General features: G+C 74.1%; 50 protein-coding genes (1 of these 50 only partly in view). 41 read left to right on the top strand and 9 right to left on the bottom strand.

What is annotated here, in order from left to right; translation table 11 throughout:
* A protein-coding gene (locus ACIBQ6_RS46145) for an ATP-binding protein (protein ID WP_397219030.1) crosses the window boundary here: on the top strand, positions 1-1,139 show its end. It extends 1,312 nt beyond the left edge of the window; the window shows 1,139 of its 2,451 coding nt (coding positions 1,313-2,451); its start codon lies off the left edge, out of view; its stop codon occupies positions 1,137-1,139.
* Positions 1,140-1,195: 56 nt separating this feature from the next.
* Here ACIBQ6_RS46145 and ACIBQ6_RS46140 read toward each other — a convergent pair whose 3' ends face one another.
* On the bottom strand, positions 1,196-4,564 hold the full coding sequence (locus ACIBQ6_RS46140) for an AfsR/SARP family transcriptional regulator (RefSeq protein WP_397219029.1): 3,369 nt from the start codon (positions 4,562-4,564) through the stop codon (positions 1,196-1,198).
* A gap of 214 nt (positions 4,565-4,778) precedes the next feature.
* Here ACIBQ6_RS46140 and ACIBQ6_RS46135 point away from each other — a divergent pair, with 214 nt between their 5' ends.
* From ACIBQ6_RS46135 to ACIBQ6_RS46060, 16 genes are all read left to right on the top strand, one after another.
* On the top strand, positions 4,779-6,425 hold the full coding sequence (locus ACIBQ6_RS46135; RefSeq protein WP_397219028.1) for an AMP-binding protein: 1,647 nt from the start codon (positions 4,779-4,781) through the stop codon (positions 6,423-6,425).
* Positions 6,426-6,439: 14 nt separating this feature from the next.
* Complete coding sequence (locus tag ACIBQ6_RS46130; RefSeq protein ID WP_352324385.1) at positions 6,440-6,658, top strand: phosphopantetheine-binding protein; 219 nt, start codon at positions 6,440-6,442, stop codon at positions 6,656-6,658.
* On the top strand, positions 6,655-7,983 hold the full coding sequence (locus ACIBQ6_RS46125) for an FAD-dependent oxidoreductase (RefSeq protein WP_358292657.1): 1,329 nt from the start codon (positions 6,655-6,657) through the stop codon (positions 7,981-7,983). The genes ACIBQ6_RS46130 and ACIBQ6_RS46125 overlap by 4 nt, the downstream gene beginning before the upstream one ends.
* Positions 7,976-9,673, top strand: coding sequence for a class I adenylate-forming enzyme family protein (locus tag ACIBQ6_RS46120; protein WP_358292660.1), 1,698 nt, complete (start codon positions 7,976-7,978; stop codon positions 9,671-9,673). The genes ACIBQ6_RS46125 and ACIBQ6_RS46120 overlap by 8 nt, the downstream gene beginning before the upstream one ends.
* A complete protein-coding gene (locus tag ACIBQ6_RS46115) occupies positions 9,670-11,130 on the top strand; it encodes a KamA family radical SAM protein (protein ID WP_397219027.1) in 1,461 nt (486 codons plus the stop codon). The genes ACIBQ6_RS46120 and ACIBQ6_RS46115 overlap by 4 nt, the downstream gene beginning before the upstream one ends.
* Positions 11,127-12,260 carry a RimK family alpha-L-glutamate ligase gene (locus ACIBQ6_RS46110; protein WP_397219026.1) on the top strand — a complete coding sequence of 378 codons (1,134 nt, stop codon included), beginning with the start codon at positions 11,127-11,129 and terminating at the stop codon, positions 12,258-12,260. Before ACIBQ6_RS46115 ends, ACIBQ6_RS46110 begins: the two co-directional genes overlap by 4 nt.
* A gap of 5 nt (positions 12,261-12,265) precedes the next feature.
* Positions 12,266-13,495 carry a phenylacetate--CoA ligase family protein gene (locus tag ACIBQ6_RS46105; RefSeq protein WP_397219025.1) on the top strand — a complete coding sequence of 410 codons (1,230 nt, stop codon included), beginning with the start codon at positions 12,266-12,268 and terminating at the stop codon, positions 13,493-13,495.
* A gap of 2 nt (positions 13,496-13,497) precedes the next feature.
* Positions 13,498-14,754 (top strand): MFS transporter, encoded by a 1,257-nt coding sequence (locus ACIBQ6_RS46100; RefSeq protein WP_358292670.1) that lies wholly within the window; start codon positions 13,498-13,500, stop codon positions 14,752-14,754.
* Entirely contained in the window at positions 14,751-15,602 is an 852-nt protein-coding gene (locus ACIBQ6_RS46095; protein WP_397219024.1) for an SDR family NAD(P)-dependent oxidoreductase, read from the top strand. The genes ACIBQ6_RS46100 and ACIBQ6_RS46095 overlap by 4 nt, the downstream gene beginning before the upstream one ends.
* On the top strand, positions 15,599-16,105 hold the full coding sequence (gene paaI / locus ACIBQ6_RS46090) for a hydroxyphenylacetyl-CoA thioesterase PaaI (protein WP_397219023.1): 507 nt from the start codon (positions 15,599-15,601) through the stop codon (positions 16,103-16,105). Before ACIBQ6_RS46095 ends, paaI begins: the two co-directional genes overlap by 4 nt.
* Complete coding sequence (locus ACIBQ6_RS46085) at positions 16,102-17,415, top strand: MFS transporter (RefSeq protein WP_358292680.1); 1,314 nt, start codon at positions 16,102-16,104, stop codon at positions 17,413-17,415. The genes paaI and ACIBQ6_RS46085 overlap by 4 nt, the downstream gene beginning before the upstream one ends.
* A 24-nt stretch (positions 17,416-17,439) precedes the next feature.
* Positions 17,440-18,696 carry a hypothetical protein gene (locus tag ACIBQ6_RS46080; RefSeq protein WP_358292682.1) on the top strand — a complete coding sequence of 419 codons (1,257 nt, stop codon included), beginning with the start codon at positions 17,440-17,442 and terminating at the stop codon, positions 18,694-18,696.
* A gap of 155 nt (positions 18,697-18,851) precedes the next feature.
* Positions 18,852-20,726: a hypothetical protein gene (locus ACIBQ6_RS46075; protein WP_397219022.1), complete on the top strand. Its 1,875-nt coding sequence runs from the start codon at positions 18,852-18,854 to the stop codon at positions 20,724-20,726.
* Positions 20,710-22,173 carry a hypothetical protein gene (locus ACIBQ6_RS46070; protein WP_397219021.1) on the top strand — a complete coding sequence of 488 codons (1,464 nt, stop codon included), beginning with the start codon at positions 20,710-20,712 and terminating at the stop codon, positions 22,171-22,173. The genes ACIBQ6_RS46075 and ACIBQ6_RS46070 overlap by 17 nt, the downstream gene beginning before the upstream one ends.
* A 9-nt stretch (positions 22,174-22,182) precedes the next feature.
* A complete protein-coding gene (locus ACIBQ6_RS46065) occupies positions 22,183-22,305 on the top strand; it encodes a putative leader peptide (RefSeq protein WP_352324370.1) in 123 nt (40 codons plus the stop codon).
* Between the two features lie 80 nt (positions 22,306-22,385).
* A complete protein-coding gene (locus ACIBQ6_RS46060; RefSeq protein ID WP_357979848.1) occupies positions 22,386-23,345 on the top strand; it encodes a TauD/TfdA family dioxygenase in 960 nt (319 codons plus the stop codon).
* A gap of 89 nt (positions 23,346-23,434) precedes the next feature.
* On the opposite strand, the gene ACIBQ6_RS46055 is transcribed toward ACIBQ6_RS46060, so the two are convergent.
* Both ACIBQ6_RS46055 and ACIBQ6_RS46050 read right to left on the bottom strand, forming a co-directional pair.
* A complete protein-coding gene (locus tag ACIBQ6_RS46055) occupies positions 23,435-24,562 on the bottom strand; it encodes an acyltransferase family protein (protein WP_397219020.1) in 1,128 nt (375 codons plus the stop codon).
* Positions 24,563-24,660: 98 nt separating this feature from the next.
* Complete coding sequence (locus ACIBQ6_RS46050) at positions 24,661-24,861, bottom strand: hypothetical protein (protein ID WP_352329981.1); 201 nt, start codon at positions 24,859-24,861, stop codon at positions 24,661-24,663.
* A gap of 204 nt (positions 24,862-25,065) precedes the next feature.
* On the opposite strand from ACIBQ6_RS46050, the gene ACIBQ6_RS46045 reads away from it, so the two are divergent.
* The 10 genes from ACIBQ6_RS46045 (at position 25,066) to ACIBQ6_RS46000 (ending at position 36,151) form a co-directional block, all read left to right on the top strand.
* Positions 25,066-26,385 (top strand): aminopeptidase P family protein, encoded by a 1,320-nt coding sequence (locus ACIBQ6_RS46045; protein ID WP_397219019.1) that lies wholly within the window; start codon positions 25,066-25,068, stop codon positions 26,383-26,385.
* A gap of 62 nt (positions 26,386-26,447) precedes the next feature.
* On the top strand, positions 26,448-27,353 hold the full coding sequence (locus tag ACIBQ6_RS46040; RefSeq protein WP_358292699.1) for a dihydrodipicolinate synthase family protein: 906 nt from the start codon (positions 26,448-26,450) through the stop codon (positions 27,351-27,353).
* A complete protein-coding gene (locus ACIBQ6_RS46035; protein ID WP_352329986.1) occupies positions 27,350-28,351 on the top strand; it encodes a proline racemase family protein in 1,002 nt (333 codons plus the stop codon). Before ACIBQ6_RS46040 ends, ACIBQ6_RS46035 begins: the two co-directional genes overlap by 4 nt.
* A 52-nt stretch (positions 28,352-28,403) precedes the next feature.
* On the top strand, positions 28,404-29,594 hold the full coding sequence (locus ACIBQ6_RS46030; RefSeq protein WP_397219018.1) for an NAD(P)/FAD-dependent oxidoreductase: 1,191 nt from the start codon (positions 28,404-28,406) through the stop codon (positions 29,592-29,594).
* Positions 29,591-29,869 carry a (2Fe-2S)-binding protein gene (locus tag ACIBQ6_RS46025; RefSeq protein WP_358292704.1) on the top strand — a complete coding sequence of 93 codons (279 nt, stop codon included), beginning with the start codon at positions 29,591-29,593 and terminating at the stop codon, positions 29,867-29,869. The genes ACIBQ6_RS46030 and ACIBQ6_RS46025 overlap by 4 nt, the downstream gene beginning before the upstream one ends.
* The gene (locus ACIBQ6_RS46020) at positions 29,862-31,403 is read left to right on the top strand and encodes an NAD(P)/FAD-dependent oxidoreductase (RefSeq protein WP_397219017.1); all 1,542 of its coding nucleotides are present in this window, start codon (positions 29,862-29,864) and stop codon (positions 31,401-31,403) included. The genes ACIBQ6_RS46025 and ACIBQ6_RS46020 overlap by 8 nt, the downstream gene beginning before the upstream one ends.
* The gene (locus ACIBQ6_RS46015; protein ID WP_387673171.1) at positions 31,396-32,910 is read left to right on the top strand and encodes an aldehyde dehydrogenase (NADP(+)); all 1,515 of its coding nucleotides are present in this window, start codon (positions 31,396-31,398) and stop codon (positions 32,908-32,910) included. The genes ACIBQ6_RS46020 and ACIBQ6_RS46015 overlap by 8 nt, the downstream gene beginning before the upstream one ends.
* A 45-nt stretch (positions 32,911-32,955) precedes the next feature.
* Positions 32,956-34,065: a phosphotriesterase gene (locus ACIBQ6_RS46010; RefSeq protein ID WP_397219016.1), complete on the top strand. Its 1,110-nt coding sequence runs from the start codon at positions 32,956-32,958 to the stop codon at positions 34,063-34,065.
* Positions 34,062-35,132 carry an aryldialkylphosphatase gene (locus ACIBQ6_RS46005; RefSeq protein ID WP_358292716.1) on the top strand — a complete coding sequence of 357 codons (1,071 nt, stop codon included), beginning with the start codon at positions 34,062-34,064 and terminating at the stop codon, positions 35,130-35,132. The genes ACIBQ6_RS46010 and ACIBQ6_RS46005 overlap by 4 nt, the downstream gene beginning before the upstream one ends.
* An 11-nt stretch (positions 35,133-35,143) precedes the next feature.
* Positions 35,144-36,151 (top strand): alpha/beta hydrolase, encoded by a 1,008-nt coding sequence (locus tag ACIBQ6_RS46000; protein ID WP_397219015.1) that lies wholly within the window; start codon positions 35,144-35,146, stop codon positions 36,149-36,151.
* A gap of 89 nt (positions 36,152-36,240) precedes the next feature.
* Here ACIBQ6_RS46000 and ACIBQ6_RS45995 read toward each other — a convergent pair whose 3' ends face one another.
* Positions 36,241-37,212, bottom strand: coding sequence for an alpha/beta hydrolase (locus ACIBQ6_RS45995; RefSeq protein WP_397219014.1), 972 nt, complete (start codon positions 37,210-37,212; stop codon positions 36,241-36,243).
* A gap of 113 nt (positions 37,213-37,325) precedes the next feature.
* On the opposite strand from ACIBQ6_RS45995, the gene ACIBQ6_RS45990 reads away from it, so the two are divergent.
* Positions 37,326-37,868: a hypothetical protein gene (locus ACIBQ6_RS45990; protein WP_397219013.1), complete on the top strand. Its 543-nt coding sequence runs from the start codon at positions 37,326-37,328 to the stop codon at positions 37,866-37,868.
* A gap of 28 nt (positions 37,869-37,896) precedes the next feature.
* Here ACIBQ6_RS45990 and ACIBQ6_RS45985 read toward each other — a convergent pair whose 3' ends face one another.
* The 5 genes from ACIBQ6_RS45985 to ACIBQ6_RS45965 all read right to left on the bottom strand — a co-directional run bounded on the left by ACIBQ6_RS45985 (position 37,897) and on the right by ACIBQ6_RS45965 (position 43,225).
* Positions 37,897-39,060: an FAD-dependent monooxygenase gene (locus ACIBQ6_RS45985; protein ID WP_397219012.1), complete on the bottom strand. Its 1,164-nt coding sequence runs from the start codon at positions 39,058-39,060 to the stop codon at positions 37,897-37,899.
* A gap of 90 nt (positions 39,061-39,150) precedes the next feature.
* Entirely contained in the window at positions 39,151-39,678 is a 528-nt protein-coding gene (locus ACIBQ6_RS45980) for a hypothetical protein (protein WP_397219011.1), read from the bottom strand.
* A 79-nt stretch (positions 39,679-39,757) separates the two neighbouring features.
* Positions 39,758-40,483: a LuxR C-terminal-related transcriptional regulator gene (locus ACIBQ6_RS45975; RefSeq protein WP_397219010.1), complete on the bottom strand. Its 726-nt coding sequence runs from the start codon at positions 40,481-40,483 to the stop codon at positions 39,758-39,760.
* Between the two features lie 130 nt (positions 40,484-40,613).
* A complete protein-coding gene (locus ACIBQ6_RS45970) occupies positions 40,614-41,888 on the bottom strand; it encodes a phytase (protein ID WP_358292734.1) in 1,275 nt (424 codons plus the stop codon).
* Between the two features lie 167 nt (positions 41,889-42,055).
* Entirely contained in the window at positions 42,056-43,225 is a 1,170-nt protein-coding gene (locus tag ACIBQ6_RS45965) for an ABC transporter substrate-binding protein (RefSeq protein ID WP_358006489.1), read from the bottom strand.
* A gap of 237 nt (positions 43,226-43,462) precedes the next feature.
* On the opposite strand from ACIBQ6_RS45965, the gene ACIBQ6_RS45960 reads away from it, so the two are divergent.
* From ACIBQ6_RS45960 to mmsA, 13 genes are all read left to right on the top strand, one after another.
* Positions 43,463-44,434, top strand: a complete 972-nt coding sequence (locus tag ACIBQ6_RS45960) for a Gfo/Idh/MocA family oxidoreductase (RefSeq protein ID WP_358292737.1) — start codon at positions 43,463-43,465, stop codon at positions 44,432-44,434.
* The gene (locus ACIBQ6_RS45955; RefSeq protein WP_397219009.1) at positions 44,431-45,273 is read left to right on the top strand and encodes a TIM barrel protein; all 843 of its coding nucleotides are present in this window, start codon (positions 44,431-44,433) and stop codon (positions 45,271-45,273) included. Before ACIBQ6_RS45960 ends, ACIBQ6_RS45955 begins: the two co-directional genes overlap by 4 nt.
* Positions 45,274-45,293: 20 nt before the next feature.
* A complete protein-coding gene (iolC, locus tag ACIBQ6_RS45950; RefSeq protein ID WP_397219077.1) occupies positions 45,294-46,235 on the top strand; it encodes a 5-dehydro-2-deoxygluconokinase in 942 nt (313 codons plus the stop codon).
* Complete coding sequence (locus ACIBQ6_RS45945; protein WP_352324729.1) at positions 46,228-47,139, top strand: deoxyribose-phosphate aldolase; 912 nt, start codon at positions 46,228-46,230, stop codon at positions 47,137-47,139. Before iolC ends, ACIBQ6_RS45945 begins: the two co-directional genes overlap by 8 nt.
* Positions 47,136-48,974, top strand: a complete 1,839-nt coding sequence (gene iolD / locus ACIBQ6_RS45940; RefSeq protein WP_397219007.1) for a 3D-(3,5/4)-trihydroxycyclohexane-1,2-dione acylhydrolase (decyclizing) — start codon at positions 47,136-47,138, stop codon at positions 48,972-48,974. Before ACIBQ6_RS45945 ends, iolD begins: the two co-directional genes overlap by 4 nt.
* Entirely contained in the window at positions 48,974-49,954 is a 981-nt protein-coding gene (locus tag ACIBQ6_RS45935; protein WP_358292745.1) for an inorganic phosphate transporter, read from the top strand. The genes iolD and ACIBQ6_RS45935 overlap by 1 nt, the downstream gene beginning before the upstream one ends.
* The gene (locus ACIBQ6_RS45930; RefSeq protein ID WP_358292747.1) at positions 49,951-50,604 is read left to right on the top strand and encodes a DUF47 family protein; all 654 of its coding nucleotides are present in this window, start codon (positions 49,951-49,953) and stop codon (positions 50,602-50,604) included. The genes ACIBQ6_RS45935 and ACIBQ6_RS45930 overlap by 4 nt, the downstream gene beginning before the upstream one ends.
* Positions 50,605-50,624: 20 nt before the next feature.
* Entirely contained in the window at positions 50,625-52,451 is a 1,827-nt protein-coding gene (locus ACIBQ6_RS45925; protein WP_352324733.1) for an iron ABC transporter permease, read from the top strand.
* Positions 52,452-53,549, top strand: coding sequence for an ABC transporter ATP-binding protein (locus ACIBQ6_RS45920; protein WP_397219006.1), 1,098 nt, complete (start codon positions 52,452-52,454; stop codon positions 53,547-53,549).
* On the top strand, positions 53,546-54,310 hold the full coding sequence (locus ACIBQ6_RS45915; RefSeq protein WP_358292752.1) for an HAD-IA family hydrolase: 765 nt from the start codon (positions 53,546-53,548) through the stop codon (positions 54,308-54,310). The genes ACIBQ6_RS45920 and ACIBQ6_RS45915 overlap by 4 nt, the downstream gene beginning before the upstream one ends.
* Positions 54,301-55,161, top strand: a complete 861-nt coding sequence (locus ACIBQ6_RS45910) for an inositol monophosphatase family protein (protein WP_397219005.1) — start codon at positions 54,301-54,303, stop codon at positions 55,159-55,161. The genes ACIBQ6_RS45915 and ACIBQ6_RS45910 overlap by 10 nt, the downstream gene beginning before the upstream one ends.
* Complete coding sequence (locus ACIBQ6_RS45905; protein ID WP_358292757.1) at positions 55,158-55,940, top strand: Cof-type HAD-IIB family hydrolase; 783 nt, start codon at positions 55,158-55,160, stop codon at positions 55,938-55,940. The genes ACIBQ6_RS45910 and ACIBQ6_RS45905 overlap by 4 nt, the downstream gene beginning before the upstream one ends.
* A partial coding sequence (mmsA, locus tag ACIBQ6_RS45900; protein WP_397219003.1) for a CoA-acylating methylmalonate-semialdehyde dehydrogenase occupies positions 55,937-56,898 on the top strand: 962 nt, incomplete at its 3' end. The genes ACIBQ6_RS45905 and mmsA, both read left to right, overlap by 4 nt.

Genomic DNA, 56,898 nt, shown 5'->3' with positions numbered 1-56,898 from the left:
CCGCCGCCCGCTCCCTCGGCGACCTGTCCGCCGAGGCCCTGCTCCACCACGCCAACCTGGCCTACGAGCAGCAGGACGCCGCCGCCTGCGGCGAGTCGGCCGCCCGCGCCCTTGAGCTGCGCCGGGCGACCGGCGACGACTTCATGCTGGCCTTCACCCTCGTGATCGCCGGCATGTACGAAGGCACCAAAGGCGACCTCGCGCTGGCCGCCGAGCGCGGCGAAGAGGCCCTGCAACTGGCCCTGCGCGTCGGCAACGGCCTGATCGAGGCGTCGGCGCGGCTGCTGCTGTCCGGGGCGGCCGCCTTCCAGGGCCTCCGGCGCGAGTCGCTGACCAGGGGCGAGGAGGCCATCGAGGTCTACTCCCGCTTCGGCCACCTGTGGGGGGTCACCAGGGCCCACCTGGAGCTGGGCCGCTTCGCCGACTTCCTCGGCGACCTCGACAGCGCCCGCCGCCACCTGGAGGAGTGCGCCGAGCTGGCCGAGGAGATGGCGGCCAAGCCCGTCCTCGCCACCAGTCTCGGCCTGCTCGGCGCGGTCCTGGCCCGCCAGGGCGACGCGGAGCGGGCCAGGGCGCGGCTGGCCAGGTGCGTGACGCTGAGCCGGTCCATGGGGCAGCACCTGCCGATCATCTCCGCGCTGGTGGCGCTCGCGGTCCTGGCCGAGAAGCAGCACGACCTGGAGACCGCCGTACGCCTCTGGGCCGCGGCCAAGGCCATGGAGGAGCGGCTCGGGCTGCCCGTCTGGACGTCCGCCACGCCCGAGCCGCTGCTCGCCCGCGCCCGCGCGGAGGCCGGCGAGGGGCAGGTCCAGCTCTGGTGGACGATGGGCGGCGGCATGACGGAGGAGGAGGCCCTGCGCTACGGCCTGCGGGGCGAGCGGCCGGCCCAGGGCGCGCCGCGGCCCGCGGCGGGCAGTGCGGCGGGGGCTGCGTCGGGCCCGGCGTCGGTGCTCACGCCGCGCGAGCGAGAGATCGTCGTGCTGATCAGCCGGGGGCTGTCCAACCGGGCCATCGGCGAGGAGCTGTTCATCAGCCCGGCCACGGCCGCCCGGCACGTCGCCAACATCCTGCTCAAGCTCAACTTCGGCTCGCGCACGCAGGTCGCCGCCTGGGCCGCGGAGCACGGCGTCCTCCACTGATCCCGCCGAGACTGATCCCGCCGAGGCCGATCCCGGCGAGGTTCCGGCGGGGCCGGTCATCGGCCCGCGGCCACCTCGGCGGGCCGGGCCGGCGGCGGATCCAGGACCGCCGTGAACAGGTCGCCGGCCCGTTCCCGGAACCGTTCGGCGGCCGGCTCGTCGCCGGTGCGGCGGTGGGCGCGTCCCAGCGTCAGCAGGGCCCGCGCCTCGCCCAGCTTGTAGCCGCTGCCGGCGTGGACGCGGGCCGCGCGGGCGGCGTAGGAGATGGCCAGGCCCGGGTCGCCGCCCGCCAGCGCCGCCTCCGCGCCCGCCGCCAGCGCCGCGCCCTGCACCAGCACCGCGCCCGCCTTCCTGGCCAGCGCCAGCCCCGCCAGCGTGTCGCGCATGGCGGTCACGTGCTCGTCCAGACGGGTACGCGCCACGGCCAGCCCCACGAGCGCGTCCGCCTGGCCCACGGCGGCGCCGATGCCGCGGGCCCGCTCCAGCGCGGCGCTCAGCTGCCCGACGGCGGCCCCGGGGTCGGTCTGGCAGCGGATCCGGCCGAGCCCGAGCAGGGCGTCCAGCTCCAGCTTGGGATCGCCGACCGCCAGCGCCCGCCGCAGCGCCTCCTCGGCGTAGCCGAGCGCGTCGGCCCGCCGGCCCGCGTCCAGGTGCACGTCGGCCAGTTCCCTGCACAGTTCGGCCTGGGACCGCTCGCCGATGGCGGCGCCGAGCCCGCGCGCCGCCGTCAGGCACCGGACGGCCTCGCCCAGCCGGCCGGTCAGCCGGAGCACGTTGCCGAGGCTGGCCAGCGCGGCGGCCTCGGTCGCCGGCAGCCCGCGGTCGCGGCAGAGCGACACCGCCTCGCTCAGACGTTCCTCGGCGGCGTCGAGCCGGCCCATCTGGGTCAGCGCCAGCCCGAGGTCGACGAGCGGCGCGGCCCCCACCCGCGAGGAGCGCCGCGAGCCGTCCACGGCCAGGGCCAGCAGCCGCCGGGCCGCGCCGAGCCTGCCCTGCTGGAGGTGGACCACGCCGAGCGCGGCCAGCGCCGCGAGCTTCCCCTCCGGCCAGCCCGCCAGCTCGGCGGCCGTGAACGCCCCGCGCAGCTCCGCGACCGCCTCGGTCAGCTCGGCCGCCCGCCACCGGGTGGCGGCCAGGCAGTGCCCGACGGCCGCCTGCCCCAGGTGGTCGCCGGCCGCGCGGGCGGCCCGCCGCGCGTCCCGCAGCACGTCCGTCCAGCCGGGCTGGCCGCCGGTCAGGTCGAGGTAGCCGTTCATGGCGTCGATGAGCCGCCAGGCGTACGGGTGGTCGGGGGCGTTCCGTACGGCGGCGACGAGGTTGGCGCGCTCGGCGTCCAGCCAGGCCAGCGCGGCGGCGGCGGCGGGAAAGGCGGCCGGGCGGCCGGAGCCGTCGGCGGGGGCGCGCAGCAGGTGGGGGTAGGCGACGTCGCCGGCCTCCCGGACCATCCGCAGGTACCAGGCCATCAGCGCGTCCAGGGCGCGGGCCCGTCCCGGCGCTGACTCCTCGGCCAGCACGCGTTCGCGGGCGTACTCCCGCATCAGGTCGTGGAAGGTGTAGCGGCCCGGCTCCGGCTCCTCGACCAGGTGCGCGGCGGCGAGCCCGGACAGCAGCCGGTCGGCCTCGGCGGGCACGGTCCCGGCCAGCGCGTCGGCCGCCCCCGCGGTGAACGTGGGCCCGGGGACGAGCGCCAGCAGCCGGAACAGCCGCCGCGCCGCCGGATCCAGGCGGTGATAGGACAGGTCGAACGCGCCGCGCACGGCCGCGTGCGGATCTCCGGTGACCGCCAAAGCCGATAATCGGGTGCCGGTGAGCCGGCGCACCTGACCGGCGATGCCGCCGACGGCGTCCCCGCCCGGCCGGCCGAGGATGCCCGCGGCGGCGATGCGCAGCGCCAGCGGCAGCCGGCCGCACGCCCTGGCCAGGTCGAGCGCCGCGTCCCGCTCGGCGGCCAGCCGTTCGCCGCCGAGGATCCCGCCGAACAGCGTGACCGCCTCGCCGGTGGACAACACGCCGAGCGGGACGGGGATCGCGCCGTCCCGGGCGACCAGGCCGTCCAGGCGGTCCCTGCTGGTGATCACGGTGGCGCAGCGCCGTCCGCCCGGCAGCAGCGGGCGGACCTGCTCCTCGCTGCCGGCGTTGTCCAGCACTACCAGCACCCGCCGGTCGGCCAGCAGGCTGCGGTAGGCCGCGCTGGCCTCCTCCACCGTGCCGGGCACGCGCTCGGCGGGCAGGCCCAGCCCGCGCAGGAACCGGCCGAGCGCCTCGATCGGCAGCAGCGGCCGCTCGGCCGAGTGGCCGCGCAGGTCCACGTAGAGCTGGCCGTCGGGGAAGCGGTGGCGGTTGCGGTGGGCCCAGTGCAGGGCCAGGGCCGTCTTGCCGGACCCGCCCGCGCCGGTCAGCACGGAGATCGCCGTCCCGCCGGCGGCCGGGTCGTCGCCGCCCGCGAGCGCGTCGCGGCCGGTCGCGAGCGGGGCGCCGCCCGTCGTGGGCGGGTCGCCGCCGGTCGTGGGCGGGGCGCTGTCCTTCGTGGGTGGGGCGCCGTCGGCCGTGAGCAGGTCGAGCAGCCGGAGCTGGGCGGTCCGGCCGGTGAACTGGCCGGGGCCGGGCGGCAGCTGCGCGGGCGTCACCGTTTCCCGGGAATCGGCCGGCCTGATCGGCGGAACGTTCCCGCGCAGGATGCGCTGGTGCAGTTGCCGCAGCTCGGGGCCGGGGTCGAGGCCCAGTTCCTCGGTGAGGCGGCGGCGGGTGCGCTCGTACCGCTCCAGCGCGTCCACGCGGCGGCCGGCCCGGCACAGCGCCAGCATGAGCAGGCCGACCAGCCCCTCGCGGAACGGGTGCTCGGCGACCAGCGCGATGAGCTCCGGGACCAGCACGGCCGCGCGGCCTGCCCGGACCTCGGCGTCCAGGCACTCCTCGACGGCGCCGAGGCGTTCCTCGGCGAGCGCGTCGCGCAGCCGGTCCAGCAGCTCGCCGCCGGAGACGCCGGTCAGCGGCTCGCCGCGCCACAGGGTCAGGGCGCGGCGCAGCCCGGTGGCCTGCCGCTCGGCCGTCTCGCCGGCGCGCGCCCGGGTGACCGCCGTCCGGAACTCGTGCACGTCCACCTGCCCGGGGTCCAGGCCGAGCTGGTAGCCGCGCGGACGGTAGGCGATGGTGACGCCGGCCGCGGCCAGGAGGGGACGCAGCCGGGAGACGTACCCCTGCACCAGGTTGCGCGCCCCGGCCGGAGGCCGTTCGCCCCACAGGCCCTCGATCAGCCGGTTCACCGAGACGAGCCGGCCCGCGTCCAGCGCGAGCAGGGCCAGCGCCGCGCGCTGCCGGGGCGGCCCGAGTGGGATCTCCTGGCGCCCCCGCCAGGCGCGCACCGCCCCCAGGAGTCCGATCTTCAGTACGTCCGCCAGACCCGCCCGTGCTGTTTCGTCTGACATATCGCATTTCCCCTTTGCCACGTCGCAGGCCGCCATACAGGAGACATGACAGGCAGTACAGCCGAAATCCTGACGCCATCAAGCCCCCGTGCAGCGCCCTGCTGCACTCTGAACGCGATCTCGCTTGGGTTCGCTCCACATTCGCTTGACACGGGCTGACAGACGCGCCGACGCGCGGCCGGCCCCGTCGCGTCGCCCCGGGGAAGAGGCAGCGTTGTCCGAACCGCACCACGACGTTCTCCAGGAGTTCGCCCGCACGGCCGGGCTCCATCCGGGCCGTCCGGCCCTGGTCCACGACGGTCGCACCGTCACCTACGCCGAGCTGGCCGTCTGGGTCCGCGCCATTGCCCGGCGGCTCGGGCCCGGTCCCGGGGCGGTGGGCGTGCTGACGTCCCGCACGCCGGGGACCGTGGCCGCGCTGCTCGGCACGCTGGCGGCGGGCGGCGCGTACGTGCCCGTCGACCCGGCGCACCCGCGGGCCCGCCGGCAGGCGATGCTGGCGGCGGCCGGCTGCCGCACGCTGGTAGCGTCCGGGCCGGACGCATGGGCCCCGGACGGCGTACGGGTGATCGACCCGCCCGATCACGGCGACCCTGACGGCAGTTCCGACGACGACTCCGACCACTCCGGCGGCGACCTCGGCGGCGGCGCGGCGGGTGAGCTGCCGGTCGTCGCCGGGGACGCGCCCGCGTACGTCCTGTTCACCTCCGGTTCGACCGGTGCGCCCAAGCCCGTGGTGACGCCCAGGCGAGCGATCTCCGTCGTGACCGGGGCGCTGCGCGAGCTGTTCGGCATCACTCCGGCCGACCGGGTGCTCCAGTTCGCCTCGCTGAACTGGGACACCTGCCTGGAGGAGATCCTGCCCGCCCTGACCGGCGGGGCTGCGCTGGTCTTCCATGACGGCGCGCACTCGGGCTCGTTCCGCCGGATGTTGCGCGCGGTCGCCGACGAGCGGATCGGCGTGCTGGACCTGCCCACGGCGTTCTGGCACGAGCTGGTACGGCACCTGACCGACGAAGGCGCCGCGCTGCCTCCGTGCGTCCGGCTGGTGATCATCGGCGGCGAGGCCGTCAGCCCGTCGCGCCTGGCCGACTGGCGGGCCCTGGACACCGGCGGCCTCCGCCTGCTCAACACCTACGGATGCACGGAGACCACGCTCATCACGCACGCCATCGACCTGCACGGCCCGATGACCGACGGGGCCGGGGGTGAGCTGGCACCGGCGGCGGGGGAGCGGGTGCCGATCGGGTGGGCGCTTGCGCACGTCGAGCAGCGGGTGAGTGCGGAGGGCGAGCTGCTGGTCGGCGGGCCGGCACTGGCGCTGGGCTACCTGGGCCTGCCGGAGGCGACCGCCGCGCGCTTCGTCACCCCCGAGGCGGGTGGCGGGCGGTTCTTCCGCACCGGGGACCGGGTCACCGTGACCGGCGGCGGGGCGCTCGTCCACGAGGGACGGCTCGACCACGAGCTCAAGATCCGGGGCATCCGGGTGGACCCGGCCGAGGTCGAGGCGCACATCGCCGGTCATCCGGGGGTGAGCGCGGTGGCGGTGGCGGGCGTCACGGTCGCCGATCACACCACCCTCGCCGCCTACGTCGTCCCCCGCCCGCAGCCCCGCCGGGACGCCGAGCACCCGAAACCCGTCCAGGACGCCGACGACCCGAAGCCCGCCCGGGACGCCCAGGACCCGCAGCCCGGCCGGGACGTCGAGGGCGGGCTGGCCGGCGAGGTGCGGGAGTACCTGCGGGACCGGGTGCCGGGCCACCTGGTGCCCAGCCGGATCATCGTCGTGCCCGAACTGGCCTACACCACCAGCGGCAAGGTCGACCGCGCCGGTTCGCACCGGCGCTACACCACCAACTGAAGGAGATCATGCACGTGGACGTCACCGCCGTCTCCGACATCTTCCGGCGGGTACTGGAAAACCCCGAAATAACGGATGATTCCGACTTTTTCGTCTTGGGTGGGGATTCCCTGCTCGCCACCCGCGTCCTCAGCGCGATCGCCCGCGACTGCGGCGCCGAGCTGGACTTCGACGACTTCCTCGACGCGCCCACCCCGGCCGCGCTGGCCAAGAAGATCGCGAGCCTGGCATGAGGGTCGTCGTCGTGGGAGCGGGCCTCGCGGGGCTCACCGCCGCCGCCGACCTGGCCGCCTCCGGCGCCGAGGTCACCGTGATCGAGGCCAGGGACCGCGTCGGCGGGCGTACGCACGGCATCGAGGTCGCCCCCGGCGGCTGGGCCGACGCGGGCGCGGCGTACCTGGGGGAGCGGCACACCGCGCTGACGGCCCTGCTGGCCGAGCTGGACCTGAAGACCACCCCGGCCACCGTGGGCGGCGCGGCCAGGTTCGCGCTCGGCGGCGAGCCCGGGACCGGCCGGTTCCCGCCCCTGTCGGCGGTCGCGCTGGGCGGCCTGTTCGACGCGCTGGAGGAGCTGGCCGCCGCCGTCCGCCCCGAGGCCCCCTGGCTGACCCCGGACGCCGCCCGCCTGGACGCCACCACGGCGGCGGACTGGGCCGCCGAGCACCTGACGCATCCGGACGCGCGGCTGTTCTTCCCGCTGTTCGCCGGCGAGATGATGGCCGCCGACCCGGCGGACGTGTCCGTCCTGCACCTGGCCTTCTACCTGCGCTCGGGCGGCGGGCTGCGCTACCTGAACGCCTTCGCGGGCGGCGCTCAGGAGGACCGGATCGACGGCGGCGCCCACCAGGTGTGCCTGCGCCTGGCCGCCCGGCTCGGCGACCGGGTGCGCCTCGGCGAGCCGGTGCGCGCGGTCCACCAGGACGCGACCGGCGTGGACGTCGTCACCGCGACCGGCGCCACCAGGGCGGACGCGGTGGTGGTCGCCGTGCCGCCGGTGCTGGCCGACGCCGTGGAGTTCCGGCCGGGCCTGCCCGCGCCGCGCTCGGGCCCCCGTACGGCGCCCGGCTGCGCGGTGAAGGTGCATCTGGTCTACCCCGCGCCGCTCTGGCGCGAGCAGGGCCTTTCGGGCTGGTCGGTCAGCGCGGACGGCCCCCTGCTGTCCACCGTGGACGACTCGCCCGCGGACGGCTCGGCGGGCGTGCTGACCGGGTTCGTGACCGGCGCGCAGGCCAAGGCGTTCGCCGCGCTGCCCCCGCACGAGCAGGCCGAGCGGGCGCGGGCCCAGGTCGCGCGGCTGTTCCCCGGCCTGCCCGCCCCGGACGCCTGCCACGTGACCGACTGGCTGAGCGACGAGCACAGCCGGGGCTGCTACGCGGCGCTGTTCGGGCCGGGCGACTGGCTGCGGCTCGGCCCGCGGCTGACGACCCCCCACCAGCGGGTGCACTGGGCCGGCACCGAGACGAGCACCGAGTTCTTCGGCCTGATGGAAGGCGCCATCCGCTCAGGACACCGGGTGGCCGCGGAGATCGACGCGACGTGGAGGCACATCCATGACTGACCAGACCCCGATCGCCCCCCTGGCCGTACGGCAGGGCTTCATGACCGAGCCCGGCCTCGGCGCGGGCAACTTCCTCGACCACGCGCTGGCGGCCAACCCCAACCGGTCGGTGCCGTTCATCCACAGCCACCACACCGACCACCGCGGCCAGGTCGTGTTACGCGGCCACAGCCTGACCGACCTCGCGGCCCTGCGCGACCGGTACGCCACCTGGTACCACGCCAACGGCGTGCGGCCCGGCGAGCCCGTGGGCGTCGTCGTCGCCGAGGGCCTGGAGCCGCTGCTGCACTTCCTGGCGCTCACCGCGCTCGGCGCGATCCCGGCGATGGTCAACGACGCCATGCGGGCCGACGTCATGGCCGGCTATCTGGAGCACGTCGGCGTGGTGGGCGTGGTCGCCGACGACACGACCCGGCTGCAGCTCGCCTACCGCAACACGCCGCGCGCCCGGCCCCGGTTCGTCGCCCTGGCGGCCGAGGTGCGGGCCCACGACGCGGCGTCGAGCGGGCTGCCGGAGCAGTACCCGTACCGGCACGAGCCGGACGACGTGGTGGCGCTCATCCACTCCTCCGGCACCACCGGCACCCCCAAGTCCACCATCCTCGGACACCGCAGCTTCTGGGACGGCAAACAGCTCCGGATGGTGCGTTTCCCGGCGGAGCCGTACGACCGGCTGATGTCGCTCATGCCGCACACGCACGCGGGCGGGCTCAGCTACTTCCTCACCGCGGTGCTGCTCGGGCTGCCGACCGTGATCATGTCGGACTGGCGGCGGGCCGGGGTGGAGCCGGTCATGGAGGCGTTCCAGCCGACCATGGTGGCCTCGTTCCCGCGCACGTTCGTCGAGCTGGCCACCGGCGAGCTGCCGGTCAGGGGCGCGGCCAGGGTGCACTCCTGGTTCAACACCGGGGACAGCGCCCACTACGGGCACATCCGGCGGCTCGTCCAGCTCGGCGAGCGGCCCGCGGGGCTGATCAGGTCGTGGCTGCTGCCGCGCGGCGAGGCCGCCGGCGAGCCGCTGCCCGGCTCCCAGTTCGTCGACGGGCTCGGCTCCTCGGAGATGGGCATGGCGCTGTTCGGCCAGGTCACCACGCCCGAGACGCCGCGCGCCGACCGTTGCGTGGGCAAGCCGCAGGACGCGGTGATCAAGGCCGCCGTGCTCGACGAGAACGGCCGGGAGCTGCCCGACGGCGAGGTCGGCCTGCTGGGCGTGATCACCCCGTCGCGCACCCCCGGCTACTGGAACGACGCCAGGCTGACCGGCAGCTTCGAGCTCAACGGCTACTGGCTCACCGGCGACGTCGCCCGCAGGGACGCCGAGGGCGACTTCTACCACCTCGACCGCACCGTGGACGTGATCGACACCGCGGCCGGGCCGGTCTACAGCCTGCCCGTCGAGGAGGTGCTCATCGCCGACTGCGCGGACCTCGTCCAGGACTGCTCGGTCGTCGGCGTGCCGGGGCCCGGGGGGCAGGTGCCGATCGCCGTCGTACGGACGCAGGCCGAGGCCGCCGCGGTCACCGCCGAGGAGATCAGGGAGAAGGCCAACAAGGCGCTGGCCGACGCGGGCCTGGCCACGCTGGCCGCGGTGATCCTGGCGCGTACCGAGCAGGACTACCCGCTCGGCCCCACAGGCAAGGTGCTCAAGCGCGAGCTCCGCACCCGGCACGCGGCGCTGTTCGCCGGATGAGCCCGCACGACGACACGCCCCGCCACCCCGCCGGCGGCGCCGGGAGCACCCGGCCCGCCGCCGCGGGGCCCGGGACCGGCCGGCCCAGCACCGCGGGCCCCGGGCCCGCCCCCGACCGCCCCTATGTGTACGCGCGGCGGGCGCTCGCCGAGCCCGACTGGCGGCGGCTGCCGGGGTGGCGCGGGGTCACCGAGGCGCAGTGGCGCGACGCCCAGTGGCAGCGCGCCCACTGCGTGCGCAACGCGGCGCAGCTCCGCGCCGTGACCGGCGAGCTGCTCCAGGACGCCTTCCTCGCCGACCTGGCCGCCGACGTGGCGCGGTTCGCCACCATGTCCATGCTGGTCACGCCCCAGCTGCTCAACGTCATGGCGCCGGACGAACCCGGCGGTCCGGCCGCGTTCACGGCGGCGTTCCTGGCCAACCCGGTCCGCCGCTACCTGGTGCCGGTCGCCTCCGACCGGCATCCGGTCTGGCCGAGCCATCCGCGGGCCCAGCGGGACTCGCTGCACGAGGCCGAGATGTGGGCGGTGGAGGGCCTGACCCACCGCTACCCGACGAAGGTGCTGGCCGAGCTGCTGGCCACGTGCCCGCAGTACTGCGGCCACTGCACCCGGATGGACCTGGTCGGCACCTCCACCCCGCAGGTCGTCAAGGCCAGGCTCACGCTCAGGCCGGTGGACCGGCAGGAGCTGATGCTGGACTACCTCAAGCGCACGCCCGCCGTCCGCGACGTGGTGGTCTCCGGCGGCGACCTGGCGAACATGCCGTGGCCGCGGCTGGAGGCGTTCCTGCTGCGGCTGCTGGAGCTGGAGTCCGTACGCGACATCCGGCTGGCCACCAAGGCGCTGGTCGGGCTGCCGCAGCACTGGCTCCAGCCGGCCGTGGTCGAGGGCGTGGGCCGGGTGGCGGCCGTCGCGCGGGCCCGCGGGGTGAACCTGGCCGTGCACACCCACGCCAACCACGCCCGCTCGGTGACGCCGCTGGTCGCCGAGGCGGCCGGGGTCCTGCTCGCGGCCGGCGTGCGGGACGTGCGCAACCAGGGCGTGCTCATGCGCGGCGTGAACGCCACCCCGCACGACCTGCTCGACCTGTGCTTCGCCCTGCACGGCGAGGCCGGGATCCTGCCCTACTACTTCTACGTCTGCGACCTGATCCCCAACGCCGAGCACTGGCGCACCCCGCTGCACCAGGCGCGGCACCTCCAGGAGGCCGTCATGGGCCACCTGCCCGGCTACGCCACGCCCCGGATCGTGTGCGACGTGCCCTACGTCGGCAAACGCTGGGTGCACCAGGCCGCCGCCTACGACCGGGAACGCGGCGTCTCGTACTGGACCAGGAGCCACGGGATCGGGCTGGAGCCGCCCGGCCCGGAGCGCCGCTTCCCCTTCTACGACCCGATCGACACCCTGCCCGAGCCCGGCCGCCGCTGGTGGGCGAGCCAGAAGGGAGAGTCATGAGCTCGTTGCGCCGTTTGTGCTGGATCTTCCCCGACCGGGAGTCCACCCGGGCCACCGCGATGTGGCACCCGTTCTTCTGGGACCTGTACGAGGAGGTCGCCGCCGAGCTCGGCCTGCGCTGGACCAGGAACTCCCCGGACTCGGTCACCGTGGACGCCCTGGAGCCCGGCCGCCCCCGCGTCTTCGTGGACGACGAGCCCGTCACCCCCGAGGACACCCTCTTCATCACCGCCCTGTACTCCCTGCCCTACCAGTCCATGGACGTCTTCAACCAGTACGCCCTCTACGCCGTGCTGGAGGAGGCCGGCTTCTACCTGCCGTTCCCGCCGTCCCTGTCGCCGGTGGCCAACGACAAGCTGGCCACCGTCCTGCGGCTGCGCGACTCGCCCGTGCCGCCGATCCCGACGCTGCGCATCGGCACCGGCCGGGACACCAGCAAGCACCTGTACGAGGCCGCCATCGCCGGCCTCACCTACCCGGCCCTGGTCAAGCCGGCCGGCTGGTGCGGCGGCGGCGGGGTGAACCTGGCCCGCGACTCCGAGGAGCTGCGCGGCCTGGCCAGCCTCGCCCAGGGCGGCGACACCACGCTCGTCGTCCAGCCCTACCTGGGCGACGGCACCGTGGACTACCGCGTCTATGTCGTGGACGGCGAGCCGTACGCGGTCATGAAACGCATCCCGGAGCCTGGCTCGCCGGTCGCCAACGCCAGCAGGGGCGGCACGATGGAGTTCCCGCCCGTGCCGCCCGAGCTGGCGGCGGCCACGGCGTACTTCTACGAGCGGGTGCCCATCCCGTTCTTCTGCGTCGACTTCCTGCACGACGGCGAGCGCTACTGGTTCTCCGAGCTGGAGCCCGACGGCGTGATCGCGCCCGACCTCGGCGACCCCGCCCGCACCCTCCAGCGCGACGTCACCCGCGCCCGCTGGACGGCCTACCGCGACGGCCACACCCGCTTCCTCAAAGACCGCCTCCCGTACGACCGCCTCCCGCACGACCGCCTCCCGCACGACCGCCTCCCGCACGACCGCCTCCCGCACGACCGCCTCCCGCACGACCGCCACCCGCACGACCGCCACCCGCACGACCGCCTTCCGCTAGACCGTCTTCCGCACGACCCCGAGAGCTGGTGACCCCCATGACCGAATCGTTCTCGCTGACGTCCGCGGCGGCCGAGCCGCTGCTGCGCGTCCCGAGGCGCTCGCTGGAGCGGCTGAGGAGCGTGCCCGCGCTCGCGCCGCGCTACGAGGGCCACGAGAAGGTGCTCACGCTGGAGGACCTGGCCGCCCTGCCGCCGCTGGTCAAGGACGACCTCAACGTCGCGCTCGCGCACCTGGAGCCCAAGTCCGGACAGGGCGCGACCTGGCTCTTCCAGAGCGGCGGCAGCACCGGCGCGCCCAAGGTCGGCTACGCCCCCACCGGCTTCTACATGGACGGCGTGCACCGCCATTGGCAGCCGCTCGAACCGGACGACGTCTTCGTCAACGCCTGGGGCGCCGGCCGCATGTGGGGCGCCCACTTCCTGGCCGCCGCCTTCGCCGACCTGTCCGGCTGCCGCGTCATCGCCCTGGGCTCGGTCGGCAAGGAGGAGTACGGCGACTGGCTCGGCTTCTTCGCCGACCGGAAGGTGACCGCGTTCGGCGGCACGCCCAGCGTCCTGCGGCTGTGGTTCGCCCACGCCCGCGCGGCCGGCCTGCGCCTGCCCGCGCTGCGCAAGGTGCTCTGGCTGGGCGAGGCCTGGCATCCCCAGCTCGACGAGGACCTGGCCGAGGTCGCCCCGGACGCCCGCCGCTGGGGCATGTTCGGCAGCACCGAGACCTGGGTCGCCGCCACCAACACCCCGGACTGCCCGGCCGACGTCTTCCACCCGCTGCCCGACCAGCTCGTGCACAGCGACGCCGACGAGCTGCTGGACTTCACCACGCTCAACCCCGACATGCTCAACCCGGTGCTGCGTTACCGCACCGGCGACGCCGGCCGCCTCGTCTCCTGCCCGTGCGGCCGGGACGGCAGGGCGCTGCGCGTCCTGGGCCGTCGCGACTCGGTCGTCCAGGTGCGCGGCCTCGGCCTGCACGTGGACGACGTCGTCGCCCAGGCCGAGCGCGAGGCCGGCGTGCTGCGCGCCCAGGTCCTGATCACCGAGCGGCAGGGCCGGGTCTCCGGCGTGGACGTGCTGCTGCTGACCGGCCCCGACACCCCGCCCGACCTGCCCGAACGGCTGCGCCACGACCTCCTGGCCGCCACCTTCACCCTCAGCACGGCCTTCCAGCACGACCCCGGCTCCTTCCGCGTCCGGACGGTGGACGCGCTGATCGGCAACGACCGCACCGGCAAGACCTCCTCCTTCGTCGTGCGGGAGGAGCAGTGAGGATGCCGGGGTCGCTCGGCCGGGAGTTCGGCCTCTACTGGAGCGGCCAGACGGTGAGCCTGCTCGGCGACCGGATCACCGTGTTCGTCGTGCCGACGCTGATGATCTTCGTGTTGCACGCCTCCGCGCTGGAGGTGGGCGTCGTGGCCATGGCCCAGTACCTGGGCATCCCGCTGCTCGGGCCGATCGCCGGGGTGCTCGTGGACCGGTGGGACAAGCGGCTGACCATGGTCGTGTGCGACCTCGTCCGGCTGGTGGCGGTGGGGGTCATCCCGGTCGCGTACTGGTGCGGGGTGCTCTCGACGCCGGTGCTGTTCGTGTGCGTGGCGCTGATCAGCGGCGCGACCATCTTCTTCAACATCGGCTACCTCGTCGCCGTGCCGACGACCGTGCCGCAGGACCGGCTGGTGCGGGCGTACTCGCGGCTGGAGGGCAGCAGCACGGTGTCGGAGGTGGCCGGGCCGTCGATCGCGGCGGGGCTGTACCACCTGCTCGGCGTCGCCTCGCTGCTCGTGGACGCGGCCAGCTACCTGGTCTCGGCGGCCTGCCTGCGGGCCATGAAGCCGTGGGGCGTCACGACCGGGGAGCGGGTGCCGGTGCGCTCGCGGCTGATGCTCGGCTTCCGGCTGAACTGGGCCGACCCGGTGCTGCGCCGGGTGGTGCTGGCCGCGGTGGTGCTCAACTCGGGCGGGCCCGTCTTCGTCACGGTCCTGCCGGTGCTGGCCTACCAGGGGCTCGGCGTCTCGGTGGGCGTGTTCGGCGCGGCGATGTCGGCGGCGGCCGTCGGCGCGGTGCTCGGCGCGCTGGCCGCACCGAAGATCAGCGACCGGCTCGGCCTCGGCCGGACCATGGCCTGGGCGCTGCTGCTGCACTGCCTGGTCGGCCTCGGCGTGCTGGCCGCGCCCGCGCTGCCCGCCGCGGCGGTGATCGGCGTGACGTTCGGCTGCTACGGCTTCTTCATGTCGTGCATCAACGTGTGCAGCGCGCCGATCCGGCAGTCGCGGATGGCCGCCGAGAACCAGGGCGTCATGCACGCCGCGTTCCGCACGGCGACCTGGGGGGTGATCCCGCTGGCCGCGCTCGCGGGCGGGTCGGCGGTCACCCTGCTGACGCCCGCGCTGGGCGTGCTCGGCGCGGCGCAGGCCGTCATGGCCGGCGGCACGCTGCTGGCGGCGTTCTCGTTCCTGCCCGCCTCGGGGATCCAGGCCCACATGGACCGGGCCGAGCCGCGGGCGCACCTGGCGGGGAGCGCGTCATGACGACTGTGCTGATCACCGGGACCTCGTCGGGGATCGGGCTGGCCACCGCGGTGACCGCCGCACGGGCCGGACTGACGGTGGTGGCCACCATGCGCGACCCCGGACGCGACGGCGACCTGCGCGCGGCGGCCGACCGGGCCGGCGTCACCCTGGACGTCCGCCACTTGGACGTCACCGACCCCGCCTCGGCGCGGGCGTGCGTGAAGGGCGTGCGCGAGACGTACGGAGGGCTGGACGCGCTGGTCAACAACGCGGGCGTGTCGAACTTCGACCCGACGATGGAGATGTCCACGCCGGAGGCGCTGCGCGCCAACTTCGAGGTCAACTTCTTCGGGGTGATCGAGGTGAGCCGGGTGGCGATGCCGCTGCTGCGGGCCGCCGGAGGGCGTCTGGTGACGGTCGGCAGCGTGCACGGCGTCGTCGGCCAGCCGTTCAACGAGGCGTACGCGGCGGCGAAGGCGGCGGTCGAGGGGTTCATGGAGAGCCTGGCGCCGGTCGCGGCCGCGCACGGCGTGCGGGTGAGCGTGGTGGTGCCCGGCTTCGTCTCCGACACCCGGTTCGGGATTTTTCCGGACATCAACCGGAAGACCATCCGGGCCGCCTCCGGCCCGTACGCCCCGGCCTTCGACGCCTACCTCGACTGGGTGTGCGGCCCCGGCTGGGAGGGCGCCGGCCAGACCTCCTGGCAGGTGGCCGACGTGATCGTGGCCGCGCTGACCGCCGCCGACCCGCCCTTCCGCATCCCGACCGGGCCCTGGGTGTCGCGGTACGTGGCCGGCAAGCTCGCCGACCCCGACGGCTCGGCCGTCCAGGCCATGGCCAGGACCTGGCTCGGAGCCACCCCATGACCGCCCCCATGACCGCCCCCATGACCGCCCCCGCGACCGGCTCCGCGACCGGCTCCGCGACCGGCTCCGCGACCGGCTCCGCGACCGGCTCCGCGACCGGCTCCGCGACCGGCCCCGATCCGGCCTGCCGGGCGCTCGGCATCGCGCTGGAGGAGGCCGCCGGCGGCCGGGCCCGGCTGCGCATGCGCGTCACCGAGGACATGGTGAACGGGCACGGCGTCGCCCACGGCGGCTACCTGTTCCTGCTCGCCGACGCCGCCTTCGACCACGCCTGCAACAGCCGCGGCCCGGTCATGCTGGCCCACAGCGCCCAGGTGACGTTCCTGCGCCCGGCGGCGGCCGGCGACGTGCTGGTGGCCGAGGCCACGGAACGGGCCAGGCACGGCCGGCACGGCGTCTACGACGTCACCGTGCGCCGCCCGGCCGGCGAGGTCGTCGCCGAGTTCCGCGGCCACGGCGTCGTGGTCGCCGGCCGTCCCACCAACGAAGGGAAAACCTCATGAACCGGCGGACCGGACGCTGGATCGAGCACTGGGAACCCGAGGACCCGGGGTTCTGGGCGGCCGTCGGACGCCGCGTCGCCACCAGGAACCTGATCTTCTCCATCTTCGTCGAGCATCTCGGCTTCGCGGTGTGGCTGCTGTGGAGCGCCGTGGTCGTCCTGCTGCCGAAGGCGGGCTTCCCGTTCACCGTCGACCAGCTCTTCTGGCTGGTCGCGGTGCCGAACCTGGTCGGCAGCACGCTGCGGCTGCCCTACACCTTCGCCGTCTCGGCCTTCGGCGGGCGCAACTGGAACGTGGCCAGCGCCCTGCTGCTCCTGGCGCCGACGGGGCTGCTGGCCTGGCTGGTCACCGATCCGGCCAGGCCCTACTGGATGTTCCTGGCCGCCGCGGCCACGGCCGGGCTCGGCGGCGGCAACTTCGCCTCCTCCATGGCCAACGTCTCCTACTTCTACCCGGAGCGGCGCAAGGGGTTCGCGCTGGGCGTGAACGCGGCCGGCGGGAACCTGGGCGTGGCGGTCGTGCAACTGCTGATCCCGCTGGTGGCGGCGGGCGGCCTGGCGTACGCCGGGCTGGTGTGGATGCCGCTCGTCGTGGCCGCCGCGCTGTGCGCGTACCTGTTCATGGACAACCTGGCCGTGGCCAGGACCGGCTTCGGCACCCAGGGCAGGGCGTTCCTGCGTCCGCACACCTGGGTCATGTCCTTCCTGTACATCGGCACCTTCGGCTCGTTCATCGGCTACTCGGCGGCGTTCCCGCTGGTCGCCCGGTCGGCGTTCGCCGAGTCCGCCTCGCCGTACCTGGCCTTCCTCGGGCCGCTGGCCGGGTCGCTGGCGCGGCCGGTCGGCGGCTGGCTGGCCGACCGGCACGGCGGGGCCAAAGTCACCTCGTGGTCGTTCGTCGCCATGGCCGCCGGGGCCGTGGCCGCGCTCGCCGCGCTCGGACGGCACAGCTTCCCGCTCTTCCTGGGCGCGTTCCTGCTGCTGTTCGTCGCCTCGGGGGCGGGGAACGGGTCCACGTACCGGATGATCCCGGCCATCTTCACCGCGCAGGCCCGGCACGGGTCTCCGGACGCGCGGCTGCGGGCCAGGCGCGAGGCCGCGGCGGCCATCGGCATCGCCTCCGCGGTCGGCGCGTTCGGCGGGTTCCTCATCCCCCGCGGCTTCGCCGTCTCGCTGGCCGGGACGGGTTCCGTCGCGCCCGCCCTCCAGGTGTTCATCGGCGCCTACGCCGTCTTCCTGGCCACCAACTGGTGGTTCTACCGCCGCCGGGTGCTGGCGCGGGTCCCGAGCCTCGCCCACAGCCGGATCTGAGCATCGACGACCAAGGAGTGACACATGCCCGCCAAGTCCCTGCGTGACCTGATCGACTTCGCCCGCCGGCACTCGCCGTTCTACGCCGAGCTCTACCGCGACCTGCCCGACGGCGTGGACGACCTCACCGCGCTGCCGATCATCGACCAGAACGCCTTCTGGGCCGCCAACACCTACCCGGACAACAGGCTGCTGACCGGCCCCCTGACCGACGCCGGCGTCTACGCCTCCGGCGGCACCACCGGGGCGCCCAAGTTCTCCCCCTGGACGCGCTCCGAGCACGCCGACTCGGTGACCGCGTTCGGCGCCGGCATGGTGCGGGCGGGCCTGCGGCCCGGCCACCGGGTGGCGAACCTGTTCTCCGCCGGCGAGATGTACGGCGGCTTCCTCTACATCGAGCACGCCCTGCACAACGCCCCCGTGGACAACGTGCGCCTGCCCATCGCCTGCCACGCCGAGGACGGCTACATCGCCGACCTGATCGAGCTGTTCGGCGTGCACGTGCTGGCGGGGCCGCCGATGAAGCTCGGCAAGGTGGCCGAGGCGGTGATCGCGCGCGGGCGCGGCGCGCACACCGTGGAACTGCTGCTGTTCGCCGGCGACCTGCTCTTCGACGACCTGCGTCCGCAGCTCGCCAAGGCCTTCCCCGGCGCGGCGATCGCCTCGCTCGGCTACGCCTCCGTGGACGCCGGGCTGATCGGCGGCCCCGTGGCGGGCGCGGACGTGCGGGTGCACGCGGCGTTCCCCGACCGCACCCTGGTGGAGCTGCTCGACGAGGTGACCGGCGACCCGGTCACCACGCCCGGCGTGCGCGGGCGGGTGGTCGTCACCAACCTGTTCAGGACGCTGATGCCGGTCATCCGCTACCCGGTCGGCGACCTGGGGGAGTGGACCGACGCGGAATGCCGGGCCTTCCGGCTGGTCGGCAGGACGTCGGAGGGGGCCAGGGTGGAGACGGTGGCGATGTCCAGCGAGGCCGTCCGGGCCGTGCTGGTCGCCGCCGACCCGGACCGGGCGATGTCGGCGATGCAGATGGTCCAGCGCCGCTGGGACGGCAAGGACGGCCTGCTGCTCCGGCTGGCCTGCACGCAGGAGCCGCCGCCCGGCCTGACCCGGCGGCTCGTGGACGCCGTGTACGCGGCCAAGCCGCTCTACCCGAAGTCCGTGGCCGAGGGGCTGGTGCACCCGCTGACCGTCGAATGGGTGCGGCCGTCCGAGCTGGTGACGCACCCGCGTACCGGGAAGGTGCTGCAGGTGGTGGACGAGCGCCCGCACCCCTGACCCCGGCCGGAGCCTCCGGCGTCGGCCGGAGGCTCCGGATTCATCCGGATTTCTCCGCGTCGTCCGATGTTCGTTTCTATGATGGGAACGAGCGTCCGCGGGGCGATGCTCACTCGGGCACGCACCGGCTGACGACGACCAAGCAGGTTGCTGCGATGGCGGATTCGTTCAACGACGCGCACCTTCGCCTGGTGACGAAGGAGTGCCTCCCGCTCGGGAGCGGCGACCGGCTCCCGGTCATCGTGCTGCTCGGCCCCGACGGCACCGACCGCGAGGTGTGCCTCACCCGCGTCTGGAGGAGCGTCACCAGGCCCGAGTCGCCCCGGGTGCGGGTGGACTTCCGGCTGCCGGGGCTGCGCGACGCGCCGGTGGTCAAGACCGTCGAGCGCATCGCCCACGACCTGATGGAGACCTCCAGCGTCCGGCTGCCCCGGGTGGTCTTCGCGCTGCACGTGCTGGCCCTGGACCCGCGGGACCGCTCCGACAACGAGCTGGCCGGCGAACTGGACGACCTCGTGGACGGCGGCGACCCCGAGCGGCTGTCCGACGCCCTGTCCCTGCTGCGCGACCTGCTCGGCCGCATCCCGGGGGCCGAGCCGCTGGCCGCGCTCACCTCGGTGCTCCAGTACGCCGCGCGGGGCCAGCGCCGCCGCGTGGTCAGGCTGCTCAACGACAAGGGCAGGACGTGGCTGGCCGCCCAGATGGCCAACGGCAACGTGCTCGACCTGGCCAGGCGGCAGGACGGCCACGGCGGCGACCCGTCCGGGTCCGCCGGGGCGATCCTGTGCCGGGCCCTCGTCGCCGACCTCACCGACTCCTGGTCCAAGAGCCACCGCCACGCCCGCAGCTGCCTGCTGCTGCTGGAGGGGGCCGAGACCGCGGCGGGCCGCGCGCTGCTCAGGGCGCTCGGCCCGGCCAAGGGCGCCGACCCGCTGCTGGTGGTGGCGGAGTCGAAGGAGTGGCTGCCGATGGGCGGCTCGTGGGCGCGTCCCGGCACGATCGTGCCCGGTGCGGCCCACCCGCCCACGCTGGCGGAGGCGAGCTACCGCGACTGGCGGGCCGGCTACGACGCCCGGGAGCAGCCGTGGTGGTACCCCGTGCTGATGCCGCCGCTGGAGGCCGACAGGTCGCGCGCCTACGCCTCGGCCGTCCGGGAGCTGACCGGCGGCCATCCGGCCGTGACCCGGCGCCTGGGCAGGCTCGCCGCCACGGCCCAGGACGACGACGCCTTCCGCGCCGTCGTGTGCCGCGAGGACCTGCTGCGCTGGCCCGACCGGCTGCACCTGGCCCACCTGGACGAGCTCACCGACTGGGCGGCGGCCAGGAACGTGGACGACGCCGAGAGCGCCCTGCTCAAACGGGCCGGCCGGACGCCGAACCTGCGCAACGAGCTGGCCGACCTGCTCTGGCTCGACCGCCGTCCGGAGGAGCGGGACCCGCACGGCCGCTACGAGGGAGCGCGCGGCCCCCAGGTCACCGTGATCCACCCGTGGCTGCGGCGGCTGCTGCTGCACCGGCTCGCCGTCACCGGCCGCTGGGACGACGTGCACGGGGACCTGGAACGTTTCCACCTCGGCCCCGGCGGCGAGGAGAACCCGCGCAGCCTGCACCACCGCCTGGCCCGCGTCGGCCGGGACGACCCCGAGGGCCATCTGACCCACGTCGTCGATCGTCTGCACCGGCTCTTCGACCGGCTCGACGTGCGCGAGGACGGCCGCAGCCGCCTGCCGGAATGGCTGGCCGGCTTCAACGAGGTGACCACCGCCCCCAACCGGCTGCCGCTGGTCACCCCCCTGGACGAGCTGTACGACTCGCTGGTGGCGACCGCCGTCCCGCACGAGCGCGGGGACTGGCTCGTCGTGGTCAGGGCCCTGGTCGTGGACCGCTGGTTCTGGCTCGACCCGCTGCTCGACCCGTCCGGGAGCCGGGCCGAGCAGGTCGCGCGCGGGCTGCGGGACCTGGCCAGGCGGTCGGCCACCAGTCCGGCGATCTTGTTACGGGAGGCCGACAGGTATGAGCGACGACGGTGACCTCGGCACGGCCGGGGCGGGCGATCCGGCGCCGGCGGAGGTCGGCGCGAAGTGGGCGGCGGGCCGCCGCAACCGCGTCCTGCTGCGCAGGGCGCTGGCGGGGGTGCTCGTCGTGGCGGCCGTCGTCGTCCTCGGGCTCTACGTCAGGACGTCGCGGCTCACCGACGACGGCGACGCCTTCGGCCCCGACCTGGCCCCGGTCATGAGCCGCATCGCCGCCGAGAACGCCGCGGTGGAGAAGGAGCACCCGGACGACTACGTGACCGTCGTCGCGATGTTCCCGATGACCGGCTCCCTCACCGACATCGCCCTGAACAGGGAGAGCATCAGGCACGGCCTGGAGGGCGTCCACCTGGCGCAGGTGTGGCGCAATCGGCAGCCGTCCTCGCCGCCGTACGTGCGGGTGCTGGTCGCCAGCGACGGGCCGCAGGACTGGGAGCCGACGGTCGAGGCCGTCCGGGACCGGACCGCGCAGGAGCACATCGTGGCCGTGACCGGTCTGGGCGCCAGCACCGGCGCGACCCGCGGGACGGTCGCGAGCCTGAGCGCGAGCCGGTATGCGATGGTCTCGGCGGTCATCACCTCCGACGAGCTCACCGGCTTCCCCGGCCTGGCCCGCGTCGCGGCCCTGAACAGCGAGCAGGCCCAGGCCGGGGTGGTGCACGCCAGGAAGGTCAACCCCGGGCTCAGGGCGGTCGTGATCAAGGACCTCAACCCGGCCGACAGCTACGTCAAGACGCTCGCCCGGTTCTACACCGGCTCGCTGGCCGGCCGGGAACGCGTGATGGAGCTGTCCTTCGACTCCTCGACCAGGTTCTCCGGCACCGTGCTCGACGTCATCGCCGAGCGCGTCTGCAACTCGGGCGCGAACACCGTCCTGTACGCCGGGCGCAGCGAGCAGCTGCCCGCGCTGATGCAGGCGCTCAGCCAGCGCGAGCGGTGCGTCCGGCCCGGCGTCACCGTGATCACCGGCGACGACGCCAGCGAGATGAACCGCAAGGTCGACCTCGGCATGTGGGGGGACACCCGGATCCGGCTCTTCTACACGGCCCTGGCGCACCCGGCGAGCCTCGCGCTGCCCGGCGGCGGGGTGCTCACGGCGATCCGGGCCAGGTTCGAGGGCGACGACCCCGACAGCTTCCGGCGCATGTTCCCGCACGAGAGCCTCGACGACGGCATGGCCATCATGCACCACGACGCCATGTTCGTGGCCCTGGAGACGGCCAAGGCGTTCGCCCGGGAGCCGGACGTGCCCTCGCCGCAGGACATGGCGAACATGCTGACCAGCGGCACGGTGGCGGTCGAGGGCGCCAGCGGCCCGATCAGGATCGTCGAGGGCGGCGCCCGCCAGACCAAGGAGATCCCGATCCTCCAGCTCAACCCGGACGGCACCTCGGCGTACTCGGGCCGGGTCACGGTGACGGACGGCGGCCCCGGCAGGAGCTGACCGTCTTTCATGTATTACCTATTGCTTTTGTGGGAAATTTCGCGCAGGATCAGAGGCGTGAAGAGCCTTCTGGTGGCCCGCCTCCACGTCGACCTCCGGCGGCAGGCGAGCGCGCTCTGTGCCGTGCGGTGACCTCCGGGTCCCCGCTCTCCTCGGACGCCCGAGCGTCCTTCCCCCAGACCTTCCCCGAAGCTCAGAGGAGTGGCCGAACCATGTCGACACCCACCAGCGTGCTCACCGTCCGGCGGGTCGCCGGGCACATCGGCGCCGAGATCACCGGCGTCGATCTGGCCCACCCGCTCGATCCGTCCGTGGTCGAGGAGATCCGCCAGGCGCTGCTCGCGTACAAAGTCGTGTTCTTCCGCGGGCAGGAGCTCGACCACGCCGCGCAGATCGCCTTCGCCCGCCAGTTCGGCGAGCTGACCCACGCCCACCCGCACGAGGACGCGCCGCCCGAGGAGTTCCCGCAGATCCTGACCATCGACCCCCGCCGGTACGAGAAGCGTTACGGCGTCAACTACCGCGAGCTCTACCAGCGCAGGCGCTACTCCTACTTCTCCGGCTGGCACACCGACGTCACCGCCGCCGTCAACCCGCCCGCCGCCTCGATCCTGCGGGCCGAGACCGTGCCGGAGTTCGGCGGCGACACCCAGTGGACGAACCTGGTGGCCGCCTACGAGGGCCTGTCCGCGCCGCTGCGCGACCTGGTGGACGGCCTGCGCGCCGAACACCGCTTCCTGGCCGGCTACCAGGCCGCCGACGAGGACGGCAAGCTGGTCAAACGCATCAACGACAACCTGCTGATCTCCGTGCACCCGGTGGTGCGGGTGCATCCGGAGACCGGTGAGCGGGCGTTGTTCGTCAACCCCGGCTTCACCGACCACATCGTGGGCCTGTCGGCCGTGGAGAGCCGCCGCATCCTCGACCTGCTGTACGAGCAGCTCACCCGGCCCGAGTACACCGTGCGGTTCCGCTGGCAGCCCGGCAGCGTCGCCTTCTGGGACAACCGCGCCACCGCCCACCTCGCCCCGTCCGACCTCGACCACCTCGACGTGCCGCGCAGGCTGCACCGGGTCACGCTGATCGGCGACCGTCCCGTCGGACCCGACGGGTTCGTCTCGGAGATCGTGGCCGGAAGGGAGTTCAGGGCGCAGTCACTCGTGGTCGCCTGACGACGGCGGCCACCTCCGCGAGCGGGACCCGCTCGCGGCACCGGACGCGCGGGCGGGGGCTGGGGGGTGCCCGCCCGCGGCGTCGGTCCCTACTTCCGGGCGGGGGCGCGCGACCCGCTCAGCCGGCGGCCGAGCCGCTGGGCCGGGGCCTCGATCACGTGGTACGTCACCAGGCACAGCGGGATCAGGACCAGGTAGTACAGCACCAGGTTCGGCAGCAGGCGCAGCAGCAGGGGATGCAGCAGGTAGACGGAGAAGCTGATCACGCCGAGCCGGGTCAGCACGCGCGGGAACGCCCTGTGGCGCAGCGCCAGCCCCACCCCGAACACCGCGAACGCGAGCACGAGCGCGGGCGCCCATCCCGGGTCGTCCTTGGCGGGGACGCCGCAGGCCACCACCGCCAGGCAGGCGAGCCCGGCGGTCCGCCAGGAGATCACGCCCTGCTCGGCGCGGTGCACCGCGGTCCCGGCGAACATGGCGGCCAGGATGATCACGCCCTGCCAGGTGCCGGCCCGGCTGCCCAGGACCACCAGCGCCAGCCCGAGCAGCCCGCCCGCCGCGGCGGCCGCCGTACGGGCCCGGCCGTCCCCGAGGACGGTGACCGCGATCGCCGCCACGACCGCGAGGACGAGCAGCGCGGCGGTCAGGTCGGCCCCGCCGTTGATCGAGGCGCCCGGCAGCAGCAGCCCCGCGGGCACGGCCAGCGCCGCCAACGCGACGGCGATCCCCGCCGACCTGCGGGCCTGCCCGGTCGCGAACAGCGCCACGCTGATCAGATAGAACGCCATCTCGTATGACAGCGTCCAGGTCACGCCGATGACGGGCGGCAGGTTGACCAGCTCCTGCAGCATCGTCAGGTTGCCGAGCGCGACCAGGGGCGCGGGACGTTCGCCGAGGCGCGGATCCAGCGGGACCAGGCCGGCGAGGGCGAGCAGGAACGCCAGGCCGAGGGCGGCGAGCAGCAGCGGCAGCAGGCGGAAGGCCCGCCCGGTCCAGAAGGCGCGCAGGTCGCCGCGCCGTTCCAGGGACGCCGGGATGATGTAGCCGCTGACCAGGAAGAACACGAAGACGCCCCACGTGCCGAGGTCGATCCTGCGGTCCACGACCGCCCACGCGGCGGGGACGAAGGACCAGCCCGCGTGGTGCGCGGTGACGGCCAGCGCGGCGGGCCCCCGCAGGGCGTCCAGCCAGGCCAGCCGGGCGGAGGCGGGGGACATCTGTCGGATTCTAAGCCATTTGCGACAGAACCCTCCGTGAGCGGACGGCCGCCCGGATCGCGGCCGGCTTCATGCTTTTCCCGGCCGGATCGCCGCGCTCAGCGGGACGGCGAACGCCGCAGGCGCAGGCCGATCACCACGACGGCGACGCCCACCAGCAGGACCACCGGCCCGATGACCGCCCAGGCGGTGTCGCCGGTCATCACGCTGCCGCCCACCACGCCCAGTCCCTGGAGCGCCCAGAGCCCGCCCACCAGGGCCAGCAGCACGCCGACGACGATGAGGATCCAAGAGGTCATCGTTCTTCCCGTCTCTCGTCCCGCCGCGCTCGTTCCGCCGCGGGGGCTCCGTGTGCGTGATGATCGCGTGGCTTCCGCAGAGTAACCGAGCCTTTGTCACGATATGCGGATTTTTCTGGTCACCTCTTGGCGGCGGCTTCCTGTCGTCCTAGTGTTCAGTGCAATGCCACACATTACTGAGCCCTATGGAAGGAGTGATCACCGGTGCGCGACGGCAGGCCCCCGAAGCTGTCCGAGATCCCCGCTTTCACCGCGTACATGAACACCGGCTGGGGCAGCGCCGACCGCACGCCGCGGGTCGTGCCCGGCGCGGCCGAGGCCGCCGCCGCCCACCGGGCGCGGCTGGCCGAGGCGCTGCCCGGCCGGAGAGTCGTGCTGGCCGCGGGGCAGGCCCCGATCCGCAGCAACGACATGGCCTACGACTTCCGCGCCGGCAGCGACTTCGTCTGGCTGACCGGCTGCCAGATCGAGAACGCCGTCGTCGTGCTGGAGGGCGCCGAGGCCACCCTCTACGTGCCGCCGCCCGCCGGCCCCGGCGACCCGGCGTTCTTCACCGACTCCAGGTACGGCGAGCTGTGGGTGGGCGCCGCGCCCGGCCTGGACGACTGGGCGAAGGCACTGGGCGTCCCGGTCAAGCCGCTGGCCGAGCTGACCACCGAGGTGACGGACGACCAGGAGGCCGCCCGGGTCCTCGCCGAGCTGCGCATGTACAAGGACGACTGGGAGCTCGGCCAGCTGCGCGAGGCGGTGGACCGCACCGTCGAGGGGTTCGCCGCCGTCGTCCGCGAGATCCCCGCCGCCGTGGCCGGGCGCGGCGAGCGGTGGCTCCAGGGCACCTTCGACCGGTACGCCCGCGCCTACGGCAACGGCCCCGGCTACCCCTCCATCGTGGGCTCCGGCCCGCACGCGCCCACCCTGCACTGGGTGCGCTGCGACGGCCCGGTCACCCCCGGCGAGCTGCTCCTGCTCGACCTCGGCGTCGAGGCGGAGAGCTGCTACACCGCCGACGTCACCCGCACCTTCCCCGTCTCCGGCCGCTTCACCCCGGCCCAGCGGCAGGTGCACGACCTGGTCGAACGGGCCCACCGGGCCGCGCTCGCCGCCGTCGCCCCCGGCCGCCGCTTCAGCGACTTCCACCACGCCGCCATGGAGGTCGTCGCGCACGGCCTGGCCGACTGGGGCCTGCTGCCGGTCTCGGTGGACGAGGCGCTGTCCGACGCCGGCCAGCACCACCGCCGCTACCTGGTCTGCGGCGTCGGCCACCACCTCGGCCTGGACGTGCACGACTGCGGCCGGGCGAGCCAGGAGTCCTACCAGGACGCCGTCATGGCCCCCGGCATGGCGCTCACCGTGGAGCCCGGCCTGTACTTCCACCCGCACGACCTCACCGTCCCGCCGGAGCTGCGCGGGATCGGCGTCCGGATCGAGGACGACCTGGTGGTCACCGAGCAGGGCGCCGACGTGTTGTCGGCCGCGCTGCCCCTGGACGCCGACGGCCTGGAGAAGTGGATGGCCGCCGGGTAGGTAGTCGCTGTGACATTGCACCGCATAATCTCTCGAATATCCCCATGTGAGGAGACCTCAGCATGACCACCTCCGCCACGCCGTGGCGCGGCATCCACGTCGCGACGGCCCTGCCCTTCGCCGACGACCTCTCCGTGGACTACGACGGGTTCGCCGAGCACGTGCGCTTCCTGGCCGAAGGCGGCTGTGACGGTGTGACGCCCAACGGCTCGCTGGGCGAGTACCAGACGCTCACGCCGCAGGAGCGGGCCCGCGTCGTCGAGACGGCCGTCCAGGCCGCGCCGCCCGGGTTCGGCGTCATGCCGGGCGTGGCCGCGTACGGCTCCATGGAGGCCCGCCGGTGGGCCGAGCAGGCCGCCGAGGCGGGGGCCACGTCCGTGCTGCTGCTGCCGCCGAACGCCTACCGGGCACCGCGCGAGGCCGTCGTCGCCCACTACCGGGAGGTCGCCAAGGCCGGGCTGCCGGTCGTGGCCTACAACAACCCGTTCGACACCAAGGTCGACCTGACCCCCGCGCTGCTGGCCGAGCTGTACCACGAGGGCCTGATCGTCGGCGTCAAGGAGTTCACCGGGGACGTGCGCAGGGCGTACGAGATCGCCGAGCTGGCGCCGGAGCTGGACCTGCTCATCGGGGCCGACGACGTGCTGCTGGAGCTGGGCCTGGCCGGGGCCGTCGGCTGGATCGCCGGGTACCCGAACATGATCCCGCAGTCCACGACCCGCCTGTACCGGCTGGCCACCTCGGGCGACCCCGCCGACCTGCCCGAGGCGCTGCGCGTCTACCGCGACCTGCACCCCCTGCTGCGCTGGGACTCCAAGCCCGAGTTCGTGCAGTCGATCAAGCTGTCCATGGACCTGGCCGGGCGCAGGGGCGGCGCCTGCCGTCCGCCGCGCCTGCCGCTCGCGCCCGAGCTGGTCGCCCGCATCACCGCCGACACCGAGGCCGTCCTGGAAAAGGGCTACAAGTGAGATCACGTCGCACCTTCCACGCCGTCGACTCCCACACCGAGGGCATGCCCACCCGCGTGATCGTCGGCGGCGTCGGCGCCATCCCGGGGGCGACCATGGCCGAGCGCCGGCTGTGGTTCATGGAGAACAGCGACGACGTGCGCACGCTGCTCATGTACGAGCCGCGCGGCCACGCCGCGATGAGCGGGGCGATCCTCCAGCCGCCCACCCGGCCCGACGCCGACTACGGCGTGCTGTTCATCGAGGTCTCCGGGCTGCTGCCGATGTGCGGCCACGGCACGATCGGCGTGGCGACCGTCCTGGTGGAGACCGGGATGGTGCCGGTGGTCGAGCCGGTCACCACGATCCGGCTCGACACGCCGGCCGGGCTCGTGGTGGCGTCCGTGGCGGTCGAGGACGGCGCGGCGACCTCGGTGACCATCCAGAACGTGCCCTCGTTCGCGTACGCGCTGGACCGCAAGGTCGAGGTGCCCGGCTTCGGGGAGATCGGCTACGACCTGGCCTTCGGCGGCAACTTCTACGCCTTCGTCGAGCTGGCCGAGCTGGGACTGCCCTTCGACCGGGCCCGCGCCGGCGACCTGCTGTCGGCCGGGCTCGCGATCATGGACGCCGTCAACGAGCACGACCGCCCGGTCCACCCCGAGCGGCCCGACATCAACGGCTGCCACCACGTCTACCTGGCCGCCCCCGGCTCAACGGCGCAGCTGTCCAGGCACGCCATGGCCATCCACCCCGGCTGGTTCGACCGCTCGCCGTGCGGCACCGGCACCAGCGCCCGCATGGCCCAGTTCCACGCCAGAGGGGAGCTGGCCCTCGGCGACGACTTCGTCAACGAGTCGTTCATCGGCACCCGCTTCACCGGGCGGCTGCTCGGCGAGACCACGGTCGGCCCGCTGCCCGCCGTGCTGCCCTCGATCACCGGCCGCGCCTGGGTCACCGGCACCTCGCAGTTCCACCTCGACCCGACCGATCCCTTCCCGGCGGGGTTCCTGCTGTGAGCCGTCCCGCCCAGGCACGCGGCCCGCGGGCGGGCGGCGCGAAGGGCACGCCGTGAGCGCCGACCTCGTCGTGGTCGGCGCCGGCGTGGTGGGCGCGGCCGGCGCGTACTTCGCCGCGCTGGCCGGGCTGCGCGTGGTGGTCGTCGAGCGCGGCGCCATCGCCGGGGGCACCTCCAGCGCGGGCGAGGGCAATCTGCTCGTGTCCGACAAGGAGGCCGGGCCCGAGCTGGACCTCGCGCTCTACTCCCAGCGGGTGTGGCGCGAGGACCTGGCCGAGCACGCCGGGCTGTGGGAGTTCGAGGCCAAGGGCGGGCTGGTCGTCGCGGCGTCCGGGCCGGGCCTGGCCTCGCTGCGCGAGCTGGGCGAGCACCAGCGCCGCCACGGCGTCGAGGTGCGCGACGTGGCGGCGGAGGAGCTGCGCGACTACGAGCCGCACCTCGCGCCCGGACTCGCCGGAGCCGCCTTCTACCCCCAGGACGCCCAGGTCCAGCCCATGCTGGTGGTCGCCCACCTGCTGCGGCTGGCCCGCGCGCACGGCGCCGAGGTGCGCACCGGCACCGGCGTCACCGGCTTCCTGCGCGACGGGCGCCGGGTGACCGGCGTGCGCACCACGGCCGGCGACCTGCCCGCCGGGGCGGTGCTCAACGCGACCGGCACGTGGGCCGGCGACGTCGCCGCCCTGGCCGGGGTGCACGTGCCCGTCCTGCCCAGGCGCGGGTTCGTGCTGGTCACCCAGCCCATGCCGCCGCGGACGATCCGCCACAAGGTCTACGCCGCCGAGTACGTCGGGGACGTGGCCAGCTCCGACGCCGCCCTGCAGACCTCGCCCGTCGTGGAGGGCACCGGCAGCGGCACGATCCTCATCGGCGCCTCCCGGGAGCGCGTCGGCTTCGACCGCACGTTCTCCCCGCGGGCGGCCGGGGCGCTGGCGGCCAAGGCGATCGCGCTGTTCCCCATGTTGCGGGACGTCCGGGCCATGCGCACGTACCTGGGCTTCCGGCCGTACTGCCCGGACCATCTGCCGGTGATCGGGCCCGACCCGCGCGCGCCCGGGTTGTGGCACGCCTGCGGGCACGAGGGGGCGGGCATCGGACTTTCCGCGGGCACCGGCAAGCTCGTCGCCCAGGCGCTCACCGGCCGCACCCCGGACCTCGACCTCAAGCCGTTCGCCCCCGACCGCTTCCCCACCCCCGACCACTTTCCCGGCACCGGGCCCGCGACGACCGAGGAGGGACCCCGATGACCCACCAGATGACCTTCCGCGGCGCGAGCGTCCCCGCCGAGCCGGGGCAGAGCGTCGGGGCCGCCCTGGTCGCGGCCGGCATCCTCGACTGGCGCACCACCCGCGGGGCCGGCCGGCCGCGCGGCCTGTTCTGCGGCATCGGCGTCTGCTTCGACTGCCTCATCACCGTCGACGGCGTCCCGGACCTGCGCGCCTGCCTGGTCCCGGCGCGCGACGGCATGCGCCTCGGCGACGACGCCCCGGCAGACGGTGAGCAGGGAGGTCGTCATGCGTGAGACGCACGACGTCGCCGTGGTCGGCGCGGGCCCCGCGGGGCTGGCCGCCGCCGTCGAGGCCGCCGAGGCCGGGCTGGACGTGGCCCTCGTGGACGGCGCCCGCCAGCCGGGCGGCCAGTTCTGGCGGCACTACGACGAACGCCACGCCCGCCCCGAGGACGCCGCCGGGCACCACGACTGGCCGGTCTTCACCCGGCTGCGCGACCGGCTGCGCACCCTGACCGCCGCCGGACGGGTCCGCTACCTGCCCGGCCACCAGGTCTGGCTGGCGACCCGCGACGGCGCGGGCACGTTCACGCTGCACACGACGCCCACCGTCCCCGAGGAGGGGGTGTCCGGCACGACGGTGACCGCCCGCGCGCTGATCCTGTGCCCCGGCGGCTACGACCGGCAGCTGCCCGTCCCCGGCTGGGACCTGCCCGGCGTGATGGCCGCCGGGGGAGTGCAGGCCCTGCTCAAGGGGCAGCGCACGCTCGCGGGCCGCCGCGCGGTCGTCGCCGGGACCGGGCCGTTCCTGCTGCCGGTCGCCACCGGCCTGGCCGCGGCCGGGGCCAGGGTGGCGGCGGTCGCCGAGGGCAACGCCACGCTCGGCTGGCTGCGCGACCTGCGCGGCGCCGCGTCCGTGCCGGCCAAGGGGCTGGAGGCGCTGCGGTACGCCGCGCTGATGGCCCGCCACCGCGTGCCGTACCGCACCGGGACCGTGGTCACCGAGATCCTGGGCGAGGACCGGGTCGAGGCCGTCCGGCTGGCCCGGCTCGGCCGCGACGGCCGCCCGGCCGGGCCGGCCCGTGAGATCCCCGCCGACCTCGTCGCGCTCGGCTGGGGGTTCACGCCGTCCCTCGAACTGCCGCTCATGCTCGGCGCCGACACCAGGAAGGACGTCGACGGCTCGCTCGTCGTGACCGTGGACGCCTTCCAGCGCACCGGCGTCCCCGGCCTGTACGTCGCGGGCGAGGCGACCGGCGTCGGCGGCGCGGTCCTGGCCCGGCAGGAGGGCCGGCTGAGCGCCCTGGCCCTGGCCCGTACGCTGGGCCGCCGGGCCGACCCGGCGCTCATGGGCCGGTTGCGCCGGTCGATCGCCCGCGGGCGGCGCTTCGCCGCGGCCATGCACCGGACCTACCCCGTACCGCGCGCCTGGACGTCCTGGCTGCGGGACGAGACGCTGGTCTGCCGCTGCGAGGAGGTCTCCTACGGCGACCTGCGCCGCGCCCACGACGACCTGGGCGCGGGCGACCCGCGCACGCTGAAGATGCTGGCCAGGCCGGGCATGGGCTGGTGCCAGGGACGGGTGTGCGGGTTCGCCACCGCCGGCGTCGCGGCCTGCCTGAGCCGCCGCGAGAGCACGGCCGGCGACCTGCGCCCGCTGTCCACCCGGAGCCTGGCGGCCCCGGTGTCCCTGGGCGAGCTGGCCGCGCTCGCCGACGAAGACCCTGACGCCCCAGCCGAAACCCCCGACGAAGACCCTGACGCTCCAGACGAAACCCCTGACGACGCCCCCGACGAAGACCACGAAAGAGGACGAGACCGTGAGTGACGTGCTGAGCGTCGACCCGCGTACCGGACAGGCCCGCGAGCGCGTCGCGGCGGAGTCGACGCCACGGGACGTGGACCGCGCCGTGCGCGCCGCTGCCGCCGCCGCCCCCGCCCTGGCCGACCGGTCCGTACGCGCCGACCTGCTGCGTACCGCCGCCGCGCTGCTGGAGGAGGGCGGCGAGGAGATCATCGCGACCGCCGACGCGGAGACCGCGCTCGGCCGCGTGCGCCTCACCGGCGAGCTGGCCCGCACCTGCTACCAGCTGCGGGCCTTCGCCGACGTGGCCGAGTCGGGCGCCTTCCTGGACGTGATCATCGACCACGCCGACCCGGCCGCCCGCCCGGCCCCCCGTCCCGACCTGCGGCGCTACAAGGTGCCGCTGGGCGTGGTCGCGGTGTTCGCGGCGAGCAACTTCCCGCTGGCCTTCAGCGTGCCGGGCGGCGACACCGCCAGCGCGCTGGCCGCCGGGTGCCCGGTCGTCGTCAAGGCGCATCCGGACCATCCGGCGACCAGCGTCCTGACCGCCCGCGCGCTGCGCGCCGCCGCGGAGAAGGCCGGTCTGCCGGCCGACGTCGTGGGTCTGGTCCATGGCTTCGCGGCGGGCCCGGAGCTGGTCCGGCACCCGCTGACCGCCGCCGTCGGCTTCACCGGCTCGGTACGCGGCGGGCGGGCGCTGCACGACCTGGCCGCCGCCCGTCCGCGGCCGATCCCGTTCCACGGCGAGCTGGGCAGCCTCAACCCGGTCGTGGTGACCGAGCGGGCCGCCGCGACCAGGGCGGCCGAGATCGGCGCGGGCCTGGCCGCCTCCTACACCCAGGGACTCGGCCAGTTCTGCGTCAAGCCGGGCCTGGTCCTGCTGCCCGCGGGCCCGGCGGGCGACGCGGTGCTCGACGCCGTGGTCACGGCCGCCGTGCCCGCCGGACCGCTGCTCGACCCGCGCATGCGGGCGGCCTTCCTGGACGGCGTGCGCTCCCGAGCCCAGCTTCCCGGGGTCACGCAGGCGCTGGCCGCGGGCGAGGACGACGCCGCGCCGCTGGCCGTCCGGCCGGGCGTGCTGACCGTGGCGGCCGAGCGGCTCGCGGACGGCGACGCCCACGCCGAGCTGCTGGAGGAGTGCTTCGGACCGGTCACCGTCGTGGCCCGGTACGGCTCGGAGTCCGAGCGGGACGCCGTGCTCGACGCGCTGCCCGGCAACCTCACCGCGACCGCGCACCTGGCGGCCGACGAGCGCGAGGGCGCGGCGGCCGGCCTGGTGGCCCGGCTGGCCGGGCTGGCCGGGCGGGTCGTCGTGGACGGCTGGCCCACGGGCGTGTCGGTCGCGCCCGCGATGCAGCACGGCGGGCCGTACCCGGCCTCGACCAGCACCTCGACCTCGGTCGGCGGCACCGCGATCGAGCGCTGGCTGCGCCCGGTGTGCTTCCAGGACACCCCCGACCCCCTCCTGCCGCCGGAGCTGCGCGAGGCCAATCCGCTCGGCGTCCCCCGGACGGTGGACGGAGTCGCCTGACGCTTTTATCTACACTTGTAGACGCTCTGGGGCTATATTGCTCGTGTGTCCACCACCGATGCCACGGTCGTGGCCGTCACCGGCGAGGTCCCAGCGGCCTCGCTGGGCGCGGTCCTGCCGCACGAGCACCTGCTGAGCGACTTCGCCCCGCCCGACGACACGCCCGAGTCCTGGGCGCGTACCGGCCGCACCCGTCCCACGGCGGCCGGCGCCCTGTGGCTCTACCGCGCGCCGCTGACGATGGACCTGCTCGGCGAGATCGGCATGGGCGCCGTCAACCGGGACGACCTGCTGCTCGGCGACGCGGGCCTGGCCGCCGCCGAGCTGGCCGCGTTCCGGGAGGCCGGCGGCGGCACGGTGGTGGACCTGACGACCGACGGGCTCGGCCGCGACCCGGCCGGGCTGCGCCGGCTCGCCGAGAAGACCGGCGTGACCGTCGTCATGGGCTGCGGCCGTCACCACCCCACCCGGACCGCCATCCCCGCCGCCCGGGACGCCGCCGCGCCGACCTCGGCCCGGGACGCCGCCGCGCCGGCCGAGGAGTTGACCGAGGAGCTGGTCCGCGACCTCACCGAGGGCGTGCGCGGGGTGCGGGCCGGCATCATCGGCGAGCTGGCCGCGCTCGACCCCGGCGTGCCCGCCGAGCGCGCGCTCCTGGTCGCCGCGGCCCGCGCGGCGGCGGCCACCGGCGCCGCCGTCTCGCTGGCCCGCAACGAGGACCCGGCCGTCCAGCAGCGCGTCCTCGACCTGCTCGCCGAGGAGGGCGCGGACCTCACGCGGGTGGCCGTCGGCCACTGCGACGCGCTCTCCCCGCGGCCCGACGACCTCGAACCGCTGCTCGGGCGCGGCGTCTTCGTGCAGTTCGACCAGCTCGGCAGGCTGCCCACCGCGCTCAGCGTCTCCGACGACCAGGACGTCGCCGCGGCCGTGCTCGAACTCGCCCGCCGCGGCCACGCCGGACGCCTCCTGCTGTCGCAGGGCGTACGGGCCAAGTCCCAGCTCCTCGCCTACGGCGGCGGCGGGTACGCCTTCGTCCTGCGGCAGTTCGTGCCGTACCTGAGGATGCTCGGAGCCGACGACGAGCTGATCGAGACCGTCACCGTGCGCAACCCGAGGCGGCTGCTCACGCTCCGGACCGAGGAGGCGGGCTCGTGAGCCGCTACCCCTTCCCCATCCCCGATCTGGCCGGGCAGGCGCTCACCGTCGCCGGCCCGGTGGACCCGGCGCTGCTCGGGCAGACGTCCATGCACGAGCACATCTTCATCGACCTGCGCAGGCCCGCCCGGTCCCGCCGGCCCGGCGAGGACGCGCCGGCGGCGGCCGAGCCGCTCACCCTGGCCAACCTCGCCCGCACCCGCCACGGCGGGCCGAACGCCGACAACGACCTGCTGGGCGACTTCGACGAGATGCTCGCCGAGACCCTCGCCTTCGCCCACAGCGGCGGGCGCACCATGGTCGAGGTCTCGCCCATCGGACTCGGCCGCGACCCCGAGGCGCTGCTGCGGCTGTCCCGGGCCACCGGGATGCACATCGTCATGGGCGGCGGCTGGTACACCCCGGCGTTCCACCCGGCCGACATGGACGAGCGCACCGTGGACGACCTGGCCGACGTCATCGTGCGCGACGTCGTGCTCGGGGCCGACGGCACCGGCGTGCGCGCGGGCGTCATCGGCGAGGTCGGCGCGGAGTCGGTGCCGCTGACCGGCGGCGAGCTCAAGAGCGTGCGGGCCGCCGGACGGGCCGCCCGCGTCACCGGCGCGCCGGTCACCTTCCATGTCGGCGGCGTCGGCGAGGAGAAGTTCCGGGTGCTCGACATCCTCCAGGAGGAGGGCGTCGCCCCCGGCAACGTCGTCCTGGGCCACTGCATGGACGTCCTGTCCGGCCCCGGGTTCGCCGAGCGGCTGCTGGCCCGCGGCGTCTTCGTCGAGTTCGACTTCCTGGCCGCGCCGGGCAGCCCGTGGGGGCACCTGGTCCTGGGCAGCGACCACAAGGTGCTGCGCGGCATCGCCGACCTGGTCGAGCGCGGGTACGCGGGCCAGATCGTGCTCGGCCACGACGTGTGCCAGAAGATCCAGCTCAAGCGGTACGGCGGCAAGGGCTACGACTACATCCCGCGGCACTTCCTGCCCGCCCTGCGCCGCCTCGGCGTCAGCCCCGAGGCCATCCACATGATCATGGTCGAGAACCCGGCACGGGCGCTCGCCTTCGCAGAACCGCAGTGACCAGGAGAACCATGCCCCCCACCCCCGTGCCTCCAACTCCCGCGCCCCCCGTCCCCGTGCCCTTCGACCCGGCGCTGGCCGTGGTCCTGGACGGCATGCCCCGGCCGGACGGCCCCGCCCCCACCCTGGAGACCATCCCGCTGATGCGCGCCGCCGGGGCGGCCATGCCCACGCCGCCGGTCGCCGAGGTGATCGGCGACCGCGAGATCGACGCCGAGGAGCTGCTCGTCCCCGGCCCGGCCGGCGCGCCGGACCTGGAGGTCACGGTGTTGCGCCCGCGCCGCCTGCGGGCCCCGGTCCCCGGGCTGTACAACATCCACGGCGGCGGCATGATCACCGGCCATCGGGCCATGGACACGCCGCGCCTGGTCGCGCTCGTCGAGGAGCTGGGCGTCGTCGCCGTCAACGTCGAGTACCGCCTGGCCCCCGAGCACCCCCACCCGGCGCCGGTCGAGGACTGCTACGCCGGGCTGGCCTGGATGTCGCGGCACGCCGCCGAGCTCGGCGTGGATCCCGGGCGCGTGGTGGTCATGGGCGGCAGCGCCGGCGGCGGCCTGGCGGCCGGGGTCGCCCTGCTGGCCCGCGACCGGGGCGGCCCGCGCCTGGCCGGCCAGCTCCTGCTGTGCCCGATGCTGGACGACCGCAACACCACCGTCTCCAGCCACCAGTACGACGGCCTCGGCACCTGGCCGCGCGCCCTTAACGTGCTGGGCTGGCGGGCACTGCTCGGCGAGCGGGCCGGCGACCCGGACGCCGACGTGCCCTGTCACGCGGCCCCGGCGCGGGCGGCCGACCTGTCGGGGCTGCCGCCCGCGTTCGTCGAAGCGGGGGCCGCCGAGCTGTTCCGTGACGAGGACGTCGCGTACGCCACGCGGATCTGGGCGGCCGGCGGGCAGGCCGAGCTGCACATCTGGAACGGCGCCTTCCACGGGTTCGACATCTTCGCGCCGGACCACGAGATCACCCGCGCCGCCCTCGCCACCCGCCTCTCCTGGCTCCACCGCATCCTCACCCCCTGACCCCACACCGTCCCCCGCGTCGTGCGGAAGGCGTCCGGGGTGGTGGGGGGAGGGTGAGGTGCCCACGGCCCTCCGATCCGGCAGACGGGTCAGATGCCCAGGGTGCGTTGCAGCCAGGAGTGTTTGGCTTCCTGGGCGGCGCGGGAGACGCGGGCGCCTGGGGTGCCGGTGAAGCCGTGGTGGCCGCCGGCCCACACGTGCAGTTCCGCCTGGCCGCCGGTCGCCCAGATGCGGCCGGCGAACTCGACCGCCTCGTCCCGGAACACCTCGGCCGCCCCGACCTCGACGAAGACCGGCGGCAGCCCCGACAGGTCGGCCGCCCGCGCCGGGACTTCGTGCGGCAGCACGTCCGGGCCGCCGCGCCGGTCGCCGAGCAGGGCGGTCCAGGCGGTGTCGTTGTTGTTGCGGTCCCAGGCGCCGATGCCGTCGTACTGGAGGCTCGACACGGTCGAGTTCCGGTCGTCGATCATGGGCGCGCCGACGTAGAGCCCGGCGGCGGCGGGGCCGTTCCGGTCGCGGGCCATGATGCCGACGGACGCGGTGAGCCCGCCGCCCGCGCTGAAGCCGGACACGAGCAGCCGCCCCGGGTCGAACCCCAGCTCCTCGGCGTGTCCGGCGGTCCAGACGAAGCCCGCGTAGCAGTCCTCGGCCGCCGCCGGGGCCGGGTTCTCCGGGGCGAGCCGGTACTCGACCGTCACCCCGACCATGCCGTGCTCCAGGGTCGCCTGGATCAGGCCCTCGATGCCGAAGAAGCGGGTGCCGAGGATCATCCCGCCGCCGTGGATCTCGTACACGGCCGCGGCGCCGGGCGCGGGGCCGCCCTTGGGACGGACGACCGTGAGCGTGACGTCGGGGGCGCCCTCGGGGCCGGGCACGTCCACGTCCCACCACTCGACGGGACGGCCGGCGACGATCGTCTCCATGGGCGGGATGAGCTCGGCGAAGATCTCGCGGTTGCGCTGGATGGTGTCCGCGCGCAGCGGAACGCTCTCGACCGCCGCCAGGAACGCCGCGAGACCTTCCGCCAGCTCAGGGTCGTAGGGAACGGGGACGTAGCTCATCGTGCCGCCTCTCGGAGCCGAACGGACGGCTTAAAGTCTACGAGCGTAGAAGCGGTCTGTCCTGATATACACGGGTACGCGATCAGTCCGACCATGCCCCCAAGGAGAAGACCATGGTGAAGAGACTCCTCGAAGCGACCCCGTTACGCGCGGGGGTCGTCGCCGCCGTCGCGCTGACCGGCACACTGCTGACCTCCGCCCCGGCCGACGCCGCCACGGCGGGCCTGCAGGCCGCGGCCGTCCAGACCTCCTCGGCCGTCCAGGAGGCGGCCTCCCGCCCGGCCAACGGCCGGATCGTCTACGACCGTCTCAGCGGCGGCCGCGGCGTACTCAAGATCAAGAACGGCACGTCGAAGGACGGCGTCGTCACCATCGTCAAGGGCCGGACCAAGGCGATCAGCGTCTACGTCCGCGCGCGGTCCACGGCCCGCATCCGGGACGTCCGGGACGGCACGTACCGCATCTTCTTCACCACCGGCTACCGGTTCAGCGTGTCGAAGGGCCGCTTCACCAGGGGTGCGACGTACCAGAAGTTCAACGACCGGCTGCGCTTCCGCACGACCTCGACGCAGTACACCATCTGGACGCTGACCCTGAACCCGATCAAGGGCGGCAACGCCCGCACCAGCCCCGTGAACCCCAAGGACTTCCCCTGATCGGGGCCTGAGCGGGCGCGCCTCCCGGTCAGTCCTTGCCGGAGCCGCCGAACCCACCGAAAAAGCTGAGAACGCGGTCGACCTGGACGTACATCCGGGGCGGCAGGTGCGGCAGCACCCGGGAGTGCCGCTGGCCGAGCAGCGCGATGAACTCGACCGGCGAGAGGTCGATGTAGCGCGTCAGGCTCTCGTACCACTGGGCGCTGAGGCGGGCCGACTTCTGGTGCGGGCGGATCGCCTTGCGGCGTTCGCGGTCGTAGCGGGCGAGGGCGGCCGGGAGCTCCGGCTCCTGGTTCAGCGCGTTGACCAGGAAGGCGGCGTCCCCGAAGGCCAGGGCGGTGCCCGCGCCGATGGAGTAGTGGGTGGTGTGCGCGGCGTCCCCGAGCAGGACGAGGTCGTCGTGGTACCACGTGCGGTTGGTCAGCGTGCGGAAGTTCAGCCAGTACGCGCTGCCGTCAGTGTGCGCCCGTCCGATCAGCGGATGGCCGTCCAGGACGTCGGCGAAGATCTTCTCCAGCAGCGCCAGGCCGTCGGCCGCGGCGGCCTGGTCGAGGCCGAGCCCCTTCCAGGTCTCGGGGGAGCACTCGACGACGCACGTGCTGTGGTCTCCGCTGTAGACGTAGCAGTAGCACCAGATCCAGCCGTGCGGGGTCTCGGAGAAGGCGAAGGTGAAGGCGTCGAAGACCTTCGTGGTGCCGAGCCAGATGTAGTGGTTGCGGCCGACCGCGATCTCGGTGCCGAAATGCTCGGCGTGCGGCTCGCGCAGCGTGCTGTTGATGCCGTCACCGGCCACGACCAGGTCGGCGTCGAGCTCCTCCCGGGAGGCGATCTCGCGGCCGTGCTCGACGTGCACGCCCAGGGAGCGGGCGCGGTCGGCCAGGATGTCGAGCAGGCGGTGGCGGCAGATGCCGAAGCCCTCGTCGGACTCGGTGAGCGTCACCGTCGCGCGGTCCTGGATGTGGGTGACCCAGCTGTCCCAGCGGATCGAGTTCTCCCTGATGACGTCCGCCGACTCCGGGTCGGCGGCGCGCAGGTTCTTGAGCAGGTCGTCCCAGTAGGTCACGCCCCAGCCGTAGGTGGTCCCGGCCGGGTTGCGCTCGTAGACGGCGACCTCGTGGGACGGGTCGACCCGCTTCATCAGGATCGAGAAGTACAGGTTGGCGGGCCCACCGCCGACGCAGGCGACCTTCACACTAGCTCCCCTAGCGACAGAAAGTAATCAATTCAACACAGAGAGTATCAGAGGGTCTGTGCCGGGGGAGAAGGCGCGCCCGCCGGACGGTCAGGCCGCCGCCCGCGCCGTACCGCGCAGGCCGAGGGTGAGGCTGCCGGCCAGCAGCACGACGCCGGACAGCACCCCGCTGACGACCGGCACCCACGCCACCGCGGGCGTGGCGGCCAGGACGAGCCCGCCGGCGCCGAGCAGCGTGAGCGCGACGCCCGGCACGGCGATGCTCCAGTCCTTCCAGATCGGCGCCAGCGCGACGAAGTGCACGCCCACCACGAAGGCCACCCACGCCACGTTCCCCTCCTCGGGCCGCCCGAGCGCGGCCAGCACCCGCAGCCCGCCGAACAGCAGGACCGCCTCGGCCACGACCACGGCCAGGTAGCCGGGCCCGAACATGCCCCGCCGACCGGCCGCGGCGGGACGTTCCGCGCGCACGGCACGGAACCACATCGCCAGCACGCCCGCCGCCGCCAGGCACGCGGCGGCCCGCAGCAGGTTCGCGGTCACGGAGCCGAGCGGGCCGTGCGCGTTGACGACGACGAACACCGCGCCGAACACCGCGCCGACCAGCAATCCAGTCATTTTCTGCATGACGTCCATCGAAGCGCCCGCCGCGGCCCGCCCGCACGGGTGCTGGGACGAGAACGAGGTAGCCCTGGCCCTACCTCGCCACGCCGCGCAGGTAGGCCAGCACCGCCAGCACCCGCCGGTTGGCGTCGTCGGTCGCGGGCAGGCCGAGCTTGGCGAACACGGAGGCCACGTGCTTGCCGACGGCCGCCTCCGTGATCGACAGGGCGCGGGCCACGGCGCTGTTGGAACGGCCCTCCGCGATCAGCGCCAGCACCTCCCGCTCGCGGGGCGAGAGCCGGTGGGCCGGCTCGGTGACCTCCCTGGCCCGCGCCCACGACAGCTCGAACAGGTCGATGAGGGTGGCGATCAGCCCCTGCTGCCTGATCATCAGCGCGCCCGGCGTGTAGGCGATCGGGGTGATCCGGACGAACGCCACGGACCGGTCGAAGATGAGGAGCTGCTGGATGGGTTCGTCGATGACCCGGTGCAGGTCGCCGGCGGCGTGCAGCTCCTGGATGCGGGCCGCCTTGCGCGGGTCGTCCAGCACGCTCGAATGGACGATCGTGCGCATCGACAGGCCCTCCCGCAGGGCGTCCAGCACGGTACGCCGGCTGCGCTGCTCGTCGCGGCCCTGCTCGCGCGAGCCCACCGGGTGCATGGCCCGCAGCTCGGCCGACGACCGGGTGGCGCGCAGGATCTGCCGGCGGACGAGCTCGGGGTCCTCCAGCCGCTCGACGTCGACGGGGATGCCGCGCAGCTCGCCGACCACCTCTTCCAGGCGGCGGGCGAGGTGGTCAAGCGACTGGCTCTCGGTCACGCTCCTCCTCCGCACGCGCACCCCATTCTCCCCGCCCCGCGAAGGGATGCCCAAATCGGCGAAGGGGCGCCGTCCGGCTGGACGGCGCCCCGGTTCGCGGGACCGCTGGGCGGCGGTGATCAGGCGATGATCAGTCGCGCGGGTCCCAGCCGTCGGTGTCCACGTCCAGGTCCAGCTCGTCGGCGATGTCGCCCCAGTCGGCGAACTTGAAGTTGGTGTTCTCCCGGTCCGCCGTGGCCGGCGTGTTCACGCCGTCGTGGGCGATGAACATGCCCTCGTCGAACTCGCCCAGCGGCACGTTGAGCACGGTCGAGCCGTCGCTCACCTCCGAGCCGTCGATGCCGTTCGCCTCGCCGATCCGGAACTGGCCGAGGTAGGCGTTGGAGCCCTCCCTGCGGTAGACGGCGAAGGTGTTGTCGCCCTGGCTGGAGGCCAGCAGGTAGCCCTTGCCGTCCTCGCGGTAGTAGATGGTCAGGCCCTCGGCGTCCGCGGTGAGGTGCGTGCCGCCGTAGCCGGGGTCGGCGCCGGGGGTGCACTCCTCGGTCGCGGGGTCGTAGGTGCCCGGGACGCCGTACTCGCGGACCTTGTCCACCAGGACGGGCGTGCCGGTGAGGTCGGCGCGCATCCGCCAGATGCCGACGTCCTCCTGGGCGGCGTAGAGGACGTCCCGCTCCTGGTCCACGACCATGCCCTCGACCTGCGCCTGCTCGTCCGGCTCAAGGCAGGGGGACCAGGTCTGGCCGTTCGGCAGGGTGAAGGAGCCCGGCAGGGTCAGCGTCCGCACGAGCTGGTAGCCGATCTTGCCGCCCGGCTTGGCGAGCAGCTTGACCAGGCCGACCGAGGTCTTGTGCCGGCGGCTGACCAGCGCGTACGTGCCGGTGGAGTCCTTCCAGGCGGTCAGGCCGTAGGCCGTCTCGGCGTCGTTGACCTGCTGCTGCGTCGTGTTGAACACGAACGGCGCGGCCGGGTCGGTCACGTCGGTGAGGTGGCCGTGCGAGATGGCGTAGATGCGCAGCATGTCCCGGCCGCGGTCGGAGACGATCGCCAGGTCCCTGCCGCCGAAGCCGTAGGCGACATCGACGTTGTTGAAGCGGCCCGCCTCGTCGTCAGGTCCGGGGGCGGCGGGCGCCGGCAGGTGCTGGAGCTGCTGCCCGTCGAGGTCGTAGACGTACAGGCCGCCCTTCTTGGCGGTGGCGATCACCACGCTGTCCTCGGAGTCGGACGGGTCGACCCAGATCGCCGGGTCGTCGCCGTTGGCGTCGCCGCCGGCCTCGTCGTCGTAGAGGGAGGGGGTCTCGACGTCGGGGTACACGGTCGCCACGCCGGCACCGGCCGCGGGTACGGCGATCCCGCCCAACACGGTCAACATCAGGGCTGCCAGGGAGAGCCTGGACAGGGGACGCATTGCGCCTCCTCGTTCGGGGTGTTGATGTTGCCCCAAAACGTAACGACCAGTTAACAAGAAATCAATAGGTCGTCCTTATGTCAGGACATTAGGTGTTGCACGGATGCCAGGGCATGCCGACGCGCCCGGCCGGGGATCCTCCCGGCCGGGCGGTGCGACGGTGCGCGCTAGCTGCGGTTGACGCGCCAGAAGTCCGACATGGCCTGGCGGTTCTGCAGGTCGCCGAGCAGGCCTTTGGGGTCGGTGTGGAAGAGCTGGCCCTGCCAGTCCGACAGGCCGGGCGGGGTGACCATCGGCTTGACCGTGCTGTTGCCCGAGACGCCGCCCTCGCCGATCTCGTGCTTGACGCCTTCCTCGGTCATGATGAAGTGCACGAACAGCTTGGCCGCGTTGGGGTGCTTGCTCTTGGTGGCGATCGCCGCGTACTTGGGGTAGCTGAAGCCGGTGAAGGGGGTCATCCCCTCGCAGGCGGCCTGGTGGTAGCCCTTGTCCTCGTTGTTGCGGAACTTCGAGATCGACATGAAGCCGATCTTCTTGTCCGTGGCGGCCGGCGCGCCCACGGCGGCGGAGATGTCCTCGTCGGAGCCGGTCAGCACCGGCTTGTTGAGCGACAGGCGCTTGATCCACTCCTGTGCGGCGCTCTTCTCCTCGGTCTTCAGCGGCTTGCCGTACTTGGCCTGGTAGGCCTGTTCGAGCGCCTGGTTGCCGTACGCGTCGAGCTGGGTGAAGAACGACAGCACGGTCGGCTTGCCCAGCGGGTCCTGCATCACCAGCTTGCCGGACCACTCCGGATCGGTCAGGTCCCAGACGTTCTTCACCGGGCAGCCGCCGGGGGAGAGCTTGGTGTTGTAGCCGAAGACCGTCGCCTTGGAGAGGGCGAGCAGCGGGTTCTGGTTCTCGGCGGGGATCTGGTCCTTCAGGTCGCCGGGGATCCACGTCTGGGTGACGCCCTGCGGCGCGAGCTGGCCGACCAGGACGCCGCCGTCCTCGTACATGGCCGCGTCGATGGTGACGTTGTCGGCGGCGTGCTCCCTGGTCATCTTCTCGGCCGTCTGCGGGGTGTCCGACTTCACCCCCTCCATGGCGATGCCGTACTTCGCGGTGAACGCCTTGGCCACTTCCTCGATGTCGCCGCTGGAGTCGTAGACCAGGACGCTGCCTTCCTTCTTCGCCGCGGCGACCAGCGCCTCCAGGTCGAAGTTCGCATCGAGCGACGGGCCGGGCAGCGCCTTGGCCGTCGCCGCCGCCGACGGTCCTCCGCCTGCGGTGGAGGGCGCGCACGCCACGGCGGCGGACGCCAGCAACGCCATGGAGATGATCTTCCCGGTACGCCTCATGATGGCGTCACTCCTCTTGCCTCTCGGATTCGCAAGGCGCCGCGCCAGCCCCGACCGGCGCCATTGTGTGCTCACGATGAACGTCACGTGAATAATTTGTCAAGACATTCTTACGTGGAGATCCCGCCATGGCCTGCCCCCCCAGCTACGACAGTTCATCCTTATGTCAGGACAAAGTCTTGACGGTTCATCTCCTGTTCATCTAGAACTGGAGGCCCCCCTGGATGAGGAGCGATCATGCGTGTGGGTCTGCTGGGCCTTGGACGTATAGGCATGTTCCATGCCACCACCCTGTCCGCCTTGGTTGACGAGCTCGTCGTGTCCGACGTGGACACGGCGAGGGCGGAGGAGGTGGCCCGGCGGCTCGGCGCCCGGACCGGCGATCCCTTCGACGCGGACGCGGTGGTGCTCGCGACGCCGACCTCCGCCCACGCCGAGGGCCTGCTGAGGGCGTGCGAGCGCGGAGTGCCGGCGTTCTGCGAGAAGCCGGCCGCGCCGACCGTCAAGGAGACGCTGCGGGTGGCCGAGGCCGTCGAACGGGCCGGGATCGGCGTGCACATCGGCTTCCAGCGCCGCTTCGACGCCGGCTACCGGGCCGCCCGCGAGGCGCTGCTGGCGGGCGAGCTCGGCGAGTTGCACCGCGTGCACATGCTGACCGGCGACCCGGCGCCGCCGCCCGCCGAGTACGTCGCCCAGTCCGGCGGCATCTTCCGCGACTGCCACATCCACGACTTCGACATCCTGCGCTGGGTCACCGGCCGCGAGGCGGACGTCGTCCAGGCGGTCGGCGCCAACCGCGGCGATCCGTACTTCGCCGCCGCCGAGGACGTGGACAACAGCGCCGCCCTGATCGTCATGGACGACGGCACGCTGGTCACCCTGCAGGGCTCCCGTTACAACGGCGCCGGCTACGACGTGCGCATGGAGCTGGCCGGCACGCTCGGCACCCGCGCCGTCGGGCTCGGCGACCGCACCCCGCTGCGCTCGGCCGAGGGCCTGAACCCGGACGGGCCGCCGTGGCCGGACTTCCAGACCAGGTTCGAGGACGCCTACGTCGCCGAGATGGGCGCGTTCCTGTCGATGGCCAGGGGCGAGAGCGAGAGCCCCTGCACCGTCCGCGACGCCCTGGCCGCCCTCTACCTGGCCGAGGCCGCCGACCTGGCGCGCCGCGAGGGCCGTCCGGTGCGCGTGCTGGAGGTGGCCAAGTGAGGATCGCCGCCGCACCCATCTCCTGGGGCGTGTGCGAGGTGCCCGGATGGGGACACCAGCTCACCGCCGACCGCGTGCTCGCCGAGATGGCCGAGCTGGGCCTGACCGCCACCGAGCTGGGCCCCGACGGGTTCCTGCCCGCCGACCAGGACCTGCTCGGCCGGTACGGGCTGCGCGCCGTGGGCGGATTCGTCCCCGCGGTCCTGCACGACCCCGCCCACGACCCGCTGCCCGCCCTCCGCGCCACCTGGGCCGCCTTCGACCCGGACGTGGTCGTCGTGCTGGCCGCCGCCACCGGCGCCGACGGCTACGACGCCCGTCCCGAGCTGGACGACACCGGCTGGCGCACCCTGCTCGGCAACCTCGACCGCGCCTTCCACGAGGCCAAGGGCGACGGCCGCGCGCTCACCCTGCACCCCCACGTCGGCACCATGGTCGAGACCGGCCAGGAGGTGGACCGGGTGCTCGGCGGCAGCGCCGTCCCGCTCTGCCTGGACACCGGCCACCTGCTCATCGGCGGCGGCGACCCGCTGGAGCTGGTCACCCGCGTCCCCGAGCGGATCGCCCACGTGCACCTGAAGGACGTCGACGCCGCGCTCGCCGCCCGCGTCCGGGCCGGTGAGCTGACCTACACCGACGCCGTCCGCGCCGGGATCTACCGCCGGCTCGGCCGCGGCGACGTGGACGTCCGGGGCATCGTCGAACGCCTGACCGCCGCCGGCTACGACGGCTGGTACGTCATGGAGCAGGACGTCGTCCTCGACGCCGAACCCCCGGCGGGCGCCGGCCCGGCCAACGACGTGCGGGCGGGCGTGGCGTTCCTGCGGGGCCTGGCGTGAGCGCCCTCGACGTGCTGACGATGGGCCGGGTCGGCGTGGACGTCTACCCGCTCCAGACCGGCGTGTCGCTGCGGCACGTGGAGACGTTCGGCAAGTACCTGGGCGGCAGCCCCACCAACGTGGCCGTGGCCGCCGCCCGCCTGGGCCACTCCAGCGCGGTGATCACGCGGACCGGCGACGACCCGTTCGGCGCGTTCGTCCGCGACGCGCTGCGCTCCTACGGCGTGGACGACCGCCTGGTCGGCGCCGTGCCCGGCCGGCCGACGCCGGTCACGTTCTGCGAGATCAGGCCGCCGGACGACTTCCCGCTCTACTTCTACCGCCAGGACGCGCCCGACCTGGAGATCGCGCCCGGCGACCTCGACCTGGCGGCCGTCACCGGGGCGCGGCTGTTCTGGGCCACCGTGACCGGCCTGTCGGCCGAGCCGTCCCACGCCGCCCACCTGGCCGCCTGGCAGGCCCGCGGGCGCGCCCGGCACACCGTGCTCGACCTGGACTACCGGCCCATGTTCTGGGCCGACGCGGCCACCGCCCGCGAGCGGGTGCGGCAGGCGCTCGCGCACGTCACCGTCGCGGCCGGCAACCTCGACGAGGTCGAGGTGGCCACCGGCACCCGCGACCCGCGCGCGGCCGGCGAGACCCTGCTGGAGCTGGGTGTCGAGCTGGCCATCGTCAAACAGGGCGCGGACGGCGTGCTCGGCATGACCGCCACGGAGACCGTACGGGTGCCGCCCGTCCCGGTCGAGGTGGTCAACGGGCTCGGCGCCGGCGACGCCTTCGGCGGCGCGCTCTGTCACGGCCTGCTCGAAGGCTGGCCGCTCGAACGCACCCTGCGCTTCGCCAACGCCGCGGGCGCGATCGTCGCCGGACGCCTGGCCTGCGCGCCCGCGATGCCCACGGCGGACGAGGTCGAGGCCGTCCTGTCCGCCACCCTCTCGGAAGGAGCCGTCACGCATGCGTGAGCAGGACTACCGCCGGCTGCTCGACCAGCGCGCCTGGCAGCCGGAGCGCGTCGCCGAGGCGGCGGCCGCCCGCCGGCGCCGGCCCCTCAGGAATGGCAGGGAGCAGCTGCTCATCATCGCCGCCGACCATCCGGCCCGCGGCGCCCTCGGCGTGGCCGGCCACCCGATGGCCATGCGCAGCCGCGCCGACCTGCTCGACCGGCTCATGACCGCCCTGGCCAGGCCCGGCGTGGACGGCCTGCTGGCCACCCCCGACATCGTCGAGGACCTGCTGCTGCTCGGCGCGCTCGACGACAAGATCGTCATCGGCTCGATGAACCGCGGCGGCGTGCACGGCTCGGTGTTCGAGTTCGACGATCGCTTCACCGCCTACGACGCCCCCACCATCGCCGCGATGGGCCTGGACGGCGGCAAGATGTTGTGCCGGATCGCGCTGGAGGACAGCGCCACCGCCGCCACCCTGGCCAGCTGCGGCCAGGCCGTCACCGACCTGGCCAGGCACGGCCTGATGGCGATGGTCGAGCCGTTCTGGTCCAGGCGGCAGGACGGCGTGGTGCGGCACGACCTGTCGCCCGAGGCCGTGATCCACGCCATCAGCGTCGGCCAGGGCCTCGGCGCGACCTCCGCCCGCACCTGGCTGAAGATCCCGGTCGTGCCGGAGATGGAACGCGTCGTGGAATCCACCACCCTGCCCGTGCTGCTGCTGGGCGGCGACTCCGGCCAGGACGCCGGCGAGATGTACGACTCCTGGCGCAAGGCGCTGCGCCTGCCCGGCGTCCGCGGCCTGGTGGTCGGCCGGGCGCTGCTCTACCCGCCGGACGGGGACGTGGGCGCCGCCGTGGACACCGCGCTCGGCCTGCTGGAGGGCGGCGTGCCCGACCTCGTGCAAGGAGGTGCCTCATGAGGCTGACCACGGCTCAGGCGCTGACCCGCTTCCTGGCCGCCCAGTGGTCGGAGCGCGACGGCGTCGAGCAGCGGCTGATCGCCGGCGTGCTCGGGATCTTCGGCCATGGCAACGTCGCGGGCGTCGGCCAGGCGCTGGCCGAGCAGGGCGCGGGCACGGGCGACGCGCTGCCGTACTACCTGGCCCGCAACGAGCAGGCCATGGTGCACACGGCCGTCGGCTACGCCCGCACCCGCGCGCGGCTGTCCACCTTCGCCTGCACGACGTCCATCGGGCCCGGCGCCACCAACCTGGTCACCGGCGCGGCGCTGGCCACCATCAACCGGGTGCCGGTGCTGCTGCTGCCCGGCGACGTCTTCGCCACCCGCGCCCCCGGCACGGTGCTGCAGGAGCTGGAGGACCCCCGGTCCTACGACGTGTCGGTCAACGACTCGCTGCGCCCGGTGTCGCGCTTCTTCGACCGGATCAACCGGCCCGAGCAGCTCCCGGCCGCGCTGCTGGCGGCGATGCGGGTGCTCACCGACCCCGCCGAGACGGGCGCGGTCACGCTCGCGCTGCCCCAGGACGTGCAGGCCGAGGCCTACGACTGGCCCGAGGAGCTGTTCGCCCGGCGGGTCTGGCACGTTCCCCGCCCGGTCCCGGAGCCGGCCGCGCTGGCCAGGGCGAAGGAGCTGCTGCGCGGCTCCCGCAGGCCGCTGATCGTGGCCGGCGGCGGCGTCAGGTACAGCGGGGCGTGGGCCGAGCTGACCCGCTTCGCCGAGAACCACGGCGTGCCGGTGGGCGAGACGCAGGCGGGCAAGGGCGCGCTGCCGTACGACCATCCCTGCGCGGCCGGCGCGATCGGCCACACCGGCACCGACGCGGCCAACACCCTGGCCCGCGAGGCCGACCTGGTCATCGGCGTCGGCACCCGCTACACCGACTTCACCACCGCCTCCAGGACGCTGTTCGGGCAGGCCGCCTTCCTCAACGTCAACGTCACCGCCTTCGACGCGGCCAAGAACGCGGGCGCCACGCTCGTCGCCGACGCCCGCGAGGCCCTGCGCGCCCTCGACGACGTGGACTGGCGGGCCGACCCCGAATGGACCCACCGGGCCGCCGCCCTGGCCGCCGCCTGGCAGTCGGAGATCGGCCACACCTACGCGGGCGCCGAGCTCACCCAGCCCGTCCTGCTCGGCATCCTCAACGGGGTCGCCGAAGGCGGCGTGGTGGTCAACGCGGCCGGCTCCATGCCGGGCGACCTGCACCGCCTCTGGCGGCCCGCCGACCCCGAGCAGTACCACGTCGAGTACGGCTACTCGTGCATGGGCTACGAGATCGCCGGCGGCCTCGGGGTGAAGCTGGCCGCGCCGGAACGCGAGGTGTTCGTGCTGGTCGGCGACGGGTCGTACCTGATGATGGCGCAGGAGATCGCGACCGCCGTGCAGGAGCGGATCAAGCTGGTGATCGTCCTGGTGGACAACCGGGGCTTCGCCTCCATCGGCAACCTCAGCGAGTCGGTGGGCGCCCGGCGGCTCGGCACCGCGTACCGCACCCGCGGCCCCGGAGGCGAGCTGGACGGCGACCCCCTGCCGGTGGATCTCGCCGCCAACGCCGCCAGCCTGGGCGCCGACGTGCTGCGCGCCGACGGCCCCGAGTCGCTGCGGGCCGCCCTGGTCAAGGCCAGGGAGTCGGCCAGGACCACCGTCGTGTACGTCGAACCCGTCCCCGGCGGCGGCCCCGGCGCGCAGGCCTGGTGGGACGTGCCGGTCGCGCAGGTGTCCGGCCTGCCCGAGGTCAGGGCCGCGCGCGAGCGCTACGACGAGGCCAAGCGCGACCAGCGGCTCTACCTCTGATGGGCTGGACGCTGGCCTTCGCCGCGGTGGCCGTCCTGTTCGTGCTGATCAGCGGGGCCAACGACGGCGCCACGCTGATCGGCCTCGGCCTGCGCTTCCCGCGCACGCCCGGCTGGCTGGCCGCCGCGCTGCTGGTGGCGGTCCTGTTCGCCGGGCCGTACGTGCTGGGCGTCGCGGTCGCGCGGACCTTCACCGAAGGGCTCGCGGGGCTCGACTCGGGCAGCGGCGCGGCCGTGTTCCTGGCCGGCGTGGTGATCGCCGTCGTGGTGGTGGCGGCGCTGACCGGCAGAGGACTGCCCACCAGCCTGACGCTGGCGGTGATCGGCGGCATCGCGGGCGCCGGGCTCGGCGCCGGGCTGCCGGTGGCCTGGCCGAGCCTGATCACCGTGCTGGCGATCGGGGCGTGCGCGCCGCTGGTCGGGCTGGCGCTCGGCTACCTGCTGGGGACCGCGTCCCGGCGGGTGCCGTCCTCGCGCCGGATGCCGGGACTGGTGCTGGCCGCCCACCTGGTGGCGTACGCGGCCCAGTGCCTGGCCTACGCCGTCAACGACGGCCAGAAGATGATCGCCGTGGTGAGCGTCGCCGTGGACGTCGGCCGCAACGGGCTCGGCCGGGTCGGGCCCGTCCAGCTCTCGCCGGGGTGGATGGCCGTGCTGGTGGCGCTGTTCCTGGCCGGGGCGCTGACCACGCTGCCCCGGGTGGGCGGGCGGGTCGGCCGCGGCCTGGTCATCACCCGGCCGCTGCACGTGCTGTCGGCCGAGACGGCGGCCACCGGCGCCGTCCTCGGCAGCTCGGCCCTGGGCAGCCCGGTGAGCATGACCCAGTCCGTGACCGCCGGGGTCGTCGGCGTGGTGGCAAGCGAAGGAAGCAGGAGGGTGCGATGGCAAGGAGTGCTGAACATGGGTACGGCGTGGCTGGTCACGCTGCCGTCGTCCATGGCCCTGGGCGCCCTGGCCGGGCTCGGCCTGAGGCTGCTGTGAGCGGCGGACGGCCCCGCCGGCTCGCCCGCGCCTGGGACGAGCTGCGCGGCCGGTCCGGACGGCGGGTGATCGACCTCATCCGCGGCCAGGTGGCCGTCGCCAGGGAGGGCGCCGTGCTGGCCCGCTCGGCCGCCTCGGGCACGACCGGCCAGGCCGCCGCCCGCGCCCGCATGGCCGAGGTCGAGCACGAGGGCGACGCCGCCCGCGCCGAGCTCGTCCGGACGCTGAAACGGGTGCTGGCCACCCCCATCGACAGGGAGGACCTGTTCCGGCTCTCCCGCTCGATCGACGACGTGCTGGACCAGTTACGCGACTTCGTCCGCGAGGCCGACCTGTTCGGGCCCGCCGACCTCACCTTCGCCGCCGAGCCGCTGGGCGCCGTCATCGACGGCCTGGACCAGCTCGAACAGGCCCTGCTGAAGATCACCGGCGATCCCGGCTCGGTCACCGTGGCCGTGCTCGCCACCCGCAAGTCCCGCAGCCGCGTCCGCCAGCTCCACCAGGCCCGGCTCACCGAGCTGTTCGCCGGCCCGCTGGACATGGACACCCTGCGCGAACGCGAGCTGCTCTCCCGCCTGGACGCCGTGGGCCGCCGGCTCGGCGAGGCCGCCGACGCCCTCGCTGACGCCATGCTCAAACGAAGCCACTGAAAACCCCCCGAAGGAAGACCATGGCTGTTCTGACCAAGACGGAGCCGCCGCCTCGCCCGCCGAGACGGCGCCGACTCCGCTACCGCCTGCAGGTCCTGCGGCACGACCCGACCGCCGCGCTCGGCCTGATCCTCGTCGTCCTGCTCGCCTACCTCGTCGTCGCCCCCCTGATCGCGGTCCTGTCGGACGCCTTCCGCCTCCAGTTCGGCGACGAGCTGCACGCCGGCCAGCAGCCGGGCGAGTGGACCGGCTACTACCTGTGGCGGGTCTTCCGCTCCCAGATCAGCGGCCTGCTGTTCTGGGGCCCGCTGGTCAACACGCTGGTCGTCGCGGTCGGCACCGTGCTGTTCGCGCTGCTGCTCGGCGGCGGGATGGCCTGGCTGGTGACCCGGACCAACGTGCCCGGCCGCAAGTGGCTGGCGGGGGCGCTGGTGGTGCCGTACATGCTGCCGTCGTGGACGTTCTCGCTGGCCTGGCTGACGCTGTTCAAGAACGAGCGGGCCGGCGGCCAGGTGGGCTTCCTGGAGTCGGCCGGCGTGCGCACCCCCGACTGGCTGGCCTACGGCCCGCTGCCGATCATCGTCACGCTCGGGCTGCACTACTACCCGTTCGTGCTGCTGCTGGTCGGCAACGCGCTGCGCCGGATCGACGTCCAGCTGGAGGACTCGGCCCGGATCCTCGGGGCGCCGCGGCGCGTCGTCGTGCGGCGGATCGTGGTGCCGCTGATGCTGCCCGCGCTCTCCTCGGCCGTGCTGCTCGTGGTCGGGCGGGTGCTCGGCACGTTCGGCACCCCGTACGTGCTCGGCCTGCCCGCCGACTACCAGGTGCTGTCCACCGGGCTGTTCCAGTCGATCAGGGACCGCAGCACCGGCGTGGCCTCCGTGCTCGCCACCGTCATCGTGATCATCGGCGTGCTGATCGTCTTCACCGACATGCGGCTGATGCGCGAGCAGCGCAGGTTCGTCACCGTCGGCGGCAAGGGCGCGATGGACCGGCTGGGCGACCTGCGCGGCTGGCGCTGGCCCGCGTTCGCGCTGGGCGCGGTGGTCTTCGTGGTCAGCGTGCTGATCCCGGTGCTCACGCTGCTGCTGTCCACGCTCACCCGCACGCCGCTGGACCTGTCGACCCTGACGCTCGACTACTGGATCGCCGACCGGCTGCCCGGCGCGGTCGGGTTCCCGCACGGCATCCTGCGCGGCTCCGAGCTGTGGCAGGCCGCCTGGAACTCGCTGCGCATCGTCGGCCTGGCCTCGCTGATCTGCGCGGTCGCCGGCCTGCTCATCGGGTACGTCGTCGTCCGCGGCACCGCGCCGCGCATCGCCGGGTTCCTGCGCCAGGTGTCGTTCCTGCCGTACCTCATCCCCGGCATCGCCTTCGCCGCCGCCTCGCTGTCGCTGTTCGCCGTCGCCCGCGGGCCCGTCCCGGCGCTGTACGGGACGACGTTCCTGCTGATCCTGGTCATGGCCGTGACGCACCTGCCGTACAGCTCGCGCTCGGGCATCGCGGCGATGATGCAGCTCGGCCGGGAGCCGGAGGAGGCCGCGCAGATCGCCGGGGCCTCCTGGTGGCACCGGATGCGGCGGATCATCTTCCCGATCCAGAAGGGCGCCCTGGTCACCGGCATCGTGTTGCCGTTCATCTCGGGGCTGAAGGAGCTCAGCATCGTCGTGATGCTGACCACCACCGGCACCCAGCTTCTCACGACGCTCTCCATCGGCCTGGTCGACTACGGATACACGCAGCTCGCCAACGGCGTCGTCCTCATGATCGCTTTGCTCTCCTTCACCATGACTTCCCTGACCCAGCGGCTGACCAAGAGCAGCCTGGCGTCCGGCCTAGGAGGATAGATGCCGAACATCACCTTGAGCGCAGTCTCCAAGAGCTACGGCGGCGGCGACTACGCGGTGAAGAACCTCGACCTCGTGGTCCCCGACGGCGCCTTCATGTGCCTGCTCGGCCCCTCCGGCTGCGGCAAGACCACCACGTTGCGCATGATCGCCGGCCTCGAACAGCCCACCGCGGGCAGCATCGCCGTCGGCGAGCGCGTCCTGGACTCCGTCGAGCAGGGCGTCTACGTCCCGCCCGAGAAGCGGGCGATGGGGCTGGTGTTCCAGAACTACGCGCTCTGGCCGCACCTGTCCGTGCGCGACAACGTGGAGTTCGGGCTGCGCATGCGCAAGGTGCCCGCCCCCGAGCGGCGCTCGCGGGCCGAGGCGGCGCTGAAGATGGTGCACGTCGACGCCGCCATGGACCGCTACCCCTCCCAGCTGTCCGGCGGCCAGCAGCAGCGCGTCGCGCTGGCCAGGATGCTCGCGGTCAACCCGTCCGTGCTGCTGCTGGACGAGCCGCTGTCCAACCTCGACGCCCGGCTGCGGCTGGAGATGCGGGCCGAGCTCAAGCGCATCCACGAGGAGTCCGGCGCGACGATCGTCTTCGTCACCCACGACCAGCTCGAAGCCCTCACCATGGCCACCGACGTCGCCGTCATGAACGAGGGCGAGCTGCAGCAGCTCGCCGCGCCCATGGAGATGTACGAGCGGCCCGCCAACCGGTTCGTCGCCGAGTTCGTCGGCAGCCCGCCGATGGCCATCGTGGACGCCGGACCGGCGCCCGGCGGGCTGGCCGGATCCCTGCTGCGGTTCGTCGAGGCGCGCGGCTCGGGGGTCATCCCGTCCGCCGTCGGCATCCGGCCCGAGGCGCTGCGGCTCGGCACACCGCCCGCCGCCGCCTGGAGCGAGGAGGCGCTGGTCGAGGCCGTGCTGCCGGCTGGCTCCTCCTGGACGGTACGGCTGCGCGTCCTGGACACCGAGCTGTTCGCCCTGTCGTACACGCCGGTGCGGGCCGCGCCCGGCGACGTGCTGCCCTGCTGGACCGAGCAGCTCCACCTGTTCGGCGCGGACGGCGCCCGCATCTCCTCCTGGGACCGGGCGGAGGTGACCGCGTGATCCGCCCCAAGGCGCTGCTCCTGGACTTCGGCGGCGTGATCGTCGAGACCGCCAAGCGCCCGTCCTGGGCGGCCGAGCTGGCCGCCGAGGTGCACGCCATGCTGGCCAGGACCGGGTTCGACGGCCTGACGGCCGAGGACGTCGAGAGCGACATCCGGGCCGGGGCGCGGGCCGACAAGTACTGGAAGGACTCCACGTCCCGGCAGTTCGCGCCCGAGGAGATGACCCACCGCCGGTTCTGGGCCGAGTTCGTCGCCACCGACTGGCCCGAGCAGGCCCGCACGCTGGTCACCGTCGAGGCGACGCCCCTGTGCAAGCGCATGGGCGAGCTGCGCAGCGACCGGAAGCTGCGCACCGGCATGGCGGAGCTGCTGAACGCCTGCCTGCGCAACGGCGTCGTCCCCGCCGTCGTCAGCAACGCGCTGTGCGGGGCCGTGCACCGCGACTACCTGGCCGGAAGCGGGCTGGAGCACCTGTTCGCCGCGCAGGTCTACAGCGACGAGGTCGGCGTGCGCAAGCCGAACCCCGAGATGATCCTGCTCGCCTGCCGCGCCCTCGGCGTGGACCCGGCCGACGCCTGGTACGTCGGCGACAACTACGACCGGGACGTGATCTGCGGCGCCCGGGCCGGGGCGGGGGCGACCGTCCTGATGGTCTCCGCGAGCACCGACAAGATCCCGTACCGGGTGCGGCAGAGCCCTCAGGCCACGGTCGAGGACCCCCGCGCCCTGCTGACCCTCCTGGAGGAGACATGGACGTGAACACCTCTCGCGAGCTGGCCGCCATCGCGGCCGAGGCGGCCAGGGCGGTCGGCGACCGGCTGCGCGGCGCCTTCCGCTCGCGTCCGGAGATCCAGACCAAGCGCGACTTCCACGACCCGGTGACCGAGCACGACAAGGCGGCCGAGGAGGGCATCCGCGAGGTGCTCGACCGGCTCTGCCCCGACAGCGTCGTGGTGGGCGAGGAGGGCGGCACCAGGGGACAGGGCGCCATCAGCTGGTACGTCGACCCCATCGACGGCACCGCCAACTTCGCCGTCGGCCTGCCGTTCTTCTGCACCTCGATCGCCGCCGCCGTGGACGGCGAGGTGGTGGCCGGGGTGATCTACGACCCGGTGCGCGACGACGAGTTCACCGCCTGGCTCGGCGGGGCCGTCTGCAACGGCGAGCCGCTGCGCAGCGCGGGCGCCCGCGCCGACCGCGAGGCGGTGCTGCTGTCCAGCTATCCCACGCCGCGCGACCTGGCCGAGGACGAGGAGGGCGCGCTGCGCCGCTTCTCCAGGATGACCCAGTCGTTCGCGACCATCCGCCGTCCGGGCAGCGCCGCGCTCAAGCTCGCCCACGTCGCCGCCGGCTGGTCCGACGTCGCGTACGGCACCCGCGTCAACGCCTGGGACGTCGCGGCCGGATCCCTGCTGGTCAGGCAGGCCGGCGGCGTCTACATCCCGCTGTCGGGCAGCGTCTTCGAGCCGGGCGGCTACCTGGCCTGCGTCGGCGGGTTCGACCTGACCTCCTCGGTGCTGGCCGACGTGGCCGACGTGGCCGCCGGGGCCGTCGGGGCTGCCGGGGCCGTCAGGGCCGCCGACGTCGCGGGGGCGGGGAGCGCGACGTGATCCGCTGGATCGTGACCGACCTCGACGGCACGCTCGTCGGGCGCGACCTGGCCATGGTGCCCGCCGCCCGGGACGCGCTGCGCCGCTACCGGGCCGCGGGCGGCGAGGTCGTCATCGCCACCGGCCGCATGGAACGCTCGGCCCGCCCCTACTACGACGAGCTGGGCCTGGACGGCCCGGCCATCCTCTACAACGGCGCCCGCACCGTGAACCTGGCGACCGGCGAGGTGCTGCGCTCCCGCCACCTGCCCGCCACCGCCTGGAAGACGCTGCTCGGCCTGTTCGGCGAGCTGCCCGCGGGCGTGTACCCGGTGGCGTTCTCCGGCGGGGAGGCGCTGGCCGTGGACGACGTCCCGGAACTGCGGGACTACGCCCGGCGGGACGGCATCACGCTGCGCGACCCCGGCGACTGGGCGGCGCTGCCCCCCGACGGGATCACCAAGTGCATGCTGATCGGCGACCGCCTCCCGGACCTGGACATCGCGGGCACGGTCACCGTCCGGTCGGAGGCGACGTACCTGGAGGTGCTGCCGGAGGGGGCGACCAAGGGCAGCGCCCTGCGCGAGCTGGCGAAGGCGCGGGGGGTGCCGCTGGAGCAGGTCGCCGCCATCGGCGACAACCCCAACGACATCGACATGATCCAGGCCGCCGGCCTGGGCATCGCGGTCGGCGACGGCCATCCCGACGTCCTGTCGGCCGCGGACGTGGTCTCGCGTCCCTGCGCCGAGGGCGCGCTCGTGGACGCGGTGGAACTGGCACTGGGAGAGGGAGAACGGTGAAGTCGGTCAAGCACTGGATCAACGGCGCCCTGACGGACGGCGGCGACCGGACGGCGGAGATCTTCGACCCGGCCACGGGTGAGGTCGGCGGTCACGTGGCGCTGGCGTCGGTGGCCGAGGTGGACGCGGCGGTGGCCGCCGCGGTGGCGGCCTTCCCGGCCTGGCGGGACTCCTCGCTGATCAAGCGCGGCCGGGTCCTGTTCCGGTTCCGTGAGTTGATGTACGCCCATCGTGACGAGCTGGCCGGGTTGATCTCGGCCGAGCACGGCAAGGTGCATGCGGACGCGTTGGGGGAGGTGGCGCGCGGGCTGGAGGTGGTGGAGTTCGCGTGCGGGATTCCGCATCTGCTCAAGGGTGGTTTCTCCGAGGGTGTCTCGACTCGGGTGGATTCGTATTCGATGCGGCAGCCGTTGGGGGTGGTGGCGGGGATCACGCCGTTCAACTTCCCGGCGATGGTGCCGATGTGGATGTTTCCGGTGGCGATCGCGTGTGGGAACGCGTTCGTGTTGAAGCCGTCGGAGCGGGATCCGTCTGCGTCGTTGCTGATGGCGCGGTTGTGGCAGGAGGCCGGGCTGCCTGAGGGCGTGTTCTCGGTGGTGCAGGGCGACAAGGTGGCGGTGGACCGGCTGCTGGAGCATCCGGACGTGGCGGCGGTGTCGTTCGTGGGTTCGACGCCGATCGCCCGGTACGTGTACGAGAGGGGCAGTGCGCACGGCAAGCGGGTGCAGGCGCTGGGCGGGGCCAAGAACCACATGCTGGTGCTGCCGGACGCGGATCTGGATCTGGTGGCTGATGCGGCGGTGTCGGCGGGGTTCGGGTCGGCGGGTGAGCGGTGCATGGCGATCTCGGTCGTGCTGGCGGTGGATCCGGTGGGGGATGAGCTGGTCGGCAAGATCGTGGAGCGGGTGGGCCGGTTGGTGGTGGGGCCGGGGGATGATCCGCGGTCGGAGATGGGGCC

The organism is Nonomuraea sp. NPDC049655 (genome assembly GCF_044465465.1).
Classification (GTDB): Bacteria; Actinomycetota; Actinomycetes; order Streptosporangiales; family Streptosporangiaceae; genus Nonomuraea.
The sequence above is the reverse complement of the archived record's forward strand: the minus strand, read 5'-3'. Positions and strand labels throughout refer to the sequence as shown.

Excerpts from the sequence above, each read along its gene's own strand:
- ACIBQ6_RS46055 (WP_397219020.1), bottom strand. The coding sequence starts at position 24,562 with ATGTCCCCCGCCTCCGCCCGGCTGGCCTGGCTGGACGCCCTGCGGGGG.
- ACIBQ6_RS45965 (WP_358006489.1), bottom strand. The coding sequence starts at position 43,225 with ATGAGGCGTACCGGGAAGATCATCTCCATGGCGTTGCTGGCGTCCGCC.
- ACIBQ6_RS45920 (WP_397219006.1), top strand. The coding sequence starts at position 52,452 with ATGCCGAACATCACCTTGAGCGCAGTCTCCAAGAGCTACGGCGGCGGC.
- ACIBQ6_RS46025 (WP_358292704.1), top strand. The coding sequence starts at position 29,591 with ATGACCCACCAGATGACCTTCCGCGGCGCGAGCGTCCCCGCCGAGCCG.
- ACIBQ6_RS46060 (WP_357979848.1), top strand. The coding sequence starts at position 22,386 with ATGTCGACACCCACCAGCGTGCTCACCGTCCGGCGGGTCGCCGGGCAC.
- iolC (WP_397219077.1), top strand. The coding sequence starts at position 45,294 with ATGGGCCGGGTCGGCGTGGACGTCTACCCGCTCCAGACCGGCGTGTCG.
- ACIBQ6_RS45935 (WP_358292745.1), top strand. The coding sequence starts at position 48,974 with ATGGGCTGGACGCTGGCCTTCGCCGCGGTGGCCGTCCTGTTCGTGCTG.
- ACIBQ6_RS46075 (WP_397219022.1), top strand. The coding sequence starts at position 18,852 with ATGGCGGATTCGTTCAACGACGCGCACCTTCGCCTGGTGACGAAGGAG.
- ACIBQ6_RS46080 (WP_358292682.1), top strand. The coding sequence starts at position 17,440 with ATGCCCGCCAAGTCCCTGCGTGACCTGATCGACTTCGCCCGCCGGCAC.
- ACIBQ6_RS45945 (WP_352324729.1), top strand. The coding sequence starts at position 46,228 with ATGCGTGAGCAGGACTACCGCCGGCTGCTCGACCAGCGCGCCTGGCAG.
- ACIBQ6_RS45960 (WP_358292737.1), top strand. The coding sequence starts at position 43,463 with ATGCGTGTGGGTCTGCTGGGCCTTGGACGTATAGGCATGTTCCATGCC.
- ACIBQ6_RS46140 (WP_397219029.1), bottom strand. The coding sequence starts at position 4,564 with ATGTCAGACGAAACAGCACGGGCGGGTCTGGCGGACGTACTGAAGATC.
- iolD (WP_397219007.1), top strand. The coding sequence starts at position 47,136 with ATGAGGCTGACCACGGCTCAGGCGCTGACCCGCTTCCTGGCCGCCCAG.
- ACIBQ6_RS46125 (WP_358292657.1), top strand. The coding sequence starts at position 6,655 with ATGAGGGTCGTCGTCGTGGGAGCGGGCCTCGCGGGGCTCACCGCCGCC.
- ACIBQ6_RS46095 (WP_397219024.1), top strand. The coding sequence starts at position 14,751 with ATGACGACTGTGCTGATCACCGGGACCTCGTCGGGGATCGGGCTGGCC.
- ACIBQ6_RS46115 (WP_397219027.1), top strand. The coding sequence starts at position 9,670 with ATGAGCCCGCACGACGACACGCCCCGCCACCCCGCCGGCGGCGCCGGG.
- ACIBQ6_RS46120 (WP_358292660.1), top strand. The coding sequence starts at position 7,976 with ATGACTGACCAGACCCCGATCGCCCCCCTGGCCGTACGGCAGGGCTTC.
- ACIBQ6_RS45970 (WP_358292734.1), bottom strand. The coding sequence starts at position 41,888 with ATGCGTCCCCTGTCCAGGCTCTCCCTGGCAGCCCTGATGTTGACCGTG.
- ACIBQ6_RS46020 (WP_397219017.1), top strand. The coding sequence starts at position 29,862 with ATGCGTGAGACGCACGACGTCGCCGTGGTCGGCGCGGGCCCCGCGGGG.
- ACIBQ6_RS45990 (WP_397219013.1), top strand. The coding sequence starts at position 37,326 with ATGGTGAAGAGACTCCTCGAAGCGACCCCGTTACGCGCGGGGGTCGTC.
- ACIBQ6_RS45925 (WP_352324733.1), top strand. The coding sequence starts at position 50,625 with ATGGCTGTTCTGACCAAGACGGAGCCGCCGCCTCGCCCGCCGAGACGG.
- ACIBQ6_RS46000 (WP_397219015.1), top strand. The coding sequence starts at position 35,144 with ATGCCCCCCACCCCCGTGCCTCCAACTCCCGCGCCCCCCGTCCCCGTG.
- ACIBQ6_RS45980 (WP_397219011.1), bottom strand. The coding sequence starts at position 39,678 with ATGACTGGATTGCTGGTCGGCGCGGTGTTCGGCGCGGTGTTCGTCGTC.
- ACIBQ6_RS46050 (WP_352329981.1), bottom strand. The coding sequence starts at position 24,861 with ATGACCTCTTGGATCCTCATCGTCGTCGGCGTGCTGCTGGCCCTGGTG.
- ACIBQ6_RS46065 (WP_352324370.1), top strand. The coding sequence starts at position 22,183 with ATGTATTACCTATTGCTTTTGTGGGAAATTTCGCGCAGGATCAGAGGC.
- ACIBQ6_RS46105 (WP_397219025.1), top strand. The coding sequence starts at position 12,266 with ATGACCGAATCGTTCTCGCTGACGTCCGCGGCGGCCGAGCCGCTGCTG.
- ACIBQ6_RS45910 (WP_397219005.1), top strand. The coding sequence starts at position 54,301 with ATGGACGTGAACACCTCTCGCGAGCTGGCCGCCATCGCGGCCGAGGCG.
- paaI (WP_397219023.1), top strand. The coding sequence starts at position 15,599 with ATGACCGCCCCCATGACCGCCCCCATGACCGCCCCCGCGACCGGCTCC.
- ACIBQ6_RS46085 (WP_358292680.1), top strand. The coding sequence starts at position 16,102 with ATGAACCGGCGGACCGGACGCTGGATCGAGCACTGGGAACCCGAGGAC.
- ACIBQ6_RS46110 (WP_397219026.1), top strand. The coding sequence starts at position 11,127 with ATGAGCTCGTTGCGCCGTTTGTGCTGGATCTTCCCCGACCGGGAGTCC.
- ACIBQ6_RS45995 (WP_397219014.1), bottom strand. The coding sequence starts at position 37,212 with ATGAGCTACGTCCCCGTTCCCTACGACCCTGAGCTGGCGGAAGGTCTC.
- ACIBQ6_RS46100 (WP_358292670.1), top strand. The coding sequence starts at position 13,498 with ATGCCGGGGTCGCTCGGCCGGGAGTTCGGCCTCTACTGGAGCGGCCAG.
- ACIBQ6_RS46070 (WP_397219021.1), top strand. The coding sequence starts at position 20,710 with ATGAGCGACGACGGTGACCTCGGCACGGCCGGGGCGGGCGATCCGGCG.
- ACIBQ6_RS46040 (WP_358292699.1), top strand. The coding sequence starts at position 26,448 with ATGACCACCTCCGCCACGCCGTGGCGCGGCATCCACGTCGCGACGGCC.